Genomic DNA, 57,671 nt, shown 5'->3' with positions numbered 1-57,671 from the left:
AATCTAGTGTGATATTTCGTCAAATCTGAAGCTCTTACTCAGTCAAATAGACTCTTTTATGGTTAATACCGATTTCTATTGCGATGATCAATATATAGTGTGAATTTCTTTTAGCGTTGTGGTTGATATCTAGCAACTATAATTGATTTATTTTCCTCATGCTTTATCTTCTCCTTTCTTGTATTTGCTGTTTTGCTAAACCTGCCATATTGCGCTGATATTTTCCTTATCAATACGGAAAATGTTGGTTAGTAATTCTTTATTTTTCCTTTTATACTAAATTTGAATCGTCAACAAACATAGGTGCTTGATTATGAATAATAAAGGTTTACCAAAAGATTTTTTATGGGGAGGAGCGGTTGCTGCTCATCAGTTAGAAGGGGGTTGGAAAGCTGGAGGAAAAGGAATAAGTGTTGCCGATGTCATGACTGTTGGTTCGCCAAAAAGTTATCGTAAAATTACCGAAGGAATTATTGAAGGTGAGTATTATCCTAATCATGAAGCCATCGACTTTTATCATCACTATAAAGAAGACATTAAACTTTTTGCTGAAATGGGCTTTAAATGTTTTCGAACGTCGATTGCTTGGACACGGATCTTTCCTAAAGGGGATGAGCTTGCACCAAATGAAGAAGGCTTGAAGTTTTATGATGATCTGTTTGATGAGTGTCTAAAATACAATATTGAGCCCGTTGTCACCCTTTCTCATTTTGAATTGCCTTATTATTTAGTCACCGAATACGGTGGATTTCGTAATCGAAAATTAATCGATTTTTTCGTTCGTTTTGCCGAAGTGTGTTTTGATCGTTATAAAGATAAAGTCAAATATTGGATGACGTTTAATGAAATTAATAATCAAGCCAACTTTGATGAGGATTTTGCGCCGTTTACCAATTCAGGTATTTATTATCAAGCAGGCGATAATCGTGAAGAAATTATGTATCAAGCGGCTCATTATGAGTTAGTTGCCAGTGCTAAAGCCGTGCAAATTGGTCATGCGATCAATCCCGATTTTCAAATCGGTTGTATGATTGCTTTTGTACCTATCTACCCCGAAACCTGTAAGCCGAGTGATATATTAATGGCGCAAAAAGTCATGGAACGTAAATACTTTTTTGCCGATGTGCATGTCCATGGTCAATATCCAAATCATATTATCAAATATTGGCAGCATAAAGGCTTTAAGTTAGATGTAACCAACCAAGACTTAGAGGTACTAGCAAACGGCACCGTCGATTATATTGGCTTTAGTTATTATATGTCCAATGCGATCAGGCATAAAGCAGGCAACGATCGTTATGAATATAATGAAAAAACCGATTTGATCGGTAATCAATACGTCAAAAAATCGGATTGGGGTTGGCAAATCGATCCTGAAGGATTGCGATACGCATTAAATTGGTTTACAGATATGTATCATTTGCCGTTATTTATTGTGGAAAATGGTTTTGGGGCTTATGACAAAGTCGAGGCTAATGGTGCAGTACATGATCATTATCGTATTGAATATTTGCGTGAACACATTAAGCAAATGAAGCTGGCTGTTTTGCAAGACGGTGTTGACTTAATGGGCTATACCCCTTGGGGCTGTATCGATTTAGTTTCGGCAGGTACAGGCGAAATGGAAAAACGTTATGGTTTTATCTATGTCGATAAGGACAACAAAGGGAATGGCACGTTAAAACGTAGTCGCAAAGATTCATTTGCATGGTACAAAAAAGTGATTGAGTCAAATGGTGAAATTTTATAAAGACTTTGATTTATAACCCATTTTATGGATAATAACTTTTTAGGAGAACCTATGAAAAAAGCGTTAATTATTTGTGCTGCGGGTATGTCTTCATCGTTAATGGCAAAAAAAGCAACCGAATATTTTACCAATAAAAATAAGGAAATTTCAGTTGATGCTGTTTCAGCAACTGAAGGCAGTAATATGATTAAAAATAGTGATTTTTCCCTGTTTTTAATTAGTCCACAAACGATGATGATGTTAGATAAATTTAAAAAATTGGGCGATGAAGTCTGTAAGCCTGTTGTCAGTATTCCTTTTCAAGCTTATATCCCTACCCCTTCGGGTATTGAACAATTAGCGAAATTGATTGAGGAAAATATCCAATAATTTTAGATCATTGCTGTTTTAAGGATTGGGGCGCCGTTTTTGACCGTTTTAGGGTCGGCGCCCGGCGATGTTGCTTTGAGTATGTTTGATTTGCAAACTAAAGCAACCACACTATTCTTTATCTTTTTAGCTGTTATAGGTGTGGATGATAATGATTAAAAATAAACAACGCGATCTTATTAGCCTATTAGTCGGCTCAAAAAATCAGTTTAAAAGCAGTGCGTTGCTGGCAACTGAGTTATCATTATCCGATAGAACTGTTCGTACTTATCTTAACGATTTAAAAGCACTGATTGAATGTAATGGTGCCAAAATTGTAAGTAAACAAGGTTATGGTTATCAGTTGCAAATCTTGGATAGAACGGCGTTTAATTCGTTTTTGATTGAACATCATTTATTAGATCGGCATGAAGAACAAGCCAATATACGGGAAGTCTGTCAACGTAAACACTACATTCTTAATCTGTTATTACTGGAATGTCAAAAAATCGATATTGAAGCATTATCCGAACAGCTATTTATTAGTTCATCACAACTCAATAAAGATATGCTGGAAATAAAAAATCAGCTTCAACCCTTCGAACTGACTTTAAAGAAAAATAAACATCTGTTTTATGTGGACGGCGCAGAAAAAGCCAAACGCCATTTTATTATGAGCTATTTTTTTCACGAGGAATCCATGAACTTTTTGCAGCGTTTAACTTATTTAAATAAGTTTAGTGATGCAATCAGTTTTGACACGTTAACCATTATTATTTTAGATGAGTGTCGTGAAGCAAAGATAAAATTGTCCGATGTGATGATGCAAAATATTGTGTTACATCTTTCTTTAAGTATTAAACGTTTACAATCTGGTCTAACCATTCAAAATTTGGATATGCCAGAAACAACTAAAAATTCATTGGAATTTCAGGTTGCGAAAAAAATAATCGATCGCATTGAGACAGTAATTGGTTTTGCTTTTCCGAAAGAAGAACAGATGTATTTAACCTTGCATTTGATGAGTAAATCTAACTTTATCCAACAAGATTTAGATGCGCAACTCAGCTTAATGTTAACCGATTTATTACTTAAGATTCAGCTTGAAACAGGCTATCAATTTTTGAAAGATGAGCAATTAAAAAATGGCTTGGTTCAACATTTAAAACCGATGTTAGTCAGGTTAGCGCAAAATATCAAACTTGAAAATCCATTACTGAATGAGATCAAAACTTGCTCGCCAGAATTATTTGACTTAGTTAAGCGCTATTTTAAGCAACTCCCTAATTTAACTGAAGTAGCAGTTTCTGATGATGAATGGGGTTATTTAGCCCTGCACTTTTTAGCTTCCGTTGAAAAACTGAAAAATGCGCAAAAAATTAGAGTATTAATTATTTGTGCAACCGGACTGGGTAGCGCTCAGCTTTTAAAAAATCGGGTCGAGTGTGAATTTGATGAACGTATTAAAATTATTGATACCCGAGGCTATTATGAAATCGAACCCGACATGTTAAACGAAGTGGATTTTATTATCTCTTCAGTCGATCTTTCTGCCAAAGTCTTTAAAATTCCGGTTTTTCATGTTTCTGTCTTTTTTACTGAAGAAGATGTGCAAAAAATTCGGCGTTATCTTTCTTCACGTCATGTCATAACTTCATCCAATCTAAACACGATATCATCGGCTCATATCGTCAATGAAAAATGTCATTTATCCTATCTTGATCAAGTCGTTGAAGAGCTAACTGCTGATTATTTTTATTATTGCCAATGTCCATTAACGAAAGACGATATTTTAGATCTTTTATTGGATCGTTTAGCGGTCAATGAAGCCTGTTGTTATAAATCAAAGATGATTAAGCAAATGGCTAAACGAATGACGTTGGGAGATATCTTTTTTAGTCCTAACATTGTGGTACCACATCCTGCTGTTCCTGTCGGAAGATTATCTAAAATGGGGATTGCGCTGATTCCTCATGGGGTCTATTGGGATAAATATCACCCAGATATTCGCTTTATTTTTCTTATTTCACCGTCTGTTTATCAAAATCCTTCTTTAGCAATGATGACGAAAGCAATCGTCAATTTGATTGATGATTCAGCGATGCAACACCAATTATTACAATGCCAAACTTTTTCCGAATTTAAATCACTCTTTATTAAACTTATAGAAAAGGGAGCGTAACAATGATTCAAAAAATGAGCTCAGAAGATATTCAATTAGTCGCTTTTAATATTATTTTGCATAGCGGCAATGCCAAAACTAAAATCCATGAAGCCTTTCAGGCAATGCGAACAGCCAAGTTTGACCATGCTAATCAACTTCTTGAAGAGGCTAATCATGAAATATTAGCAGCCCATCAATCTCAAACCGAATTACTGCAATCTTATGCCAATGGTATGCAAATCGAAATGGAAATTATTATGGTGCATGCTCAAGACCATTTAATGACAACCATGACAATGCGAGAAATTGCAATTGAGATGTCATTTTTATACCAAAGATGTGATCAGCTATCGGCTAACTAAAGAGGTTAAGCAACGATGATAAACGCCCAATTAGATAAGTCTAAAAAATTGAGTTTAACCAATCTTTATTTTAATCGTTTTTTAGCGATTCGTTACTCGACTGCTTTTTTGCTATTTTTGAATCTTTACTGGGCTATTTTTTTGCTTGGTTCGAAGTCTTACACTGCTATTTTGCCCATTATGCTTTTTACTTTGGGTGCATTCACCGCTTTTGAACAAGTAAAGCTTTATCGCCATCATGATAACTTTCTGCCTTTTGCTAAGTTATTTTTTCAAATGATGCTTTTAATTTGTGGCGTGTTAGTTATCACCCTTTATACATCTTTATTTCATATCTTTTTTCCATTTTTAAAAGATTCGCAACCTGTTTTAAATACGATTATGGGGCTACTAATTGGGAGTGGTGTAATGGCTTTTTTAATGCTTAAAAGATTAGCAAAAATTCAACGTAACGAGGATAAACATTTTAAAAGAATCCAAGCTTACGAAGAAATTATTAATTAGATGAGGAAAACAAAATGAATACCGGATTTGTGTTTTTACAAAAGTATTTAATGACACCAATGGCAAAAATATCACAATTTAAAATTGTGCGCGCGGTAATGGCTGCCGGTATGGCATCAGTACCCTTTTCAATTGTTGGCTCTATGTTTCTAGTTTTTAATACGTTACCAATGACATTCACGGGTTTAGAAGGTTTTTTTGAAAATACGTTTTTTCGGATCAGTGATCTGTACATGATTGCCAATACCGCTACAATCGGTATTTTAGCGCTCTACTTTAATTTTGTTGTGGGCTATGAATTAACAAAAATTGAAGCGGAAGAGACAGGCTTAAAAGTGAATGCCCTTAATGGTGCAATGTTATCGGCTTTTGCATTTTTTATGACTTTACCGGAATTAGTCATGCAAAATGGGGTAATTACATTACTCAGTGATCAAAGTAACCTTGTGTTTAATGGTCTACGTTTAACGCCTTTCGTGTTTCGCTTAGGCACTTCGGGGATTTTTATTGCCATTGTCATGGCAATAGTCGCCACGCATCTTTATTTTTTATGTGTCAGACGAAATTGGGTTGTTAAAATGCCCGAAACCGTGCCATTAGGCGTTTCACGATCCTTTACAGCGTTGATTCCAACGTTTGTTATTGCTTTTTGTATCATTATTTTAAATGGCTTTTTAGTATTTATGGGGACAGATATCTTTGATATTGTCAGTATTCCTTTTACGTTTGTGACGAATTTAACCAAAAGCTGGTTAGGAATAATGGTTATTCTTTTTTTAATTCATGCATTATGGGTTGTAGGTATTCACGGGGCAAGTATTATTGGGGCGTTTATTACGCCAATTATGTTAGCCAATATGACCGAAAATACCGCAGGGGCACATATTCCATTCGCAGGGGAATTTAATAATTCGTTAGTCATTTTAGGTGGCTCAGGTTCGACACTGTTAATGACGTTTTTTATTGCTTTTTTTGCTAAATCAAGCCAGTTAAAAATTTTAGGTCGTGCGTCCGCTGTTCCTGCCATATTTAATATTAATGAGCCGATTATTTTTGGTATGCCGATTGTTTATAATCCCTATTTAGCTTTACCTTTCTTTTTAGCGCCGATGGCATGTGGAACATTAGGTTACTTTGCTATTAGTTCGGGGATTATGAATCCCATTATTGCTTTAGTTCCTTGGCCGTCACCAATGGGATTAGGCGCCTTTATCGGGACAGGTGGAGATTATAAAGCAGCTATTGTTGCAATACTTTCCGCTATTTTAGCGCTATTGATTTATCTTCCGTTTGTTAAACTTTATGACAATAAATTATTTAAAGAAGAGCAAGGTAAACCAGTTGATGATGTTCAAGATGTGAGCGAATCCCATTAAAAATAAACAAGTATAACCATTTTTATCAACTTGAAAATGTTAATTAAAGTCACGGTTAATGAATTATAGACCGTGACTTTTTTGATGATATTTGCAAACTAAAAATTGTGTTGAATTATCAATACGCCTATTAACAATCACTGAACATAATTTACTCAATGTATAAATCTTCTATGCTATATTCATCTATTCCTCCTATTCAATTTTTGACTCGCTTATCAAGTTAGTAATAACGATGCTTAGTGACAAAAATGGAGGAAGTTATCATGTATTTAGCAGGAGGTGTTATATGTCCAATTTGAAAAATCTGTTCATTAAGTATTGCTGTTTTGCTCTGTTTTTATTGGTATCTCAGCAAGTGCTTGCTGTTGAAACTCATCAACTAAAATTAGAAGCAGGTGCAGTTGCGTCACCGGATAATTATGGTGCTATGGCAGCGAAGGAAATACTTGAAAAAGGTGGAAATGCAGCCGATGCAGCCGTGGCTACCGCATTTACCCTTGCCGTGACCTATCCTGAGGCTGGCAATATTGGCGGTGGTGGATTTATGACACTTTGGATGGATGGAAAACCTTATTTTATCGATTATCGAGAAATTGCACCACAAAATGCCTATAAAACCATGTTTTTAGATAGTAATAATGAAGTCATACCTGGTTTAAGTCTTTATTCTCATCAAGCTTCCGGTGTACCGGGTACCGTTGCCGGTATGTGGGCGGTACATCAACGCTTTGGTCAATTAACCTGGCAAGAAGTGATGGCGCCAGCAATCCGCCTTGCTAATGATGGTTTTATTGTCCCACCACAACTTATTGAACGTTATCAAGAAGCGGCTGTGTCTGCGCCAAACAATGGCCATTTTAAGCAATATTTTGGTAATATGAAAGCCAATCAACTATTTAAACAACCTGAATTAGGTCATGTTTTAAATAAAATTGCTCAATCTGGACGTGACGGTTTTTATAAAGGTGAAATAGCCAAACTGATTGCCAAGCAAATGGCAGATAATAACGGTTTAATTACAGAAGCTGACTTAGCAAATTATCAGATTAAATGGCGTGATCCTTTGATTGCCAATTGGCATGATATGCAAATCGTTACCGCTCCTCCACCAAGTTCAGGTGGTATTGGATTAATTCAATTATTATTGATGAAGCAAACATTAGCAGACAAGTTTAAAAATGTGGAACCCAATTCTGCGCAATATATCCATTTATTAGCAGAAATTGAAAAACGTGTTTTTGCTGATCGTGCTGAATATATGGGCGATCCTGATTTTGTCAGTGTACCGGTTGCAAAACTTATCGATCAACAATATTTAGTTGAACGAGCCAAACAAATCAACACTATTGCGATTTCGAAAACTGATCAAGTGAAACCTGGTTTAGATTGGGAACATGAAAAGTTACAAACTACACATTTTTCAATTGTTGATAAGTGGGGAAATGCAGTATCAAATACTTATACCTTAAATGGTTGGTTTGGTTCGGCTATTGTTGTTAAAGGTACAGGTATTTTACTCAACAATGAAATGGATGATTTTAGTAGCAAGCCCGGTATTGCCAATCAATTTGGTGTGGTGGGTAATGATGCCAATGCCATCGACCCCAATAAACGTCCACTATCATCTATGTCTCCAACCCTATTTATCAAAAATAATAATGTGGAAATGGTGATAGGTACCCCTGGTGGTTCGCGCATCTTTACCTCTATTTTTCAAGTTGTGGCTAATGTTTTTGATAATCATATGTCATTAAAAGATGCGGTTGACACGGTACGTTATCATCATCAATTATTGCCCGATAATGTGATTTATGTTGAGCGGTTTCAAACAACAGTACCGAAAGCGTTTAAAAAAGAGTTAGAAAACATGGGATATCGCTTCGTGCAACAAGATTTTAGCGGTGATATTCAAGTCATTAAAATTTACAATAATAAACCCGAAGCGGTGTCAGATATTCGTGGTAGAGGTGAATCAATTATCGTCAATTAGATGACAGATTTAAAATTATATAGCTAATCAATGCATTGGGTAAATTGTGTTATCAAATGATTAGGCTTGTAATTAGATTTTTTCAAAATGAGCCTTGTAGAAAGTCAATAAAAAGCCCGTCAATTAGACGGGCTTTTTATCGCGATTTGAAGATAATTATTCTGGAATAATTTCAACAATAACTTTAGCAAAAGCTTCGCTGTGTACTTGGAATAACACTTCAAATTCACCAGTGTTACGTAATACACCATTTGGCAAGCGAACTTCGCTTTTTGATACGTTAATACCACGAGCTTTAACCGCATCAGCGATATCACGTGTACCAATAGAACCAAATAAACGACCTTCATCACCAGCTTTAGAAGTAATAGTCACTTTACCAAGTGCATTAATTTCAGCAACGCGCTCTTCTGCGGCTTTTAATGTCTCAGCAAGTTTTGCTTCTAATTCAGCACGACGCGCTTCAAAGAATTCGATATTCTTTTTAGTCGCAGGTACTGCTTTACCTTGTGGAATCAAAAAGTTACGCGCATAACCCGCTTTAACATTAACTTGATCACCTAAGCTGCCTAAATTAGCAACTTTATCGAGTAGAATAATTTGCATTATATGTTCCCTCTGTTGCTAATTACTGATGGTTGTCAGTATATGGTAATAATGCCAAGTAACGAGCGCGTTTGATAGCGCGAGCTAATTGACGTTGATATTTTGCGCTAGTACCAGTAATACGACTTGGTACGATTTTACCACTTTCTGTGATATAGCTTTTTAATAAAGAAACATCTTTATAATCAATTTCTTTAACGCCTTCTGCAGTAAAACGGCAGAATTTGCGACGACGGAAATAACGTGCCATTTGGCTATTCTCCTAATAGTTTAATTTGGTCAGCATGTAACACAAGTTGACTTGTTTGATTACGTTTAGTGTGTGTACTAATAAAGCCACTCACTAATACTTTGCTGCCTTTTTTTATGTAACTTAACTCGTGTTGTCCGCTGGCAATAACAGGCATTACGCACCATGCTTGCCTTGTGAGTTCTGCTTCTATTTGTTCAGAAACATGTTCTAAATAAAATTGGCAGTGTGACACTCCACTTGGACTGATTTTTCTTATCGGGGTCTTGGTAACAATACCCGATAACACCAAACGATTATTCTTCGGAATCATCGTCCATGTTTACTTCGCTAAAATCTTCTTCAGCGTTACGACGCTCATCTTTAGCTTTTAACATTGGTGAAGTTTCAGTTACAGCATGTTTAGTACGCATAATTAAACTGCGAATGACTGCATCATTGAAACGGAAGTTATCTTCAAGCTCGTTAACAGCTTCTTGAGTCGCTTCAACATTCATTAACACATAATGTGCTTTGTGCAGTTTTTCGATAGGATAGGCTAATTGACGACGACCCCAATCTTCTAAACGATGAATTTTTCCACCGTCAGTCGTTAATGTACCAGTATAACGTTCGATCATACCCGGTACTTGTTCACTTTGATCTGGGTGAACCATAAAAACAATTTCGTAATGACGCATTATCGCTCCCTACGGATTAATCAGCTTTCTGTCGGGGCAACCGCAACCCATTGAAAGCAAGGAACATGAAAATTTGGCGGTTGAAATCGACGGGGCATTATATATCAACTGACCTTAATTGACAAATGAATATGTTAAGTTTAATAAATTTTTGTGTAGGGCTAATACTGATGATAATTGTTTGATAACAATAAATTTAAGAAATTTTTCACGCAAATTCTTTAATGGTTCTTGATAAGTCTAGTCATATTTTCATTCTTTGCTTTCTTTACCAATTAAAAAGGTCACCTTTTGGTGACCTGAACATAGCAAAACATTTATTTTTGTCTTTAGGTTGTAGTCTTATTTTGCCGCTTTTACGGCTAAGCCTAACTGCCATACCGCCATTGCATAATAGCTACTGTGATTATAACGGGTAATGACATAAAAATTAGGTAATCCATACCAATATTGATAACGATCGCCCATATCAAGCCGTAACAAGCTAAACTGTTTATAACCATCTAATGTGCTTTGTGGTTTTAATCCTGCTTTGGCTAATCTTTCAATGGAGTATTTGGTACTAAACCCTGTTTCAAGCGATAATGCTTCTCCTTCCGCTTTTACAGCTACTTTTTTTCCTTTTTGCCAACCATAAGCTTTAAAATAGTTGGCAACACTGCCAATCGCATCTACCGGATCCCACAAATCAACATGACCGTCATGATTAAAATCCACCGCATGATTTCTAAATGCTGATGGCATAAATTGACCATATCCCATTGCCCCAGCAAATGATCCACTTAAATCAAAAGGATCAACACTTTCATCTCGACACATAATTAAGTAGTCTTCAAGTTCTTTAGCAAAATAGGCAGAACGTCTTGGGTAATAAAAAGCAAGTGTCGAGAGTGCGTCAATGATTTTTGTTTTTCCCATGACTCTACCCCACCCTGTTTCAACGCCAATAATACCGACAATAATTTCAGGTGGGACACCATACTCTTTATAAGCTCGTGCTAACTCTTTTTCATATTTATGCCAGAACTCGACTCCTCTTGGCAAATTGCTTGGTGTGATAAATTTATTTTTATAACGGATCCAAGCGCCATTAGGGCCAGTCGAAGGCCCTGACTGTGGTGCTTGTTTATCCATTAAATTTATAACCCAATCAAGTTTTGTGGTTTGTGCTAGTACTTCTCGAAGTTGTTCTCGATCAAAGCCATGTTTATTGACCATTTGATCGATAAACTTTTCTTGTTCAATAGCTAATGGCGCATCGTTGACAATGACAAGATCATGCTCTTTTTCAAGATAAACACCACCTGCGACATTTGATTGACCTCGATGTTGTTGCATCGGCGATGTTGTCGAGTCGTTACTTTGGCAAGCAACAAGTAACCATACCATACTGAATAAAATGACAATACGTTGCATAACCCATCCACATTTTAAGAGTTAAATAATAAACAGCATAATAATGTATTTCATGCTATTCAACAATGTTTTGACAAGGTTCCCCTTGAGAAATCTGCTTGATATTGGTTAATGTGGTTTCTGAGATATTCAACAAGGCTTCTTGCGTTAGAAAAGCTTGATGCCCTGTAAAAATCACATTATGACACGATGATAATCGGCGGAATACATCATCTAAAATAACATCATTCGATTTGTCTTCAAAAAAGAGGTCTCGTTCATTTTCATAAACATCCATTCCTAGCGCGCCAATTTTAGTTTGCTTTAAGGCATCGATTGCTGCTGTCGCATCCAGTAATCCACCTCGACTGGTATTAATAATCATGACGCCATTTTTCATCTTTTCAAATGAATCTTTATTAAGTAGATGATAGTTTTCAGGGCTCATTGGACAGTGAAGCGTAATCACATCAGATTTTGCATAGAGTTCATCGAGTTGGACATATTGCGCACCTAATTCGACTGCAATATCATTCGGAAAAGGATCGTAAGCTAAAATATTCATGCCAAAACCTTTTAGGATTCGGATCACCGCTTGTCCAATTTTTCCGGTACCAATCACACCTGCGGTACGATTATGCATGTTAAATCCAGTTAAGCCATCAAGGGCAAAATTCGCATCGCGAGTACGTTGGTAGGCTTTATGCGTACGTCGATTGAGCGTCATCATGAGTGCAACGGCATGTTCGGCTACTGCTTCAGGTGAGTAAGCCGGTACACGGACAACCGTAATGCCTAATTTTTTGGCTTCAGCAATATCAACATTATCAAATCCTGCACAACGTAACGCTAAGATTTTTACCCCACAATGCGCAAGTTTTTGTAAAACGGTTTTATCAACTTCATCATTAACAAATACACAAACGGCATCATAACCTTGAGCTGTTACCGCAGTTTTATGACTAAGTTTATGATCATAGTATTCGATATTAAAACCAAATTTTTTATTGGCAATCTCTAAATGTTCTTTGTCGTAGTGTTTGCTACTGAAAACTGCAATTTTGATTGAATGTTTCATTTTGTTGCACCTCTGTTTATGGTGATTAACGCCTATTTAGTTATCTCTGTTTTTTATAGTTTTATTAAAACTATACAGACATTGTAAACCTAAATACAATAATTTCAGCCAAATGCTATTATGAATGAATTGTTTACTTTGACCTTAGTGATCATTTTGACAATGATATGTTATGATAGCACTTTGCTAAAAAACTAACCAATAATGTTAAATAATGAATAGAAAGCAAGACTCCATTGTTAAGACCATTTTTACGACTAAAATGTTGATATGTATTTTTACTGGATTCGCATCAGGTTTACCTTTTTATCTTTTATTGCAATTATTACCCGCTTGGCTCGATAGTGAAGGTGTCAATATCAAAACAATTGGCGCATTTACGTTAACTCAAATACCTTATATTTTTAAATTTGTTTGGGCACCCTTTATGGATAACATTGCTTTATTTAATTTGGGACGACGCCGTGGATGGATGTTTATCTCACAAATTATATTAGTGATTTCCATTGCCAGTTTAGGATGCTTTTCTCCTTCGTTAAATATCTGGTTGATTGCATGTATTTCATTCATTATTGCTCTCTTTTCTGCCACGCAAGATATTTCACTTGATGCTTTTAGACGAGAGTTATTGTCAGACCAAGAGCTAGGATTAGGTAATAGTATTCATACCAATGCTTATCGTGTAGCAGGTCTAGTCCCTGGTTCGCTATCATTAATTTTATCCAGCTATTTGCCTTGGAGCAGTGTTTTTATTATTACAGCGCTCTTTATGATTCCTGCTGTTATTATGACACTTTTAGTTAAAGAACCTCAGAGTCCTACCCCTAAAACCCACTCCATTGAAGATATTATCATTAAACCCTTTAGTGAATTTATTACACGCAATGGTGTGATTAATGCACTTTTGATTTTAGCCTTTATTTTCTTATATAAATTAGGTGATAGTATGGCAACCTCATTAGCAACGCCATTCTATCTACAAATGGGATATGATCGATTAGATATCGGCTTAATTGCTAAAAATGCATCGTTATGGCCAAGTGTATTTGGTGCTTTAGTCGGTGGAATTTTAATGATAAAAATTGGCATTAATCGAGCACTTTGGTGTTTTGGTTTTATACAGGTTGTTTCAATATTAGGTTTTGCTTGGTTATCAATTGAAGGCCCTTTTACTGAAATCGCTTTCTTCCAGAAAATTATATTAGCACTTGTAATTGGATTTGAAGCCCTTGGTGTTGGACTTGGATCATCTGCTTTTGTTGCTTTTATTGCAAAAACCACTAACCCACTTTATACCGCAACGCAATTTGCGTTATTTACCAGTATTGCATCCATTCCTAGAACCTTAATTAATGCTACTACGGGTATCCTTGTTGAAGATTTAGGATGGACATCCTTTTATGGTTTATGTACGATTCTTGCTATACCTGGTATGTTATTACTTTTTGTGGTTGCACCATGGAATAAAAAAACTTAGGAGAGAATATGGATCAATTAACTCAAGCATTAAATTTTAGGCATGCATGTAAAAAGTTTGATGAAACGAAAAAAATAGGTCAAGCTGATATGGAATACATTTTAGAAGCAGGTCGATTATCACCGTCTTCTTTTGGTATTGAGCCTTGGCATTTTGTCGTTGTGAATAATGATAAAATTAAAAGGGAATTACGTCCTGCTTGTTACAATCAAGAACAGGTAACAAGTTGTTCACATTTTGTCATTGTGCTTTATCGTAAAGCCAATAATTTTACCTTACAAAGTGAGTATTTGCGTCGTACCGTCGCCCGTGGTTTACCGAATGCCAATGATCAAACTGCAATTGATGCAGCTAGCCAATATTTTATCAATTTTTATGAGCATGGGTTGGCTGATGGATTAACTATTAATCATTTATCAGAAATGCAAGATTATCTTGCTTGTGCCAATATGCTAACAGCGGCAGCATATCGTGGTATTGATTCGTGTGCCATTGGGGGATTTGAATACGACAAAATTGTGCAATTACTTGAAAAATATATGCCACAATTTAGTGCTGAATCCTATGGTATTGGACTTTGTTTAGCGTTTGGTTACCGATTAAAAGAGCCAACAGCAAAAATTCGCTGGCCACTAGAAGATCTTACAACGTATTTATAAAATAAAAAAAAGCTTCCGTGCCTGATGGCGACGGAAGGAACAAAATGAAAAAAACAACACCGAATTTATTTAACCGATTGGTACAAAATTTCGGCATCTGTTGATGCCGAATCCATAATAAACACCACACCAGATAAAATGTTACCAATTTGTGGATCGGTAATATTTTGTTGTAATGACGTTAATATTTCTTGCGCCCAATTGATTTTTCGTAGTACGGCTTCTACGTTATCTTTTGAAGGATTATTCACTTTTATTTCCCTCCATCTTGCTAGGATTTCATCTTTAAAAATAATGAATAATAGTTATCAAATTAAGTAACAGGTTTTGAATAAGAAAAAAACACATTTTAAAGGCAAAAAAGACAAAAATAAAACAAATGTTGTTTTAAAAAACTTAAATTCAATTAAAAAAACCGAAAAGAAAAAGATAATCGCAGTTTAACCAATTAAATAAATATATTGTGTCTACCTATCGCTACAATAATCAATTTTTTTGCCAGAATGAGATCGATAATGATAGACTTGTGAGCCAGAAATATCGTTAATATCAATTGGTAGACTGTTTGTTGGCTGTCAGTAATTAAAAAATTTTCTGCACGAAAATTCATAATAAGATGCCAGAACAAAAATGAGTAAGGATTTCAAAGATGAAGACTAAACATGTACGTTTGTTAATACTGGGGTCAGGTCCTGCTGGATATACTGCAGCGGTGTATGCCGCACGAGCAAACCTTTCCCCCACCTTAATTACCGGATTACAACAAGGCGGACAGCTTACCACAACAACAGAGATCGAAAATTGGCCAGCAGGCGCACCTGATTTAACAGGCCCTGAATTGATGGTTAAAATGCGAGAACATGCCGAACGATTTAATACAGAGATTATTTTCGATCAAATTGATCGTGTCGATTTTAGCGCTAAGCCTTATAAACTTTATGGCAGTGAAACAGAATATAGTTGTGATGCCCTTATTATAGCAACAGGTGCTTCTGCCCAATATCTTGGTTTACCTTCTGAAGAAGCTTTTAAAAGCAAAGGGGTGTCGGCTTGTGCGACTTGTGATGGATTTTTCTATCGTAATCAGAAAGTGGCTGTCGTCGGTGGTGGTAATACGGCTGTCGAAGAAGCACTTTACTTAGCAAACATCGCAAGTGAAGTTCATTTAATTCATCGCCGTGATACCTTTAGAGCAGAAAAAATATTAATGGATAGATTGCACGAAAAGGTACAACAAGGAAAAGTGATTTTACATACTCATCGTATTGTTGATGAAATTTTGGGCGATAATATGGGCGTAACGAGTGTAAGACTACTCAGTACTCAAGATCCTAATATCAGTGAAGAAGTCGCTGTCATGGGCGTTTTTATCGCCATAGGTCATAAACCGAATACCACTATTTTCGAAGGACAGCTTGAGTTAAAAGATGGATATATTAAAGTTAAATCCGGTACAGAAGGTCGAGCAACACAAACCAGTGTCGAAGGAATTTTTGCGGCAGGCGATGTGATGGATCATATTTATCGCCAAGCTATCACTTCGGCAGGTACGGGCTGTATGGCAGCATTGGATGCAGAGCACTATTTAGATAATTTAAAATAAAAAATATTGATATACATGTCATTAGATAAACAACGTCAGACTTATTTATTAAATTGGTTAAAGCAGCATGCAAAAGGGTATAAATCGGACTTGCGCGCCTCAACTTTAACCGGCTTTTTGTTAACCATTTTTGTGATCTTTCAAGCGGCTTTATTGGCAACGATCTTACAAAAATTAATTATTGAACAACAAAATTTTTCTGACATTTTGCCTTATTTTGGCTTTCTGATTATGGTGTTACTTGCTCGTGCTGTTTTACTTTATTTGCGAGAGAAAATTAATTTTACTTTAGGAAAAAAAGTCAGAAAACAGATTCGTCATCAATTAATTAATCAGCTTGAAAAATTGGGCCCTGCTTATCTAAATCGAAGCACCACCGGTGCATGGAGTACATTAATTATTGAACAAGTTGATAATCTCCAAGATTTTTTTGCTCGCTATTTACCGCAAATGCGTTTAGTGAGTATGGTACCTATTTTAATCTGTATCGCAATTTTCCCTTTTAATTGGGCAGCAGCACTTATTTTACTCGCTACAGCGCCATTAATTCCGATTTTTATGATTTTAGTGGGAATGGGGGCTGCGGATATTAATCGTCGCCACTTTAAAGCATTGAGTTATCTTAGCGGTCATTTTTTAGATCGATTAAAAGGTCTAAATACCATTCGGCTGTTTAATCAAGGCGGAAAACAAGCTCAAGAGATCAAGCGTGCATCAGAAGATTTTCGCGTTAAAACGATGCAAGTTTTAAAAGTAGCTTTTTTGTCTTCTGCTGTTTTAGAATTTTTTACTTCGATTTCAATCGCCATTGTGGCGGTATATTTTGGTTTTTCCTATTTAGGCGAGTTTGATTTTGGTTCTTATAATGGCACAGTCACGCTTTTCGCTGGTTTTTTTGCGTTAATTTTGGCGCCAGAATTTTTTCAGCCTTTACGTGATTTAGGCACTTACTATCATGCGAAAGCTGAAGCTATTGCTGCCGCTGATAATATTGAATCTTTTTTAAATGAAGAAAATTCATCAATAAATGCTGAATATCCAATAAAATCGATTCCCTTTAATGAGCCATTAAAATCTATTGAAGCAGATAACTTAATCGTGTTATCCAATGAGCGACAACCTATTGTTGGCCCTTTATCATTTTCGCTAAAGGCGCCTTTTAAATTAGCATTAATAGGAACGAGTGGCGAGGGGAAAAGTTCGTTAATGCAGGTTTTACTTGGTTTTTTACCTTATCAAGGTTCATTAAAAATCAATGGGATTGAATTTAGTCAGTTAAATATCACTGATTGGCAAAAACAAGTCAGTTGGATTGGTCAAAATCCTTACCTTTTAAATAGTTCTGTGCGAGATAATATTTTACTTGGTAATCCGCATGCCAATAATGATGAACTTCAAGCCGTCATTTGTAAAGCACAGCTTGTTGACGTTGTGGCTAAACTGCCCGAAGGGTTAGATACCCATATTGGCGAAGATGCTATCCGTTTATCGATTGGACAAGCACAACGTGTGGCTTTAGCAAGAGCGATGTTAAAAACGTGCCAATTGTTGATTTTAGATGAACCAACAGCAAGCTTAGATCAGGAAACAATTAATCATTTAGAACGACATAATATTGCCCCTAATACGATTACAATTACCCATCAGTCGGACGATATGCAGTACGCAGACCAAGTTTGGCAACTAGCCCATGGCCAATTGAATTGTAACGTTAAGGAGATCACATGCTAGCGATTTTGCGTCCATACATTGCTCTGTATAAGCACTATTTTTGGCAAATCTTAATTGGTTTATCTTTATCGATTCTCACCCTGTTTGCAAGTGTGTTTTTGCTCTCTTTATCTGGTTGGTTTTTAGCATCCACCGCTTTTGTCGGTGTGGCTGGTTTGTATAGTTTCAATTATATGCTCCCTGCTGCTGGCGTTCGAGCAGCAGCAATAACCCGAACGGCAGCACGCTATATGGAGCGTTTAGTTGATCATAATACAACCTTTAAAATTCTTGCTTATTTAAGGACATTAGCTTTTCGCAAACTATTACCATTAAGTGCCAATCAATTAGCACAATATCAAAAAGCGGATTTGCTTAATCGATTTATTGTCGATATTGATGCGCTTGATCATCTTTATTTAAAACTTTTTTCGCCCGTTGTAACCGCATTGATAATGATTGCGATTTTATTTATCGGATTAAGTTACATTAATCTACCTATTGCGCTCATCATCACCATTATTCTCACGTTGACTTTGCTTACTGTACCTGTGATTTTTTATTATGCCGGTAAACAATTAGGCGAGACATTGGCAAAACAACAAAGCGATTATCGTTCGCAACTGATTAGCTATTTACAAGGGCAAGCTGAACTTACTTTATTTAATGCCCAAGCAAAGTATCGTGATAAACTTGATGAACTTGAATCACAGTGGCTTACTAATCAACAACGTCAATCAACATTAATGGCGCTATCGAGTGCATTAATTTTATTAATCTCAGGTTTTTTAACACTACTGGTATTATGGCTCATTACTCAATATACACTTTCGCCATTAGTTGCCTTATTTGTCTTTGTTTGTCTTGCCAGTACAGAAATTTTAATGCCCATTCCTAATGCCTTTATATTTTTAGGGCAAGTTATCGCATCAGCGTCCCGTATAACGGCTATTTTTAGTCAGACACCCGAAATTACCTTTGTGAAGGAAGGTAAAACAATTGATTTAACCATGGCTAAATTACGATTTGATAAAGTTAATTTTAGTTATCCAAATCAACCTTTTATCATATTAAAGGATTTTTCGTTAACGGTTGAATCTGGTGAGCATATTGGGTTGATTGGTAAAACCGGGTGTGGTAAATCAACACTGCTCAATCTGATTAATCGTATTTGGGAACCCAATTCGGGGTCAATCTATTTGAATGATACACCTATTAACCAGTTGGATGAAAAAACACTTCGCCAAGCTATTGCTGTCGTTCCGCAAGTTATTACCATTTTTAGCGATACGTTACGGCAAAATCTACTGATTGGTAATGAGCAGGCTACCGATCAGCAATTGATAGATGTTTTACATCAAGTTGAACTGGATAAATTACTTATCACTGAAAAAGGTCTCGATTTACTTATTGGGCAAGGTGGGCGTGCGTTATCGGGTGGTGAAATTCGCCGTATTGGGATTGCTCGAGCATTACTGCATCATTCACCCTTGATTTTAATGGATGAACCAACCGAAAGCTTGGATCAACAAACGGAACAGCAGATCATTAAACTTATTCAACAATCCTGTAAAAGTAAAACTTTACTAATGGTAACGCATCGTTTAATTGATAATCCGTTATTCGATCGGGTAATTTCGCTCTAGTTTAGCGTATCGCTCATATTTTGACTGTTTAAAGTGTTAAACAGTCAAACTTCAATAAGCGACAAACCAGTTAAGATGTTTAAATTTTTTGTAAGATAACTTTTGCCTAATGGTTATCTACACTGCAATTTTTAAAATATGTTATACTAGTGCTTTATTTAGATTGATAGAGAGTTTATTTTGCAACAGTCATTACAAGATTTCATTACAGATAAAATTGATGATTTAAAAGGCAAGGATATTGTCATTCTTGATGTGAAAGGTAAATCAAGTATTACTGATTATATGGTCATTTGTACCGGTACATCAAATCGCCACGTGTCTTCAATTGCTGGGCATTTAATTGATGAAGCCAAAAAGCATGGCTATCTAGTTTTAGGTAGTGAAGGACAAAGTGATGCTGACTGGGTTGTTGTCGATATGGATTCTGTGATTGTGCACATCATGCAAGAAGAAAGTCGTCAACTTTACGAACTTGAAAAACTTTGGGGTTAATTAGGTGAAAATACAGCTCATTGCTGTTGGCACTAAAATGCCTAATTGGGTCACAACAGCCTTTGATGATTATCGCTTTCGTTTTCCGAAAGATATGCCTTTAGAATTAATTGAAATACCGGCAGGAAAACGTACTAAAAATGCCGATATCGTTCGTATTTTAGATAAAGAAGGCGAATCGATGCTAAATGCTTGTGGTAAAGGTAACCGTATTGTGACACTTGATATTCCTGGTAAACCGTATACCACTCACAATCTAGCTGAACAATTGGAACGTTGGAAAACAGATGGACGTGATGTCAGTTTATTAATTGGTGGGCCTGAAGGACTTTCACCAGCTTGCAAAGCAGCAGCAGAACAAAGCTGGTCATTATCCCCTCTTACTTTACCTCATCCTCTTGTTCGAGTCATTGTGGCTGAAAGCCTCTATCGAGCATGGAGTTTAACCACTAATCATCCTTATCATCGAGAATAATGACAGAGTTTATCATGAGTGAAATTATCTTAGATCTGCAAATTGCGACAACGCAGCCTGATCACTTGCCCACTGAACAACAAATCATGCAGTGGTTAAACGTTATTCTGCCTCAATTTATGGATCAAGCAGAAATAACTATTCGTATTGTTGATGAAGCAGAAAGCCAACAATTAAATCATACCTATCGACAAAAAAATAAACCGACCAATGTGTTATCTTTTCCTTTTGAGTCACCAATTGATATTGAAGTACCACTTTTAGGTGATCTAATAATTTGTAAACAAGTTGTCGAAAAAGAAGCACAAGAACAACATAAATTATTAATTTCGCATTGGGCTCATATGATAGTGCATGGCTGTTTGCATTTACTCGGTTATGATCATATTGTTGACGAAGAAGCGGAAGAAATGGAAAGTATCGAAATTGATATTATGAAACAGTTAGGATTTGATGATCCTTATCAACCCATTGACTAATTAAAACAAATCATTACACTATTCTCATTCAATTTATAATTCACATTAACTAAGCTGAGTATAAGAATAATTTACATCATGCAAAATAACTAAGGAATCAAGCAAATGAGTGATGATAATCACCGGAGCCCTAAAAAAGGGTTTACTTTATGGTTAAGTCAGTTATTCAATTCAGAACCCAAAGATAAAGAAGAACTGATTGAAGTAATTCGTGAAGCCGAAGAAAACGAACTGATTGATCCTGATACTCTCGACATGATTGAAGGAGTAATGGATATTGCAGAACAGCGTGTTCGCGATATTATGATTCCTCGCTCTCAAATTGTAACAATTAAAGATAATTATACGCTTGATGAGTGTTTGAATATTATTTCTGAACATGGACACTCTCGTTATCCTGTCATCAGTGAAGATAGAGATCACATTGAAGGTATTTTGTTAGCCAAAGATCTTCTTATGTTTATTCGTCAAGGTGTGGATAATTTTGATCTGAAAAAAATTTTACGCCCTACTGTTGTTGTGCCAGAAAGCAAACGTGTTGATCATATGTTGAAAGAGTTTCGAATGGAACGCTATCATATGGCTATAGCTATCGATGAATTTGGTGGTGTTTCGGGCTTAGTCACCATTGAAGATATTTTAGAGTTGATTGTTGGTGATATCGAAGATGAATTTGATGAGATTGAAGATCGTGATATTCGTCGCTTATCCACTCAAGTCTATACAGTGCGAGCACTGACACCTGTTGAAGACTTCAATGATGTTTTTAAAACCGATTTTAGTGATGACGAAATGGATACCATTGGGGGATTAGTCATGCAACATTTTGGACGTTTACCTTTACGAGGTGAAAGTATCACTATTGATGGTTATCAATTTAAAGTCACCATTGCCGATCGTCGACGGATCATTCAGCTTCATGTCACTATTCCTGAAGGGGCAACCGTTCCTAATTTAGAGTTACCTGAAAATGCTTAAACATCTGGCATTAGCTGTAATTTTCGGGAGTATCGCTGTTTTTAGCTATGCTCCTTTTCATATCTGGCCTTTAGCATTTATATCCTTTGCAGGACTGTTATGGCTTATAGCTGATAAGTCTAAAAAGCAAGCGATGCTGATAGGGCTTTGCTGGGGAATCAGCTATTTTACAGCTGGTGTGCATTGGATTTATATTAGTATTAAACAGTACGGCGAATTGTCATCATCTGTGGCATTAATCATTTTAGGATGTTTGATCCTCTACCTGTCACTTTATCCAATGCTTTTTGCGCTATTACTTAGCTGCTTAAAACAATTTTCACCGCCGTTTTCCTTGAAACAGTTAGTCTTTGCTGCCCCTATTCTTTGGCAATTAACTGAGTTTTTACGTGGTTATATTTTAACTGGTTTTTCATGGCTTCAGTTAGGTTACAGCCAACTTGACAGCCCTTTACGAGCTTATTTTCCCCTTGTTGGTATAAATGGTGTAACATTATTAACCACCATTTTATGTGGTTTAATAACCTATTGTTTGTTTGAACTTAAACAAAAAGCTTTCACAAAGCACTTTTTTGGTGCATTAATTGCACTTTTTGCGTTCTCGATTGCACCATTTTTATTCAATCAGATTAATTGGACTAAGGTAGATAAACACCGAGTGGCTAATTTTGCGTTGATACAAGGTAATATAGCACAATCATTACGGTGGACTCATCAACAACTAAATCAAACTATTGATACCTATACCAAATTGACCAAAGCAAATTTTGGAAAAGATAAAATCATTATCTGGTCAGAAGCCAGTATTACAGATTTTGAAATAAATCAACAGTCATTATTGCAGTATCTTGATAATCAAGCCAGAGCAAATGAGACAGAAATCGCCGTTGGTATCATCGATTATCGTTTCAATGGAGGAAGATATGATGATGACGGTAATGTTTATAATACGCTACTGGTATTAGGTGATAAAACACCTTATAAATATCCAACCAATAATCGGTATCAAAAACACCACTTAGTGCCATTTGGTGAATTTACTCCATTAGAATCCGTACTTAAACCGATTACGAATCTATTGGGGATTCCCATGTCATCGATGCAATCAGGTGACATAAAGCAGGCACCATTAATAATGAAAGGGTTTAAATTTACTACTGTGATTTGTTATGAAGTGATTTTGTCTGATTTAATGTGGCAAAATTTTTCAGCGGATACTGACTTTTTACTGACCGTTTCTAATGATGCTTGGTTCGGTGACAGTATTGGACCTAAGCAACATCTTCAAATGGCACAAGCCCGAGCATTAGAGTTTGGTCGTCCTTTGATACGGAGTACCAATAATGGCATCACAGCCATTATCGATCATCATGGTAAAATCATCCAACAATTACCTCAATTTGAAACATCAGTGTTATCTCAAACCTTATCCCCTACAATTGGTTTAACGCCTTATGCTAGGTGGGGCAACACACCTTATTTGATTATCATGATTCTTATGACACTTCCCTTTTTTATAAAAAAAAGGAAGTGATGTTGAGACTGGCATAATTATTGCTTAAATCTAACTAATTCTGATTAAAATTACTTCGTTCAGTTGTGACAAAATTTTGGTCACAATTGTTCGCATCTAGCTCCAATGATATATAAATAAACAGTAAAAAGTACTTTTATAGTAAAAAATAAGTTATAATATACGCCCTTTGTAAAAATATTAAATATATTTAATATGATACAAATTAAACAGTAGGAGATGAGTATGAACATAAAAACAAAATTAACCAAATTAGTGTTATCATTTGCAATGTTAGGTCTAATAAGTGGTTCAGCAGTTGCGGAAGAACTGACGGGCACATTAGCCAAAATTAAAGATAGTGGTGTGATTGTTGTTGGTCATCGTGAATCTTCTATTCCATTTTCCTACTATGGTAAAAACCAAGAAGTCATTGGCTATTCACAAGATTACTCTAACCTAATTGTTGAAGCAGTTAAAAAAGAGTTAAATATGCCTGATCTGAAAGTAAAATATTTACCGGTTACGTCTAAAACACGTATACAATTACTGAATAACTACACATATGATTTTGAATGTGGTTCAACAACCAATAATCTTGAGCGTCAAAAAACGGTTGGTTTTTCAAATAGCATCTTTATTGTTGGCACACGTTTTTTAGTTAAAGCGGATAGCAATATCAATAGTCTTGAAGACCTTAAAGGTAAGAACGTTGTGACGACGGCAGGAACAACGTCAGAAATTCGTTTAAATCAAATCAACAATAAAGAAAAATTAAATATTCGTATTATTACACCAAAAGATCATGGTGATGCATTTAATGCGCTTGAAACCGGTCGAGCAGCAGCATTTTTAATGGATGATGCATTATTAGCAGGAGAGCGTTCTCGTGCCATTAATCCAAGTGAATGGAAAATTATTGGCGAACCACTTTCTTATGAATCTTATGGTTGTATGTTAAGAAAAGGTGATGTCCAATTTAAGCAATTAATGGATAAAGCAATTGCTGATGCGCAAACATCCGGAAAAGCATTAGAATCATATAACAAATGGTTTACTCAACCTGTGCCACCAAAAGGGGCCAATATGGAACTTGAAATTTCACCAAAAATGGTTGAGTTATTTGCAAATCCTAATGATAAAGCATTAGATTAACACTTTTCTTCTCTTTCTAATCCTATGTACTAAATGTGAAAATATTTAGTACATAATCTAATTTATGTGAATTAAATATATTATGAGTTTTAATCGAATACTAGCTTTGGAACCTTTTACAGCCTTTTGGAAACATATTTGTGATTCCATAATGAGCTTTAATTGGATGCTATTTTTTGAACCGACACCTTATGGAGACGGTATTTACTTAAACTGGCTACTCGATGGCGTTTTTGTCACAGTTTCGTTAGCAATCACCGCATGGATCATTGCATTTATACTGGGATCATTAGTTGGTATTTGCCGAACATTAGACAACAAACTGTTAAACAAGTTTGCTGCTTGCTATGTCCAGCTATTCCGTAATATTCCTTTATTGGTACAAATGTTTTTGTGGTATATGTTATTTCCTGAATTATTAAGCGGAAGTTTCAAAACATGGTTTATGTCTGAACTATCCCCAAATATCAGTGCGTTTATTACCGCTGCAATTGCGTTGGGATTATTTACCTCTGCACGTATCGCTGAGCAGGTAAGAACAGGTATTCAAACATTGCCAAAAGGTCAACGATATGCAGCAATTGCTCTTGGCTTAACAAATAGACAAGCGTATTGTTATATTTTATTACCGAACGCTTATCGGCGCATCATTCCGCCATTAACTTCCGAGATGACCAATATTATTAAAAATTCATCCGTTGCTTCTACAATTGGGTTGATCGACTTAATTGGACAAATCGAACGTATCAATGATGCAACAAACTGTATTATTGAAGTATTATGTGGCGTAACGCTTGCTTTCGTGTTGATTAACTATGCGGTTCTTTTTATTATGCGAAATGTTGAAAAACATATGCGTTTACCAAATATGAGTCAAGGAGGATAATATGCAGTTAGTTAATTGGATTGCCGATATCCCTTCATTGGTCATTGAAAATTATCCATTATTACTAAGTGGATTATGGTTAACAACCAAAATTACTTTTATTGCCGTTGTTTTTGGCATAGTTTGGGGTACTGTACTGGCGTTAATGCGTCTATCAAATATTAAAATATTGAATGTTTTTGCCAAGTGCTATGTCAATTTATTTCGTTCCATTCCACTTTTATTAGTGTTGTTATGGTTCTATTTGGCATTACCTCAGGTCATTAAACATCTGTTTAACCTTCCACCTTATGCAGACGTGCGAATCGCTTCGGCTATGATTGCTTTTGCCCTTTTTGAAGCTGCCTATTACTCTGAAATTATTCGAGCAGGGATTAGCGCTGTTGCTAAAGGTCAATATCATGCTGCTTATGCTTTGGGAATGACAAAAAGCCAATCCATGCGTTTGATTATTTTACCTCAAGCATTTAGATCAATGATTCCATTACTGTTAACTCAAGGCATTATTTTATTCCAGGATACGTCTTTAGTTTATGTAATGAGCTTAATTGACCTGTTTGGTGCAAGTGTCACTCAAATTGGTAGTGTACAAGGCGGCACAGTCAAATATTCTATGATTATTTTTGCAGCAGCAATTTATTTTATAATTTGTTTTACTGCTTCATGTTTAGTTAATTATTTCAAAAAAGGGATAAGTCGATGATCTCCTTAGAAAATGTATCAAAATGGTATGGACAATTTCAGGTATTAAAAAACTGTACTACACGAGTTGGTAAAGGTGAAGTTGTCGTAGTTTGTGGTCCTTCTGGATCAGGTAAATCAACGCTGATTAAAACGGTTAATGGTTTAGAGCCCGTACAAAAGGGTAAAATTATTATTGATGGCACTGAAGTGACCAGCAAATCAACCAATTTAGCAAAATTACGTTCTAAAGTCGGTATGGTGTTTCAGCATTTTGAATTGTTCCCACATTTAACGATTTTAAAAAATTTAACGTTAGCTCAAATCAAGGTGTTAAAACGATCTGAAAAAGAAGCCCGTGAAAAAGCATTATCATTGTTAGATCGTGTTGGTTTACTTGCACATGCCAACAAATATCCTGCGCAACTTTCTGGTGGCCAACAACAGCGTGTTGCCATTGCACGAGCACTCTGTATGGATCCAATTGTTATGTTGTTTGATGAACCGACTTCAGCACTTGATCCTGAAATGGTCAATGAAGTGTTAGATGTCATGGTCGAACTAGCTTATGAAGGTATGACCATGATGGTGGTGACCCATGAAATGGGCTTTGCTCGAAAAGTGGCACATCGTGTTATCTTTATGGATGCTGGCGAGATTATTGAAGATACATCTAAAGAGCAATTCTTTAGTAACCCAGAATCAGATCGTGCTAAAGATTTTTTAGCGAAAATTATTCATTAATGTTTAAAAACAAAAAAGCACTTGCTATATCATCAAGTGCTTTTTTTAGTTTCTCTCTTTTAAAGCCGAGCAATAAAGTCTTAAATTTTAAAACAGACAATGACTGATACTAATAAAGCGTTATGCCATTTATCTTTTTGATTTCGATTAAGAAGATTGTAAATCGCTCAAAGTTATTACATTAAATCATTTAAAAAAAATAATAAGTTGGCGTTATTTTTTATTACTTCCTTTAATTTGCTGCGCTAAACCACTTTCACGATGTATTTGGTTTTTTACCGATAACGCTAAGATTTTGCTTTCAGCATAAATCGCTACTGTTCTTTTCGCTCGAGTAATCGCAGTATAAAGTAAAGAACGATTCAACAATGGTGAATAATCAGTAGGTAAAATAATATTTACATGATCGAACTCCGATCCTTGCGATTTATGAATTGTCATTGCATAGGCAGTTTCGTGTTCTGGCAATCGATAAGGTGAAAAACCTTTAATTGATCCATCGGAAAAAGGAAAATAGACCCGTAATTTTGACTTATCATGTTCAGCGGTGAGCGTAATACCAATATCACCATTATACAATCCCAAAGCGGTACTGTTTCGTAAAATCATAATCGGTCGACCGATGTACCAGCCGTCCTTATGCTTTGGCTGTATTAATTTATTCTTAATGAGTAACGATTCAATTTGCTTATTTAAACCTTGTACACCAAATAAACCTTCCCTGACAGCACACAATAAACGATATTGTGCAAATTTTTCTAGAATTAACGCTATATCATTATTGCCATGGTGCACTATTGCATCTAAATAGTGCTGATAATGTTTTACACTATCGTGTAATAAAGCTTGATAAGATGATTTTGATGACAATGGATGATAATTAATGTCATCCAATATTTCATCGCCTAATAACTGAATAACTTTACTGTCATATCCTTCTTTTACTGCATTAGCTAATAGCCCAATCCCAGAAGATTCATTAAATCGGTAACTCTTTTTTAACAGACAAATACTATCGGTAATAGAAGCGACACTGGGTATAGAAGGAACGGCATAACCGGTTAATTGGCTCAGTTCTGATGCTCTTGACTCACTATATCCATTCTCAATAAAATGACAAAGATCACCAAATACAGCACCCGCTTCAACTGATGAGAGCTGATCTTTATCTCCTAATAATATTAAACGCGCTGACGACGGTAATGCCTCGATCACTCTCGCCATCATATTTAAATCAACCATAGATGCTTCATCAATGACTAATACATCTAAATTAAGTGGATTTTTTTTATGATAGATAAATGATCGGTTATCCGCTTTTGCACCTAATAACCGATGTAAGGTTATTGCTTCTGTTTTATTATTTAAAGATTCAAAAGGAAGCTTATTTAAGGCTTGGCTTAGTGATTCAGTCAGTCTTGAGGCCGCTTTACCTGTGGGTGCTGTCGTGACAATTCGAGCGGTAGGTTGCGTTTGTAAAATGGCGGTTAAAATTTTGGCAACTGTTGTGGTTTTCCCTGTTCCAGGGCCGCCTGAAATGATCGCAACTTTGCGTGTTAATGCCACCGCAACAGCGACTTTTTGCCAATCTATTTCGGTGTGATGTTCGGTAAACAATTGATCAAGTATAGTGTTGAAATTAACGCTGCTATCTGTTTTTTCATTAAATGTCGTATGATTAAAATAGTATGCAACATTTTTTTCATCTAACCACATTCGTTGAAAATAGAGTTTATTGTTAATAAAGATTAGTGGCGTTTGCGTAAGACCATCACTCACAACCTGATTATTTTGAGCTTGTTTGAGTGTATGTTTCCAATCAACATCTTGAGGGGATTCTAAATCTAACCATAACTTAGGATCAATAGATGACTGATTTAATAAAGTAAGATCAAGGCAAACATGCCCTAATCTTACCTCTTTACTTAGTGATAGCACCATATAACTAAAGCGTTTAAGTGTCAGATCATCATTTAATTTTGCTTTATGACTTAAAAATGCAGCCAAATGAATGTCAAGTAAACTAATTTGACTGTCTTGTTTAAATTGGTTTAACCACTCGTTTACCATGCGTAGTTTCTGTTTTAACTGATTTATAATCCAATTATATCGTCAACATCATCTTTTGAATAAGATAATTTAAAACTTAAATTAAGATTTTTACTTTCGTTTGGATTTAACTTAAATTTCCACGTAAGCTTACCTGTATCTTTGTCATAGTCCGCATTACCATATTTAACATCATCCAGTGATATGGCTTTATTTAAGATTACTGGTAACTGATCATAAACAATAATATCTATCGGTAATGATTTACTGTTTTTTACATCAATGGTATAAGCATATTTTTGTGAAATATTATTACCAAAGAAAGAAGGTTTAGATGTTTAATTCACATTGCGATTACGATTGATCAAAATATTTTTATCCCGTCCCAAAGCGATGTCGAGAGTATCTTTAATATATTTGGTATCGATAAAACTTTCGCCAATATAACTACCATTAAAAAAAACCGTCAATCTTTCTGGTAAAAAATTGAGTCTATCCCAATCCGTTATTTGTGCCTGTAAATAGACATAGTTATTGATTTTTGGTGTTGCAACGTAATGATAATTTGCTACAACTTCTTTGTTTTGTAAGATCAGGATATTATCATTAGTATTTGATTTGATAGTATAAGGTAAGGTAACTTCAAAGATAGTACTTATACCTAAAGTGTTAATCGTTGCATTATTTACAGTATTTGTATGACTCAATGACATCATATCATCTCTATCTTCTAACATTGGATAACCAATACCTAGCCTGTAATCACCCATATCGGGATTACTAGTTTTTATATACCAAGGAGATAAATTAGGTGCTGTTATCCCTTCGCTAGGATTCGAGGTGGATAATTTAAAATCAATGTTTTTCCAATCTAAACCGCTGTTTTGATGAATTTCAGCTTTATAAGTTAATTGTACTGGAGAATTAATATCATCAACACGTACATCATAAGTGGGATTCCAACTTGCTTCATTGGTAACATAAGATATAGTAATCGGTAAAGTGATATCTTGATCTGAGTACACTTTAACGTCAATTGCATTCGTTAAGTTTTTTGTTGTTCTTGCTAACTTTTCAAATTCTTCCTGACATTGTTCGATTTGTTGTTCAAGTTGTTGGACTTCTTTTTCTAATGTGTATTGTTCACTCAATGCAGACACTAAATTGGCTTTAATAAAATCCAATATATTTTTCATTCCGCTTACATTATCATTAGTCACTTTAGTGAGCTGATCTAAATGGTTTCCTTGTAAAAGGTTGATTTGTTCAGATACAGCTTTTAATTGAATTGCAGTAATATCATATTTATCCTGTAATTGCTGTAACTTTTCAAGTAATGGCTTGGTATCATGATTTTGTTCATCATTATCAACATAGTTCCTATTTAATGAAGTCGACAATACTTTTACGTTGTTATCATTAAATCCAATACTTATCGAATTTGCTTTTGCCCCATTGGCAATACCTGTTAAAACAATTGCATTTTCACCTTTTTTTAATGAAACTATCGACTGACCTTGTAATTCAGCACCTTGTAGAAACAACGTTACCTTATTGAGTATCACGTCATTAGCGGCTAATACGTTGCTTGATATTAACGCACTTAATAATAATAATTTTTTCATTGTTTTTCCTTTGTTTATAATAAATTTAGATTTTTCATTTTATTGAACTATTCCCGAGGACATGACTATTTTGTCTTAATTAATAAAAAAATCTAATATTTTTTGACATTATTTTTTGTTTAATATATTGAACATTTAATAAAATTAATATAAATTATGTTACAGATACAAAACAAAAAAAAGAGGTGTTGCTATGAGTAATTTTAGCTATCTAAAACAGGCAATTAAGCGAAAAAATTTATCCCTACAAACCGTTGCCGATGCTTGTAAAATGACAAAAGGTTATTTAAGTCAACTTATCAATGATAAAGTTAAAAATCCTGGCGCACAAAAATTACAATCTCTACATCACTACTTACAAATAGAAGAATCGACGATAAATAAAAAAGTCGGTGTTATATTTGGTAAGTTTTACCCTCTACATACTGGGCATATTCATTTAATTCAACGGGCGATTAGTCAAGTCGATGAACTTTATGTAGTACTCTGTTCGGATACTATTCGTGATATGGCACTGTTTGAACAAAGCGCAATGTCTCGCCAACCAACAATTAATGATCGTATACGTTGGTTACTGCAAACGTTTAAATATCAAAAAAATATCCATATTGAATTATTAAAAGAAGATGGGATTCCTGCGTATCCAAACGGTTGGCTCGAGTGGAGTGATCGTGTCAAAAAACTATTCAAAGAAAAAGGCATAAAACCCAATTGTGTTTACTCGAGTGAACCGCAAGATGTCGCTATGTATAAAGATTTATTCGATTTAGAAACAGTACTTATCGATCCAGAACGGAAATTTATGCAAGTGAGTGGGACTCAAATCCGTCAAGCTCCGCTGCAAAATTGGCAATATATTCCGACAGAAGTAAGACCGTTTTTTGTTAGAACTGTTGCTATTTTAGGCGGAGAATCCAGTGGAAAATCAACACTGGTTAATAAACTCGCCAATGTATTCAATACGACTAGTGCATGGGAATATGGTCGTGATTATGTATTTTCACAACTTGGTGGTGATGAACGTGCTTTACAGTATGCTGATTACGATAAAATCGCATTAGGTCATGCACAATATATTGATTTCGCAATAAAGCATGCCAATAAGGTCTCTTTTATTGACACTGATTTTGTTACCACTCAAGCTTTTTGTAAAAAATATGAAGGTAAAGAACACCCTTTTCTACAGGCGATGATCAACAACTATCGTTTTGATTTAGTGATACTGTTAGGTAATAACACACCATGGGTTGCTGACGGTCTACGTTCGCTAGGTAGTCCAAAACAACGTAAGGATTTTCAACAATTACTTATCTCAATTCTTGAAAAAAATAATATCAAATATATTCCGATTGATTCGCCTGATTACGAAGAGCGCTATTTACGTTGTATTGAATTGGTTAATCAACTTATTAATGATAAAGAGTATTAATTATGAATAAATTAAGTCATCTTGCTATATTTATTGGACGTAATAAATTTTACCCTCTGTTTTGTGTACTTTGTGTTACGTTAGCCTTTTTATATACTGATCCTTTTACCCATTTGAATTTACGTTATTTTGTCTCTTATGTTGGTGCTTTTTGTGGGCTACTTTGTGTTATTTTACTCGCTAAACGCAAAAATATGGGAAATGTTATCGGAATGCTGGCTGTGGTTGCTGAGTGTTATGCCAATTACTTGGGTAACAATATTGGCGCGGGCTTGCCTACTTTCTACTATTTTGGATCGCATATTGTTGGGTTAATTACTTGGGAAAAAAATCAAGATACACATAAAAATGTTAAAGTACGTTCGTTGAGTGAAAATGCTTTTTTATATACCCTGATTTTTTTGATCGCAGCCGTATTTTTCAACGTCTACTTAACCAACGCTATTGGTGTTGAAAATACCGTTTATCAATTAATTACGAACTGTTTTATCTTCGGATTAGGCGTTGTAGCTCAACTACTATTAATGATGCGTTATTCATTCAATTGGTATTTATGGGTGATATTAAATGTGTTAGTGATTGGGTTAAATATTTATACAAATAATATCGTTATCGCAACACAATACTTAATCTACCTGTTCAATGCCATTTACGGGATTTGTGAATGGAAACAATCTGAATCAAAACAAACGACCTAACATATTGTTTATCATTAGCAGATTGTTTTTAAATGGATAATTTAATAAGCAAAAAATAGAAAATAATAAATTTATTTTCTATTTTTTTGACTAGCAATGAGATAAACCTAAATTGATATTGCAATTTTTAAGTTAGCCTATCAAGATATTGGCATTAACATAAATAAACAGCTATTATTCAATTTCACCTTTCACCAAAGGTACAAATTTTACTTCGCCCATATTTTTCGTTATATAACTATCGCCATTACGCTCAATTAATTGTAAAACCTGATGGTTTACCCCTACTGGTATGACTAGTCGACCTTTATCTGCTAATTGTTTAACAAGATTAATCGGTACTTCAGAAGCGGCTGCAGTAACAATAATACCATCAAAGGGACCACGCTCTGGCCACCCTAACCAACCATTACTATGTCGAGTGGCAATATTGTGAATGTCGAGTTGTTTTAAACGACGTTTAGTATTCCATTGTAAACTTTTGATTCTCTCGATCGAACAGACCTGATCAACTAATTTTGCCAAAATCGCTGTTTGATAACCTGAACCTGTCCCTATTTCAAGAACTTTTGAATCGGGTTCAAGCTTTAACAATTCAGTCATACGGGCAACGATATATGGTTGTGATATAGTCTGTCCACTACCAATGGGCAAAGAACGATCATCATAAGCTTGATGAGAAAGGGCTTCATCAATAAAATGTTCTCGTGGTGTTGAGGCTATCGCGGCTAATACACGTTCATCTTTGATTCCTTGCTGACGCAATAATTGAATTAGAGACTGCATTTTTAAACTTTGCATATTAGTTACTCATTTCCTGTAATCAATTCTCGTATTACACTTGTTGCATAACAACCTGATGTTAAATAGAAGGTAATCTCAATACTGTTATCATTTATCCATTGCCAATTAAGTTGCTGAGGACGCAATAATATCGAACGTCTTGCCGTTTCAAGACGCTCTTTTTTAAATAATTCAGTAAATAGTGACCAGTTGGCTAAACATTTTTGCTCAAATTCAAGAGAGCAAGATTGAGTACCAAGTTGAGAATCCCCTATCATTGGCGCAGTAATATTAACTTCCCCGTTTAACAACCGAGATTGTAACAATGAAAGGTCATTTGATTGCGCAACAAACCAACTTCCTCGTTGGACTAATTGCAAAATATCACCATCTAAAACGGTTTGATTCAGACCTTGTTCGATACGTTTACTGACAACATCATTAAAAATGGCACTACGTGCTGCTGAGAGATAAAAACTTCTTTTTTTACGATCTTTAACGGTAATTTCACCATTAGCCCATTTTAATGCTTGAATTATATTATTATCATCTCGACCAAAGCGCTGTTCGCCAAAATAATTGGGTACGCCATGTTGCTTAATGGAAGCTAATTTTGATTCAAGTTCAATAGTATCACTTAAGTTAGTGAGTTTTATATTAAAATAATTACCTTTTAACGCACCTATTTTTAATTTTTTATTATGCCTTGTAACCTTTAGAATTTGACAGCCTGCCAAATCAAAATCAGTAAAATCAGGTGATTCCTTTCCTGGCATATGTAAACTGAACCATTGCCGAGTCACTGCATGGCGATCTTTAAGCCCTGCATAGCTCACCAATTTTGGCGAAATACCGACATATTTAGCTAACTGTTCAGCAACAAAAATAGTATTACAATCTTTTTTTTCAAGATAAACTAAAACATGTTCACCTTCGCCGGTTAATTCAAAACCAAGATCTTCTGTTACCACAAAGTCTTCATATTGTTGCTTATATTGTCCCGTTGTTTTCGGCTTTCCATATAAAAAATTAAGTTCTGCTAACACGTGTAATGCCTATTATGTAAATGAATCAATTTAACGTTTTTGAGAGAGTAATACTACCGCTTCACATGCAATACCTTCTTTGCGTCCAGTAAAGCCTAGTTGTTCAGTCGTGGTGGCTTTAACACTGATTTGATCAAAATGAACATTGAGATCTTCGGCAATATTAACTCGCATCTGATCAACATGAGGACGCATTTTCGGTTCTTGTGCAATAATAGTGGTATCTAAATTGACCAACTGGTAACCTTTTGCTTGAACAATGCCATAGACCTCTTTAAGTAATATTCGACTATCAATACCTTTATATTTAGGATCAGTATCTGGAAAAAGTTTTCCAATATCACCTAGTGCTAATGCGCCGATTAGCGCATCAGTAATCGCATGTAACACAACATCACCATCAGAGTGTGCAACCAAACCATATTGATAGGGTATTTTTACACCAGCTAAGGTGATGGGTCCTTCCCCTCCAAATTTATGAACATCAAATCCGTGCCCTATTCGCATATATCACCTTTTTGCATTTGGTTAGTTAAATAAAATGAGGCCAGCGCTAAATCTTCTGGATGTGTAATTTTTATATTATCCCGACGGCACTCAACTAATAGAGGATGTCCTCCAGCATATTCAATCGCTGACGCTTCATCAGTAATTGGTACATGATTATTTAAAGCAATTTGTAAACAAGACTTTAACTCACCAACCTTAAATAATTGGGGCGTTGCTGCACCCCACAAATACGTACGATCTTCTGAAGATTCGATAACATTGTCATTGGTCTGGTAAGCTCGTTTGACAGTATCACTGATACGCGTTGCTAAAATAGCACCCTGTTGTGTTTCAACCACGGTGTTTATCAAACGATTTATATCATTATGATCAACACAAGGTCTGGCTGCATCATGCACTAAAGCCCATTGCTCATCATTTAAAACCCGTAGCCCAGCTAAGACTGAATCAGCACGCGTTGAACCACCTTTGACAACATGAATTTGAGGATGAGTTGCAATAGGTAGAGTTGCAAAAAGATGATCTTGAGCATGGATAGCTACGATAATCTTACCTATTCGTGGATGAGATAATAATTTTTGTAATGTATGTTCTAAAATGGTCATTGAACCAATTTTAAGATACTGTTTAGGCGTTTGGCTATTCATTCGGCTACCAATCCCAGCAGCCGGAACGATTGCAATAATATTACTCGTGTTGTTCACATAATGCCTTATTATTGATGAGAATTTGAGTCGATAATTATTCGGTAAAAATATTCGTTAGGCTTAACCATGCCTAAATGGCTACGTGCTCGCTCTTCTATCGCTTCTGAACCACGTTGCAAATCATTAATCTCGGCAAACATCTGTTCATTACGGACTTTAAGTTTATTGTTTTGCTCATGCAAGCTTGCAAGCATTTGCACATTTTCTTGATAGTCATAGACATTATTTTTTCCAAACCATAAAGAGTATTGCAGATAACCAAGTAACACCAGCAATATTAATGCTATTTTCCATTGCCTCATACGTTTAATTTTACCTTTAATCTAGATACATTTTACAGGTTTTGGTAATCCAGCCAATTTCGTTGCTTGTTTTGCTGGCCCTTCTGGGAATAATTTATATAAGTAACGGCTATTGCTTTTTTCTGGTCCAAATTTTTTTTCTAACGCTTTGACTAATGCTCGAATCGCAGGTGACGTTTTATATTCCAAATAGAAATCACGAACAAACAAGATAACATCCCAGTGCGCCTGAGTTAATTCAATCGATTCTTGTAAAGCCAGTTCTGGCACAAGCTCAACAGACCAATCCTGCCAATTTTTTAAATAACCGTTATCATCTGTTTTTATCTGTTCTAACATTTTTCAGCACACTGTTTTATTTTCTGGATATTATACTCAATTCTATGCAATCCAACACTAATTTTGATGGTTAAAGTCACAGTATGAAGCGAATAATGCTTAAAATTGACGAAAATTAAAGCAAACAAGCTTTTTTTCAAAAATAGCTATTTACAAATAAGCCCGACTCCTTTAATATTCACAGCCATTGCGGAAGTGTGGCTGAGCGGTTGAAAGCACCGGTCTTGAAAACCGGCGAGGGGCGACCCTCCCAGAGTTCGAATCTCTGCGCTTCCGCCATCTTCTCCAAAGAATCAACGTTTCATATCCATTCAATTCAGATCTAATTAATTATATTATCCAGCTTCTATTCTGATTTTTTGAAATAATTAATTATTGCGTCAGTTGTAGAATTTTTTCTTAAATTTTTTCGCCAAATAAGAAAAATATCGATTTTTAATTTTAAATCTTGACTCCTAATTAATTTTTTATATGCAACACCTTCCACTTTTGCTTGTGTCATCGACTGAGGTAATAGCATCATTCCTTTACCTAACGATACTTCAAGTAACATAGATAAATTATCTTGTAATTCTGCTCGGCGTACAATTGGAAGTTTGAGCGTTTTAAATACTCGTTCACACTGTTCATAGAAAACAGGGTTTAAATATTGTTTGAACCAAAAGAGTGGTAAATCGGTCACATCATTAAGATCTACTCTTTCTTGCTGACTACATGGATGGCTAGTAGGTAAAACTAAAATCATAGGTTCTTTATAGACTAATTGCGAATTTTCGTTGATATCTCTCATTTGGTAATCAGAAACAAAAGCAAAATCAATATTTTCTTTTTGGAGCTCTAACAACAGCTCTTTTGATGTGTAGTTATGTTTGTAAATTTCAGTCTCTTCGCTAAAATCCGACAAAAATAATCTAAAATAAGGAATAAAGTCAAAACAAAGGGTTTTAGTTGTCCCAAGTACAACCTTTTTTACCTCTTGCGATTTGATCGATTTAGTTATGGAACAAAGGTCATTTAATAATCGTGTTGCTTTTGATTTAAGATCTTCTCCTTCTTTAGTTAAAACCACATTATGGGAATTTCTCAAAAAAAGGGTGACCTTTAATTTTTCTTCTAAATCTCTGATTTGAATTGAAAGCGGTGGTTGGCTTACGCCTAACTTTTCAGCCGCTCCTCTAAAACTACGTTCTTCACAAACTGCTACGAAATACTGCAACTGCTTTATAGTAGGTAATCTTTTACTATAAATATCCACTATGCCTTAAACCTCTATACATTTAAATCCACATAATTTTCAATATGTTCTTTGAAAATTCTTACTCTATTAGGCATGTAATTTCTATCCTTAAATATTAAATAAATAGGTCTAGCGCTGCCAATCCAATCTGGTAATATTTGTATCAATTCCCCCTTTAATATACTTTTTTTGACAAATTGAGATGGGACAAAGCAAATTCCCATTCCTTCTTTTGCTGCCTCAATGATCAGTTCCGTATCATCCATGACTAAACATGGGATTGACCTCACTTCATAATACTCATTTTGGGTTTTATTGGTCAGTGACCAACTTAAGTTATGATTAATATTGATTAAATTTTTATCCAATAAATCAATTGGATGAGCACAACCACCTATTCGTTCTAAATATTCTTTAGAGGTGCACAATATATTTTTGGATAATAAGATTCTTTTAGCTACCCAACTGCTATCGGTTAGATCTCCTACTCGAATAGCAATATCAATATTCATATCAGCCAAATCGACAACTTTATTAGTTGCCATCAAATCTATTTTTATATCCGGGTATTTTTTCATAAAAGAAAAAATACACTTACCAAACCATTGATGTGTCAAGCTTATTGGTGCTGTTATTTTAATTGTGCCCGATAATTTTTTATAATAATCATTTAAATTTTCTGCTGTTTCGACAAACTCCTCTACTAAGTTGGTAAATTTAGCAATATACATTTGTCCCAATGTCGTCAGCGTTATTTTTCTACTGCTTCTGAACATCAAAAGACCACCAATAGCTTCTTCTAACTGAGTTAAGCGCCTACTGATTGTCGGAGATGGTATTGAAAGCTTAGTTGATGCTTTAACGATACTACCTTCTTTAATTACATTAACAAATATGAGTAAGTCATCGATTGATAATTTCATTTTTGGAATTTAATGTTGTTATTTTGATCATAGTACTATAAATGAATTCTAAATAGAATGAAAAATAGTTTATTTATAATTTTTTATTTTAAGAGGAAAAATATTCATGAATATATTTGTTACTGGTACAGAAAGTGGAATTGGTCATCAAGTTGTAAGCATTGCTTTATCACAAGGGCACAAAGTTTTTGCTACTTATCTGTCAGAGAAAAAAATAAACGAGCTTAATTCAGATAATCTATTTACTTACAAACTTGATTTGACAGATCCACTTTTAATTAAGAATGCTATTTTAGAAGCTGAAATACATATGGGAACCATAGATGTTCTAATAAATGTCGCTGGAGTATCATATTTTAACGATCCTTTGACAACAACAGATACAGAATGGGTAAATACACTTAACGTCAATGTAAGTGGATATTTTTTCTTAACCCGTGGAATACTTCCGTTTTTGAAAAAAAGTCAAAACCCTCACATAATTAATATTTCATCGATATGGGGATTAAAAGGAAGTAAAGATATGTATTCTTATTCAGTGTCTAAACATGCAGTACAAGGTCTTAGTGAAGGATTAAAAGAATATTGTAAGCCTATAGGTATTAAAGTTTCCAATCTTGTTTTGGATAAAGTTGACACTGATTTTAGAGAACATATGGAAAAATATATAAGTTTTACCGATGAACAAAAATCTCGCATGCTTAAACCAAGTAATGTTGCTGAAATAATCATGTTTTTAATTAATACACCGAAAGAGTTATTAGTGTCATCAATAACGTTAGATGCTTTTTTATGGAAATGAGGAAGATTAAATGAAAAACAATAAATTAGCATTTTTACTTGTCACTTTATCTGCCTTTTTTTGGGGTTCTAATTTTAATGCGGGCTCGATTGTTGTAGCATCTGTCACCCCGCTTACAGCCGCATCTGAACGTTTTATTATCGCCGCTATTGCCATTTTTATTTTTATGCTTATTAAAGATAAAAATAATTTCATTGCATTTAAATCAAATTGGAAACCGTATACCCTTCTTGGCTTATGTGGTATCACCGGATTCAATTTGGCTTTCTTTATAGGATTACAAACTACATCTCCGATTAATGGTGCACTTATCATGGCAACGTCACCTATAACAACAACGTTAATTGCGTCAATTGTTGATAAATATCGAGTGTTATGGTCACAAGTAATTGGCATGTTAATAAGTTTAGTTGGTGTGATTTTTGTTATCAGTAATGGCGATATCAATAATATTATCAAGTTGCATTTTAGCCATGGTGATTTAATCATTTTATTGGGTAATTTAGCCTGGGCAATCTATACTGTCGGATGTCGTAAATTTATCAGCAACTCAACACCACTACAAACCACAACTTTTACCATGTTAATAGGTACAGTAGGCATTGTTCTATTTACGGTATTTCAAGGTAATTTAGTGAATGAAATCATTAATATTTCATTGGGTCATCACTTAATACTTATTTATATGGGAATAATTGGTTCAGTACTTGCTTATTTATTCTGGAACGTCGGTATAAAAACGCTTGGCGCGGCAAAAACGTCTATATTTTTCAATTTAGTCCCCGTTTTTACTTTGTTATTAGCTTTTATAAACGGCTTGATACCCACTGCTTTACAGTTAATCGGTGCTATCATGGTGATTGGTGGCGTTATAGGCGCAACAGGTGCTTATAAAACTGTTATGAAGAAGGAATAATCAAAACGATTTAATTAATATATTCACAAACTGATTTAATAGTGTGGCAACTGACCACATTATTAAACAAACATCTCTATTAGCGAGTTTTGTCATGGCAATTCACAGTATCACAATATAATAATATGGCGATAGCAGATTAATCATAATAAAACTCAATACCCATCTTTTATATCAGACAAATAGAATTTATTTATTCAAATCTTTCTGTCAATATCAAAAAACACTTTCTTGAATGATTTGTTTATAGCACTCTCTCTTTCTTTCTAAATTTTTAATCATCACCACGAAATCATATTAAGAAAAACATTTAATTGATAATTAAATCATAAAGTTAAAGTTTAATAATTTCAATCAAATTAAATCGATTTAAAACAGAAAATATTCTCTTTGATATCAATTTCATATCACAAAATAAGTATTTTTGTATTTTGTTATTTCCGTTTAGTCTTTCAATAGTTGTACAACTAATGATCACTTTTATATATCAAAAAGAGGAAATAAAAAATGCCATCACAATATTTATTAATAAACCGATATCCTGTAAAAAAAGAAAAAGGACAGGAAATTGAAACATTCGCTTTAAACAAATCCAAAGATCTTATCAACAAACATAGTTTTTATATTTCTGATGATAAAGAAGAATTGATTGAATTTATCGCGTTAGGCTCGTTAAATGAATTAGCAGATTACGAAAAAAGTTTTGCACAGGCTTTTACCGAATATGCTAACTATCTGTGCGGCGATATTAAGCGTGAATTACTTTTTTATGTAGAAAGTCCTATCCGTTCCGTTACTGTCATTCCGCAAACAAATTTTGTTCAACTTCGTCATGTCGAAGTATTACCTACTGCCTATAACGCTTATTTAAAATGGCGCAACGAAACTATTTTCAACGTTGTCAAAAGTAACATTAACAAAATTACTTCTTTTGATGCTTACCATTCACTCATTAGCCAAATTCCTGGCGTAATGTTTATCTCATGCTTTAACGGAGCTATTGAAGATTACATGAAACCATTTACAGATGAGCATTACAAAACGATTGTTGCACAAGCAGGAGACAGCTACATCACGGGTGGTAAAGAAGGACTTTATACAAAAATCTATAGAAAATTAGGTAACTAATAGATTTCCAGTATTAATTATAAGGAGAATCATTTTGAATAAATTAGTTGTTGTTGGCGACAAATTCAATGAATTTGCAAAACTTGATGGGACAATTACGTTAAGCCAACTAGCCATAATGGCGCAAATGCCTGCAAAAGTTTTTAACATTAAAAATCATTTATTTCCTGGATTGGGGTGTAAAAATGATGAAGTAAGTAAATTTAGCATTAGCAACAATAGCCCTGAACATTTGGATTTGAGTTCATTATTTTCATTTTATGGTAATAATTTTGCGCCAAATATTTATACTCATCAACACAACACTTATAACGTGCTAATCGGTCAAGCAAAAAAATTGGATCAGTCTAATTTTGAATTACCTTTTATTCTTGATGAAAGAAATATGCTTATGGGTGATCACCAAACGGGTAGTCATGTACAGGGTATGATTATTACTGAAGCATTCAGACAAACTTTTATTGCAATAACAGAAGAATTTTTTCTCGCAAAAGAAAATAAAAAAGACACCTATTTTGTCATCAATGAAATGAATGTCAATTTTGAAAACTTTTTATTTCCTTTACCAGCCATCATTCATTTTGAACTTCTCGACATAGACCAAAATAATTATCGGTCTAAGTTGAAAGCAAAAATAACGATCAAACAAGCAGAAAAAATTTGTGCCACGATGTTGACCAGTTACGTGGTTTATCCGGCGAAAGAACTTTTAGAAAAAGAATCAAAGTTAGCTAAAGATGCAGTAGCTTTATATTTGACTGAATATAAAAGTTTTATGGCATAAAAAAAAGGAAATCGTTATGTCAAAATTCCAATTAATTCCTACAACACAAGGCCCCTTATATCCACCTTCTGAAGTGGTTGATAAGCATGGTAATTTTGTCGTTGTAGGGAATTTAATCAAGGAGAATAATGCCATCTCGTGGGGGATGGCGTTAGTTTCCCCAAAAAGCCAATTACCCAAATTTGGTGAAACATGTGCTTATACAATTATTGAAGAATTAGATATTAAAAATGAGAAAAGACTCGCAGAAATAGAGCTTTTTACATTACCACTTCCGCTACCTTTAAATAATTATCCAATGGTCTTTGCACCAGAACAATGCCCTAATGCTTCACAAATCCAACGCCCTAGTCTTCCATTAAGTAATGGTTATATCTATGACTATCGGGAAAATGACGGACTTCGAAAACTCAATAAAATTGTACTGAGTGATTGGTTAAAAGCGCAAGGAACACTTGATATAACAATTGATGGTTCAGTTGCTCGATTTGATTTTTGTTTTAAAAACTTAATACCAAATAGTCTTTACACCGTAATGAGCTTAAGAGAAAAAGATCTTAATCCGCAAGAATTAACCCGCCCGGGACCTTTAGGAATTCCAAATGTTTTTGTGACTGATAGTAACGGTTTTGCTAACTATTATGCCATTTTAAACAATCCTTTTCCAAAACATGAAAAAGACAGTAATCGAATTATCAACGTCATTGTCCTGTTCATGAGTTCACAACAGTCTTATGGCGGTGCAATTGGATATTTTGGATTAGGAGGCGATGTCCATGCCCAACTCAAATTGAGTCAAATAGATTTATTTGACCGTTTAATTACAACCCCAATTAAGGAGAAATAATATGCCACATATCAATATTATCTGCTGGCCTATATCTGATGATGAAAAAGCTAAGAAATTACTCGAAGAAATAACTGTTGCGACTCATAAAATTTTAGGTTGCCCAATCGATAAAATCTCGATTAGCCTTCAAGAAGTTTCCCCTTCCCGCTGGTCAGATGCAGGCGTGATAGGAACCGATCCTAACTTTCTAACCAAAAGTAGGGCTTATATAAGTAAGGATTCTGAGCATGATGCAAACAAGAAGTAATACAAATCAAGCTATAGCTGCATTTTTTGATGTAGATGAAACACTTATAACGATCAAAAGTATGTTTAATTTTTTTGAATATTTGTCTGAAGTAAAAAAACTTCATGATCTCAAAGTTCAATTTGATGACGCATTCAAACAAGCAAGAGCTAACAATCGACCAAGAGAAGAACTCAATTCCATGTACTACCGATTACTTTCGGGTATGAGCATGGATGAACTAATTTCAATCGGTAAGATTTGGTTTGAGCAAAATGTTATCAACAAGAATGCCTTTATTAGCAAAACGGTTGATCGTTTACATCAACATCAAGCTAAAGGGGAACGAACCGTATTTGTTTCTGGGTCAATGCTACCGCTTTTAAAACCGATTGCTGAATATTTAAAAGTCGATGACATTTTATGTGTTAATCCGGTTGTTGACCAACAGCAAATTTTAACGGGTGAAATTACAGGGATACAAACTATTGGAGCAGGTAAAGCCACCGCAATCGAAAAATTTGCCTTAGAAGAAGGAATCGATTTAAGCAGTAGCTACGGGTATGGAGACGATATTTCAGATTTGAATATGTTGTCTTGTGTCGGTCATTCTGTTTACGTCGGCGATCATCCTACGATGTTACAACTTGCCAAACAAAATAACTGGCAAGTTTTATGATTCAAAAAATGCAATGTTAAAGATGATTAACATTTAGATTGGAGAAATTTTAATATGGAAGAAATTGTAATTGTAGCGGCAAAAAGAACCGCTATTGGAGCATTTCTTGGTAGTTTTGCTGACATACCAGCAACAGAATTAGGCGCAATGCTCATTAAAAATATGCTAAAAGAATCGAATATTCCTGCAAACGAAATCGATCAAGTCATTATGGGACAAGTTTTAACCGCTGGTTGTGGACAAAATCCAGCAAGACAAACGGCGATCAAAGCAGGTTTATCCGAAAAAGTGACGGGATTAACGGTGAATAAAGTCTGCGGTTCGGGTTTGGTGGCTATCAATTTAGCTGTTCAAGCAATAAGAAATGGCGATGCGCAAATGATCATCGCAGGAGGACAAGAAAGCATGTCAACCGCAGCGCATGCTGTTAAAGGAATTCGTAAAGGTAACCGTTTAGGGAATTCGGCATTAATTGACACTCTCGTTTATGATGGATTAACCGATGCCTTTAATCATTATCACATGGGAGTAACAGCTGAAAATGTTGCCGAAAGTCATCATATTACTCGTGAAGAACAAGATATTTTTGCACTGTCCTCACATCAGAAAGCCTTAAATGCAATACGGAATAATTGTTTTGCCAATGAAATTACGCCAATAACTTTAGCCACAAAAAAAGGTGAAGTCGTGATTGATAAAGATGAAGGACCTAGAGAAACAACGCTGGAGAAATTATCAACACTAAAACCTGTTTTCAAAAAGGAAGGGGTTGTCACTGCTGGTAACGCATCATCCCTTAATGATGGTGCAGCAGCGGTAATAGTATGCAGTAAACAAAAAGCAAAATCTTTAGGATTAACACCATTGGTCACGATATCTGCTTTTGCTAATAGTGGTATCAATCCTTCTGTTATGGGGCTGGGTCCAATTAGTGCCATCGAAGCTTGTTTGAAAAAAACAGGCATGTCTATTGATGATGTCGATCTGTTTGAATGTAATGAAGCATTTGCTTCACAATCTTTAGCGGTTCAAAAAGTATTAGCGTTACCTAACGATAAACTTAATGTTAATGGCGGTGCAATTGCATTAGGACATCCCATTGGTGCATCGGGTTGTCGTGTCTTAGTTACACTTATACATCAACTAATATCACAGAAACTCAATGTCGGTATTGCTGCATTATGTGTCGGTGGAGGTGAAGGGGTAGCAATGAGTATTCATCGAAATTAAAGAGGAATTAGATTATGGAATCAGGCATGAAATCAATACAGAAACATGAACAATCAACTACAAGTATTCTTGTTTCTGCCGTACTTATTGTGCTTTTGGTCGGTTCAGTTTATATCAGCCAACTCATTTTTCAGGAAATTTCAAAAAGTTTTAATATTGATATTTTAGATGCAAGAAGTATATTTAGCTTATCTTGTTTTTTCTATGCTATTTCCTTTTTTATTTATGGGCCGTTATCAGATAAAGTATCAACAAGATTGTTAGTGGTATTTGGGAGTATTGGGACCATTATTTGTCTTGGTTTATCTGGTATCATCGAATCATTCAGTCTCTATTTAATCATTATGTCATTAATTGGTTTTTTTGCAGCATCAGTTCCGGCTGCGTTGTTTGCCTATACGGCTAAAAATACACCAAATGAAAAATTGCCTAAAGCTATGGGAGTAATGATTTCCGCCTCTATTGTCGGTATTATTTTTAGCCGTAGTGTAGTGGCAATGATGACTGATTATTGGTCTTGGCAGATTGCCTTCTTTATTTATGCATCGTTAATTGTTTTTGCTTGTCTTTTTATTCCAATGGGTATAAAAAACACGAACAACAATACTTCTAACATGAGTATCGCAAGTACTTATCTGACCGCTGCTAAATTATTGTTAAATCAAACGGTACTTATTTTTCTGTTTGTTGGTTTTCTTCTGTTTTTTGTTTACCTTGGATTATCATCATTATTAACCTTCTATTTAAAAGGCTCGCCTTTTTATCTCTCATCAACAGTATTAGGATGGTTAAACTTTGCTGGAATTAGCGCCGTCATTGGTACTATCATCACAGGCAAATTATCTCAATTTATGACTAAAGATAAATTGTTAATTATTTGCCTTGTATTTGTCAGCATTTCAGTCATCACTATCGGATTTAGTAGCAATTTATTTTTTATCGCCTTAGGTATTTTTTGTTTATTTCTTTTTGTATTCGGACTTCAACCTATAGTGATTTCAATACTTAATCAAATTGTACCGATTAATTCAAGAGGTGCTATTTCTTCTTTATATCTTTTATCTTGTCTGGCTGGAGGAAGTATTGGTACTTATCTATTAGGTATTGTTTATGAAAACTTTAATTGGAATGGGGTAATGATTACCTGTATTAGTCTGACGATCATCAATATAGCGATAGCACTATTCGGTCTCAAATTAACAAAATTTTAAGGAAAAATAATATGGAAACTATTATGGTAACGGGTGGAACTGGGTCAATTGGCAAAGGGATTGCAAAGGTTCTTCTAGAAAATCATTACAGGGTTATTCTTGTAGGAAGAAATTCAGATAAATTATCCGCTATTCATCAAGAATTAGAGTTGTTAACAAACAATAAGAATATTCTTACTCAGATCATCGATATTACTCAAGAAGATCAAGTTGCTGAAAAATTATCATCCATTTGGGCAAACACACCCATTGACGGGTTAGTCAATGCCGCTGGTCTGGGAGAACCAATTGATTATTTTTCATCCTCTAAAAATGATTGGGAAGCCTCCCTTCAAAGTAAACTTTGGGGCTCAATCAATATGACCAAACAGGTCACAAAATTAATGTCAGTCAATAAGCGTGAAGGAAAAGTTGTCATTATTAATGGAACATTTTGTTACGATCCAAACCCCGATTTCATTATAAATAGTACCGTCAATGCAGCCTTATCAGGCTTTACTAAAGCTGCTTCAAAGTATTTAGGAAAGCATGGAATTCGCATCAACGTCATTAATCCTTGGATTACCGAATCTGAATCTTGGCACAAAACCTCAACCAGACTCGCACAATCTTTCTCAACAACTGCGGAATCATTGAATGATGATTTCAGAAAAATGAATCCATTAAACAAATTTACTGATGTCAATGATATAGGCAATGCCATTGTATTTTTATTCAGTAAAAAAGCAGGTTATATCAACGGTGCTTCAATCAATCTTGATGGTGGAGCATCAATCGGTTATTAAAACAATTTTAAGGAGAATACCTATTATGAAAAAATTTTTACTATCTACCCTCATTTTTATCTTTTCTACTTTTTATGGAGCTATGAGTATGGCCGAATTAAAAACTGTTTCTAAATCATTTAATGCTCCAACCGGAATTGCCTTTGACAGTTCTGGGGCGATGTATGTGACCAATTGGTCTGGTAATTCAGTGGTTAAAATAGATACTAAAGGCAATAAACAAACCGTTTATTCAAATATCTCCTCACCCGCTGGAATTGTTATAGATAAACAAGATAATATCTATGTATCTTCTTATAGTGATGATTATATTTTAAAAATTACCGCAAATGGAGAAGCTCAAAAAATTTCTGACGGTTATCATACCCCGACAGGCATTGCATTTTCAAATTCTGGAAATTTGCTTATTACCAATCGTTCGACGGGTGAAATCGTATCACTCAATTTGAACAGTGGTCAGAAAGAAATTATCGTACGAGGATTATCTACTCCCGTCGGCGTTACTCAACTTCCTGATAATAGTTTAGTAGTTTCTCAATATAGCGGTCGTTTAACAATGATTGCCCACAATGGCAATAAAACTGAGTTAGGTAGTGGATTTACTCGACCAGGTGTTGGTATTGTCACGGTTTCGCCTAGTGTGGTTGCGGTAATTGATAATGGAGCCAATATGGTACGTCAAATTGATGTAAAAACTAAAAAATTAGATACATTAGTTTCATCGTTATCTGGTGCTGTTGCATTAGCTTTATACAATAATCATTATTATATAGGAACTTGGGGAGATGGGGCGGTATATAGTTTTAATAATGATTAATTATGATGGACAAATTGGAGAACTTTTTAATGCATAAATTACCACAAAGAACGTTAGGCTCAGATATTAATGTTAGTGCAATAGGTTATGGAGCTATGGGATTAAGTGAGTTCTATGGACCTACTGATGATCAGCATTCTATTAGGTTGTTACATTCCGTTGTGGATAGTGGTATAACCTTGATTGATACTGCTGATATGTATGGTCGTGGGCAAAATGAATTACTCATTGGAACATTGTTAAAAGAATTAACGTCATCACAACGAGAACAATTATGTATTGCAACTAAATGTGGAATAGATAGAAACAATACTATTGGCTATGAAAGAAAAATAAATAATGCTCCTCAATACATAAAATCATGCTGTGAAGCATCTTTAAAACGATTAGGTATTGAACAAATCGATCTCTTTTATATTCATCGAATCAATCCCGAAAACCCAATTGAGGAAACGATGGAAACGATGGCTACATTAGTAAAAGAGGGAAAAATTAAGCATATTGGTCTTTGTGAAGTACCAAAAGATTTATTAATTCGCGCACATTCAGTCTTTCCTGTCGATGTTGTTCAAACTGAATATTCACTTTGGACGCGGGATATTGAAGATAATCTATTGCCATTATTAAAAGAGTTAAATATTGGCTTGGTTCCCTATTCTCCGCTTGGGCGTGGTTTTTTGACAGGAAAATATCAGTCAGGAAAAGATTTTGCAGACGGTGATTTTCGTAAAACTAACCCAAGATTTTTAGATGCGAACATTGAGCACAACAAACTACTATTAAATGCACTAAAACCGATGACAATTAAATATGATTGTACAAGTGGTCAAATTGCTTTAGCGTGGTTGCTTGCGCAATGGGAGGGTGTTGTTCCTATTCCTGGTACCAAACAAGAAAAATATTTGTTCGAAAATGTTAATGCCTGTTTTGTTACGCTAGAAAAAGAAGATATTACCATTCTCAATGATTTAAAAAATCGTATTGATATTAAAGGAGACCGCTATACACCAGAAGGTATGAAAGGTATCTTTTAAAAATACCCTGACTGAGCATTGAACAATGAGATCCTAATGTTGCATTATTGAAAAAATCAATCAGCAATATAGGTAACAGGTGATACACAATTATCGCTTAAATATTATTTCTATACCAAATAGAGATAATAAAAATCATTAAAAAAATAATCAGTTTGCAATCTTCATAAACACTATTTTTAATTTTGTTCATTATTAAAACTTCGATATTAAATAAAAAAAGCCCTAAATAATTAGGGCTTTTCATTTAAAGCATGATTACGATTAAAATCTTCAACTATTTTTTCTTACCTTTGTATTCATCATAATACTCTTGAGCCAATTTACGCATCGATAAGCCAATTGCCGCATATTGATACTCATTTAAATTAGCTAATGAGGCACGAGCTGAAGGATGTTGCACAGCAAATCCTTTACCTGGTAATAGCACCACACCTGCTTCATCAGCAATTCTGAATAGTAATTCAGACGGATTTTTATTTTTAAGAATCCATTTGGCAAATTTATCATCATAAAGTTCACGACAAATGTGTTCAAGGTCGATTAGCGTATAGTAATCTACACTGTTTCCATCTGTTTTATGTTTCAGTCCCACATGCTGATATAGCGAAGCCGCACGACGACGAATCAATGTTTTTAATGTCGTTTTATAGCTCTCATCCGTGTCCATCATTTCACAGAGTGCAAATAATACCATTTGCACTTGTTGAGGTGTTGAAAGTCCTGCGGTATGGTTTAATGCAACTGCACGACTGTCAGCAACTAAACGATCAATAAATTTAAGATTTTCAGGATCGGTCACAATAGAGCTATAACGTTTATTTAAAACTTGTTTTGCTTTACTTGGCAATGATCGAATTGTTTTATCAATGACATTATCTTGTGCTGTTGCAATTACCCCTAAACGCCAACCGGTTGCCCCAAAATATTTAGAAAATGAATAGACTAAAATGGTATTTTTAGGGCAAATAGCAAATAAAGATTGGAAATCATCGGCAAATGTACCGTACACATCATCCGTTAAAATAATGAGATCAGGACGTTTTTTGACAATATCAGCTATAATTTTTAAGCTTTTATCATCAATTTTTACGGAAGGTGGATTAGATGGATTAACAAGGAAGAAAGCTTTAATAGCAGGATCTTCTAATTTACGTAATTCTGATTCAGGATACTGCCAATTTAAATTAGGATCCGAATTAATTAATACTTCAACTAATTGATAATCATTTAACGCTGGAATTTCAAGATAAGGGGTAAAAATTGGCGCACCAATTGCAATTTTATCGCCATTATGAATCAAACCGTTTTCTTTCATCGAATTGAAAACATAAGCCATGGCGGCTGTACCACCTTCGGTTGCAAAAAGATCGATATCATCGATATTTAGATAGCTTGCTCCCATTTGTCTTAACACATAGGATTTAACGACTTTTTCACTGAATCGTAGCATTCGATCAGGAACAGGATAATTACAACCTAAAATTCCTTCTACCATTTCTTGTAAAAATGCATTTTCATCAAGACCAAGTTGATCACGAATATACGAAAATGCTTTACCTAAGAATGGAACACCTGGTGTGTTGTAGTTTTGACGAATAAAATGTTCAAAACGCCCTGTTAATCCATCTTTAATTGGAAAACCACCTACCCCTTCATTGAGATAAGAATAAGACATTTCGGATTCTTGAATAGCAAAAACACCAAGCTGGAAAAAAGCTTGACGAGGCCAAGTTGCTAAAAAATTAGGATTACCGCGTCCTGCATTTAACATAGCATGATCAGGATGACTTTGGGCAAGTTTAATTAAGTTATCTTTTAATTCAAAAGGACTTAAATTAGCATATTTTGCGTACTCTGATTTGTTCTTCATAATCTTTTACCTTTAATTTGAGTTTTTTGCTTAAACAAAAGCCACAACCAATGGACCTAATAAAGTTAGGAACACATTCGCCAGTGCGTAGGTAATAGCAAAAGAATTAGTCGGTGTTGAATTACCTGCTTTATTTAGTACTTCACCAAAGGCTGGATTAGCACTTCGTGAACCGGCTAAAGCACCGGCAAATACGGCAGAGTTTTTATAACCAAGCACATATTTACCAAAATAAATCGCCAGTAACATCGGTAACAACGTGACCACAACCCCGATTAAAAACAGTGATAACCCTTGTTCTTTAATGGTATCGATTGCTTGAAGACCAGAACTTAAACCGACAACTGCCACAAAGCCTGCTAGACCAAAATCTTTTAAAAGTTGCAGAGCGCCTGTTGGAATATTGCCGACGGTTTGATGGAAAGATCGATACCAACCAAATAAGAGACCAGAAAGTAATGCACCACCACCAGCGCCTAAGGTAATTGGAATATCGCTAACACGAATTACAATTAATCCAATAATCAGCCCAACGACAAGTCCTAAACCATGAAATATCCAATCTGTTTTTTCGCTTTTGGTAATCGGTGCGCCAATTCGGTCAATAACACGTCGAAGATCACTATCCGCCCCATAAATGGTTATCACATCACCTAGTTTTAAAACAATATCATTGTTTAATGGAAGGCTTTGACCATCGCGATGAATCGCAACTAAATAGATACCGTGTTTTAAACTGATTACTTCGTCAGATGAAAGTACTTGAGTTAAATTCTCACCAACATAACGAGAATTACGCATTTCAACATCTTGGGTATTCATCACCACATCCATACCCGATGTAGAATTAATTTCTGTACCTAAAAGATCATGCGCTTGGATCATGGCATCACGGTGACCAACAACTAAAATAATATCTTTAGCTTTGATCACGGTTTCAGGTGTCGCCTCAAGAATTTTATTGCCTCGTTTTATTCGTTCAATGCTAATACCATTTACGGTTTTTTCAATATCTGAAACACTTTGATTGATCTTATTTGTCACCCGATATAAACGCCCACTAATATCAGATAAAGCAAAATTTTGATTAGCACCTAATAACATCGAGCCATGAAGTTGTTCAGCCTGCGCCTTAATTGCATCATCGCTGATATCTCTACCCATGATTTTAGGTAAAATATTAACACAAACAATAATGGCACCGAGTGATCCAAAGATATAAGTTACAGCATAGCCAATGGTGACATTACCTTGTAAACGACTTAGCTCTTCTGCGCTTAAACCAAGCTGAGTTAACGCATCAGAAGCAGTACCCATAATAGCGGATTGTGTCAATCCCCCTGCGGCAAGACCGGCTGCCAACCCTTTATCTAAATGAAATATTTTTGCTAAAACAACCACAGTCACAAAACCTGCAACCGCAATGAAAAGTGCTAAAAAGATTTCTCGTAATGTTTTAATTCCTAAAGATCGGAAAAACTGCGGACCACTTTCAAACCCAACAGCATAAATAAATAGTGCGAAAAGTACCGCTTTAACGCCAGCATCAACAGTTACACCAAATACACTCAGTGCTACAGCGACAAGCAATGAACCGGCTACGCCACCAAGCTGAAATTTACCAATACGAATCCCACCAATTAAATAACCTAAACTCAATGAGAGAAATAATAATATTTCTGGTGAGTGTTTGAGTCCATCTAAAATCCAATTTGAAAGCCATTGAAACATAATTATTGTCCTCAAGTGCTAAAATGATGAATTAAGAATATAAGAAAAGGCATAAAAAGGAATTTGAAGAATATTCACTATTTTTTTATGAATACATTAATATATTAAACTGCTATTTAAAGAATAGAAAGTTAATTTTAACAATTGATATCATCGTTAGAAAAATGATAAAAAATTTTATTTGTTCCTTTTTGAAAAAAAGGAATTTTTACTATGATAAATTATTTAAACAAATTCGAGAATACTTTAGAAGGTTAGTGCATTATCATTAAATAAAATTGGCACTAAAATAGGAAATTATTAAGCTCACTATAAAGTGAGCTTAATTTTTATCAATTTTGGACAAATTTAAGTAGAGATTAAATTCTATTCCAAATTGATTTTATTTACTGGACTTTGAAGATATTTTGGCGAATTCTATAATCTAGATCATTGACCCAACGATTATAGTTACGATGAACTTCACCCTTCTTATTGACTAAATTTGGGCTGACTGATTTATATTGAATTTTATAGCCTTCTGAAGAGAAATTGATATTCATTGTAGCTTCATATTTTAGATTTAATAATGATGCACGAATATTGTTGCTATCAATTAAATCTAGTTTCCAAATACCATATCGAGTATCACGGTTTTTATTCACCGCTAAAATAGCATTTTTAACCTGCTCTTTACTCAAACCCTGCGATGATGACTCAACTGTTCTTGGTGTTTCATATTTATTGGCACAACCAAATAATAGACAAACAAAAAAAGTGGCTATTATCAACTTAAAAAACTTCATTAGTTTACTCCTTGAATAAAAGTGATTAATTTTTGATTTAACGTTTTTTACAAATTAACAACGTATGTCCATAACCTAAGCCATCAATATCTTTTTCAACATGAAACCCTGCTTCATTTAAACATTGATAAAATATTTTAGAATGGTAAAAACGACTATTGCCATTTGCTAAACAGGTGAAATATAAAGACGAGGCATTCAAACTTAATGCACCGGCCTCAAATGTCTGTCTATCCCAAAACAAATCCATAATGCAAACTGTTGCATCATTTTTCATACTGCGATGAATTAGTTTTAAAATGTGAGTAATTTGTTCACGACTGAAACAGTCAAGAAACTGACTCATCCACCAAACATCAGCTTGATTGGGTAAAATCTCATCTTTCAATAAATCAACTTCAAAGCCGTCAATCCGATCAGATAAACCTGCTTGTTGAATATTTTGCTTGGCAACATGAATTTGCTGTGGTAAATCCAAAAGCGTTATTCTAATATTCGGATTTTGTTTAGCACAAAAAAGTGCCCATTTACCTGTATTGCCTCCCACATCATAAATATGCTTTGGATTTAATTGTTCAATATGTGAAAAAGCGGCAGGAAAGGAATGATCAGAATAGAAATGGTCAAATTCAAACCAGCTTTTTTTGGCTTGTTCAGGTAGCACTTGTAAGGCAGGATATATGGTTGACCAATCCCCAAAAACTTTTAAACCTTCTGGTTTTCCCGATTCAAGAGCAGATTGAAGATAGCGCATGCTTTCATAACAAATATCTTGAGTAAAATTAAGATTAACTTTCGTCATTTTGTCATGCAATAAATAATGACCAATTTTTGCCAAAAAATAACGGGAATGCTGTTGATAAATGACATGCATACTTAAACCAATATCGAGTAATAATTGGATTGCATATTCAGATAAATCAATCTCTTTAATAATTTCATCAACCGTTATTCCGTCAGTATTTGCTCGGTCTATACTTGCTAAAATTCCTTTATCTCTCATACAGAGGACTGCTTGAAATAAAATAGGCGAAAATGCGATTTTTTGTGCTTCTGTTATCGCCTCTAACGCAGAGTATTTATCTTCGTTATATCCATATCTAATGTTTTCTTGTCCAGTCAATCTATTGCCTTTTTGTTGATTTAATGTATTGTATTAGTAAATTATCCGTTAAAGGATATTTTTTTGTAATAATATTACAAAATAGTGTTAAGTAAAGAATTAAATAATTAAAATATTAAAAAATTGAAATAAAAATGAATTTTTCTTTTACCATTGAAAATTGGTTTGCTTTATCTTCTGGTCTCGCAACAAAATCTGACTGGGAATTATGGTCAACATCTTTTAATCATAATTGGGATATGCCCTTACCAAAAACAAAAAAAATACCGATGATGCAAGCCCGAAGAATGAGTATGGGCTCTCGATTAGCTGTGGACGTTGGACTTGAACTGATTGACAATAATCATTTGGATTTAGCGATCTTCACCAGCCAACATGGTGAATTGGAAAGAACCCATAAAATCCTAACTTCGATGAATCAAAATCATGATATTTCACCGACCGACTTCGCACTTTCTGTACATAATACGGCATCGGGATTAGTCACTATTATCAGTAATAGAAGCATACCCATTAGCTCAATTTCTGCACACAATGACAGCTTTCAACAGGGTTTAATTGAAGCATTTTCAATCTTACATCATGGTAACAAAAAGGTGTTGCTTGTCGATTTTGATGGTTTTGTTCCAGAAACCTACCAAAAACAGATTAATTATCATGTTCCTGCTTATGCTGTTGGCTATATATTAACCAGCGGTGATCAGTTAAGTTGTCAAAGCATTGATAAATCATCACAGGTTTACCAACCTATTTATCCTCAATCAATCGCTTTTTTACACGCTTATTTGTGTAAACAAAGACATTTTATTATTCAAGGAAACTCTCAAGATTGGCAATGGACATTAAATCAGTAACCTCAAAAAAAATCTATACTTTCAATCAATGTTGGCGATTATTCGCAATAGCATTTGGTTTCATATTATTTGGCGTTTTTGGTTTTGTTGTCTTATCAATTTTATGGTTTAGTTTGTTAAGACTAGCCATTTGGAATAAAAACCACCGAATAACGATTGCTCAGTATAGTATAAGCATTAGCTTTAAAATTTTTATCGGCATTATAAAATCATTAGGGATAATTCAATATCAATTTGAAGGACTGGAAAAGCTGAAACAAGATAAAAATTGTCTGATTGTGGCAAACCACCCTTCTTTGCTTGATGTGGTACTGTTGGTGTCTGTTATGCCACGTTGCGATTGTTTAGTCAAAGGCGCATTATTAAATAACGTTTTTATTAGTCGTATTATCAAAACAGCCGGATATATATTAAATGCGGAATCGGAAAAGATATTACCACAATGCCAACAAATATTATCCAACAATGGGCGAATACTCATATTCCCGGAAGGAACTCGAACCGTTCCTGATCAACCGATAAAATTACAACGAGGTGCAGCAAATATTGCATTACGTTGTCATGCCGATATTCGGCTTATTCATATCCAGTGCGATCCTCCTTTTTTGATAAAGCAACAAAAATGGTATGACATCCCTATCAAAAAAACATCATTCAACGTTACGGTTGGTGAAAAAATTTCGATTGATGATTTTGTCGAACCCAATACCACCGTCGCAGCAAGAAAATTAACACGATATTTAACCTCTGTCCTGATTCAGGCTGAGAATATTTAAGTTAGAGAAAAGATAAAGGTACTTTAATGGAACAACTACACAATGAAATTAAAACGTTAATAATTAATGTATTAAATTTAGAAGACATCACGCCTGAGGATATAGATACTGAAGCTCCCCTATTTGGTGAAGGTTTAGGCTTAGACTCTATTGATGCGTTAGAACTTGGTTTAGCAATCAAAAACCAATTTGGTATTGTATTATCCGCTGAAAGTGATGATACCAAAAAAATGTTTTATTCTGTTAAAACATTAGCTGATTTTATCGTGTCTCAACAACAAGGAGCCTAATTATATGGATAAGCAACAAATTTTTGAACAAGTTCAATCTGCACTTGTACAACTGTTCGAATTATCGCCAGACGATATTACACCCGAATCAAAACTTTTCGAAGAGTTAGATCTTGATAGTATTGATGCTGTTGATTTAGTCGTTCATCTTCAAAAAAAGATTGGTAAAAAAGTTGATCCTGAGACATTCAAATCGGTAAGAACAGTCCAGGATGTTGTTGAAGCAGTCAACAAGCTAGTTAATAATCAATAATAAAATAATAATATGAACAAAGTTAAGTCAATAATAAACAAGATAACCAATATTTTATTTGTCTTTTATCCATTTATTATTTACTTATCACTACACTACCAACATATTGAATTAGCTATTTTTTATTTGATATTTTTATTTGTTTTTAGGTTAATCACATTACCTAAACTAGTTTCAAATATTAAATGGCTAAGCATAGTTGTAACATGCTTTGGGTTATTGTTGACCGTAATTAGCTGGCTATTTTCAAAATATCAACTCCTACTGTTTTATCCGGTAGCCGTTAATTTGATATTTTTTATTGTATTTAGTTACTCATTAACTCAACCACAAACAATAATTGAAAAATTTGCCAGAATGAACAATCCACAATTACCCAATCAGGCTATACGTTATAAACGTAATGTGACTATTTTTTGGAGTCTATTTTTTATTTTTAATGGCTCTGTCGCCTTAATAACGTGCTTACTTGAAAACATGTATTGGTGGACAATTTATAATGGCTTAATTAGCTACCTTTTAATCGGAATTTGTATGGGTATGGAATGGCTAATCCGTCAAAAATTTCAACGTTAAATTTATTATCACAGCAGTTACTGCGATCAGAACAAGAAGTTATCGCATTTAGGCACAAACAACCTTTAACAATTGCGGATCTTAAAACCAAAGTATTCGAAATTTGCCATGCATTAAAACACGATAATAACCAACTATGGGCATTATCAATGCATGATAGTTTTAATTTCGTAGCGGGATTATTGGCATTATTTTATTCAGGAAAACAGCCGCTACTTCTTAATCCATCTCATCAAGAGATGCGCCGATACTACACCGCTCTTTTAACCGATAACGAGCTAAATAGCAGTCAA

General features: G+C 34.7%; 61 protein-coding genes, 1 tRNA gene and 1 pseudogene (1 of these 63 cut by a window edge). 42 read left to right on the top strand and 21 right to left on the bottom strand.

All coding sequences use genetic code 11. The features are described from left to right. The first annotated feature begins 313 nt into the window (after positions 1–313). The 7 genes from A9G10_RS08755 to ggt all read left to right on the top strand — a co-directional run bounded on the left by A9G10_RS08755 (position 314) and on the right by ggt (position 8,497). Entirely contained in the window at positions 314–1,750 is a 1,437-nt protein-coding gene (locus tag A9G10_RS08755) for a 6-phospho-beta-glucosidase (RefSeq protein ID WP_065559164.1), read from the top strand. A gap of 51 nt (positions 1,751–1,801) precedes the next feature. Continuing rightward, positions 1,802–2,119: a PTS cellobiose transporter subunit IIB gene (locus A9G10_RS08750; protein WP_065559163.1), complete on the top strand. Its 318-nt coding sequence runs from the start codon at positions 1,802–1,804 to the stop codon at positions 2,117–2,119. A gap of 151 nt (positions 2,120–2,270) precedes the next feature. Then, a complete protein-coding gene (locus tag A9G10_RS08745; protein WP_065559162.1) occupies positions 2,271–4,280 on the top strand; it encodes a PRD domain-containing protein in 2,010 nt (669 codons plus the stop codon). Between the two features lie 2 nt (positions 4,281–4,282). Continuing rightward, on the top strand, positions 4,283–4,624 hold the full coding sequence (locus tag A9G10_RS08740) for a PTS cellobiose transporter subunit IIA (RefSeq protein ID WP_065559161.1): 342 nt from the start codon (positions 4,283–4,285) through the stop codon (positions 4,622–4,624). Positions 4,625–4,639: 15 nt separating this feature from the next. Then, positions 4,640–5,128, top strand: a complete 489-nt coding sequence (locus A9G10_RS08735) for a hypothetical protein (RefSeq protein ID WP_081299165.1) — start codon at positions 4,640–4,642, stop codon at positions 5,126–5,128. A gap of 14 nt (positions 5,129–5,142) precedes the next feature. Then, positions 5,143–6,504 (top strand): PTS cellobiose transporter subunit IIC, encoded by a 1,362-nt coding sequence (celB, locus tag A9G10_RS08730; protein WP_065559160.1) that lies wholly within the window; start codon positions 5,143–5,145, stop codon positions 6,502–6,504. 289 nt (positions 6,505–6,793) lie between these two features. Beyond that, positions 6,794–8,497 (top strand): gamma-glutamyltransferase, encoded by a 1,704-nt coding sequence (gene ggt, locus A9G10_RS08725; RefSeq protein ID WP_065559159.1) that lies wholly within the window; start codon positions 6,794–6,796, stop codon positions 8,495–8,497. A gap of 156 nt (positions 8,498–8,653) precedes the next feature. On the opposite strand, the gene rplI is transcribed toward ggt, so the two are convergent. The 6 genes from rplI to A9G10_RS08695 all read right to left on the bottom strand — a co-directional run bounded on the left by rplI (position 8,654) and on the right by A9G10_RS08695 (position 12,494). After that, positions 8,654–9,103 (bottom strand): 50S ribosomal protein L9, encoded by a 450-nt coding sequence (gene rplI, locus A9G10_RS08720; RefSeq protein ID WP_065559158.1) that lies wholly within the window; start codon positions 9,101–9,103, stop codon positions 8,654–8,656. A 22-nt stretch (positions 9,104–9,125) separates the two neighbouring features. Next, the gene (gene rpsR, locus A9G10_RS08715) at positions 9,126–9,353 is read right to left on the bottom strand and encodes a 30S ribosomal protein S18 (protein ID WP_025314965.1); all 228 of its coding nucleotides are present in this window, start codon (positions 9,351–9,353) and stop codon (positions 9,126–9,128) included. 4 nt (positions 9,354–9,357) lie between these two features. Beyond that, the gene (gene priB / locus A9G10_RS08710; RefSeq protein ID WP_442903220.1) at positions 9,358–9,663 is read right to left on the bottom strand and encodes a primosomal replication protein N; all 306 of its coding nucleotides are present in this window, start codon (positions 9,661–9,663) and stop codon (positions 9,358–9,360) included. After that, positions 9,650–10,033 (bottom strand): 30S ribosomal protein S6, encoded by a 384-nt coding sequence (gene rpsF, locus A9G10_RS08705; protein WP_065559156.1) that lies wholly within the window; start codon positions 10,031–10,033, stop codon positions 9,650–9,652. Before rpsF ends, priB begins: the two co-directional genes overlap by 14 nt. Positions 10,034–10,375: 342 nt before the next feature. Then, on the bottom strand, positions 10,376–11,449 hold the full coding sequence (gene mltB / locus A9G10_RS08700; RefSeq protein ID WP_065559155.1) for a lytic murein transglycosylase B: 1,074 nt from the start codon (positions 11,447–11,449) through the stop codon (positions 10,376–10,378). A 55-nt stretch (positions 11,450–11,504) separates the two neighbouring features. Then, positions 11,505–12,494 (bottom strand): 2-hydroxyacid dehydrogenase, encoded by a 990-nt coding sequence (locus A9G10_RS08695; protein ID WP_065559483.1) that lies wholly within the window; start codon positions 12,492–12,494, stop codon positions 11,505–11,507. Positions 12,495–12,720: 226 nt separating this feature from the next. Here A9G10_RS08695 and A9G10_RS08690 point away from each other — a divergent pair, with 226 nt between their 5' ends. Both A9G10_RS08690 and A9G10_RS08685 read left to right on the top strand, forming a co-directional pair. Continuing rightward, on the top strand, positions 12,721–13,983 hold the full coding sequence (locus tag A9G10_RS08690; protein WP_065559154.1) for an AmpG family muropeptide MFS transporter: 1,263 nt from the start codon (positions 12,721–12,723) through the stop codon (positions 13,981–13,983). Between the two features lie 8 nt (positions 13,984–13,991). Further along, positions 13,992–14,642: an NAD(P)H-dependent oxidoreductase gene (locus tag A9G10_RS08685; RefSeq protein ID WP_065559153.1), complete on the top strand. Its 651-nt coding sequence runs from the start codon at positions 13,992–13,994 to the stop codon at positions 14,640–14,642. 65 nt (positions 14,643–14,707) lie between these two features. Here the strand turns inward: A9G10_RS08685 and A9G10_RS08680 are convergent, their stop codons facing one another. Continuing rightward, positions 14,708–14,893: a hypothetical protein gene (locus tag A9G10_RS08680; protein WP_065559152.1), complete on the bottom strand. Its 186-nt coding sequence runs from the start codon at positions 14,891–14,893 to the stop codon at positions 14,708–14,710. A 398-nt stretch (positions 14,894–15,291) separates the two neighbouring features. On the opposite strand from A9G10_RS08680, the gene trxB reads away from it, so the two are divergent. The 12 genes from trxB to A9G10_RS08620 all read left to right on the top strand — a co-directional run bounded on the left by trxB (position 15,292) and on the right by A9G10_RS08620 (position 27,007). Continuing rightward, positions 15,292–16,245, top strand: a complete 954-nt coding sequence (trxB, locus tag A9G10_RS08675; RefSeq protein WP_065559151.1) for a thioredoxin-disulfide reductase — start codon at positions 15,292–15,294, stop codon at positions 16,243–16,245. Between the two features lie 15 nt (positions 16,246–16,260). Then, entirely contained in the window at positions 16,261–17,976 is a 1,716-nt protein-coding gene (gene cydD, locus A9G10_RS08670) for a heme ABC transporter permease/ATP-binding protein CydD (protein ID WP_065559150.1), read from the top strand. After that, positions 17,970–19,601, top strand: coding sequence for a heme ABC transporter ATP-binding protein/permease CydC (gene cydC, locus A9G10_RS08665; protein ID WP_065559149.1), 1,632 nt, complete (start codon positions 17,970–17,972; stop codon positions 19,599–19,601). Before cydD ends, cydC begins: the two co-directional genes overlap by 7 nt. A 177-nt stretch (positions 19,602–19,778) precedes the next feature. After that, entirely contained in the window at positions 19,779–20,096 is a 318-nt protein-coding gene (gene rsfS / locus A9G10_RS08660; protein ID WP_065559148.1) for a ribosome silencing factor, read from the top strand. Positions 20,097–20,100: 4 nt separating this feature from the next. Then, positions 20,101–20,571: a 23S rRNA (pseudouridine(1915)-N(3))-methyltransferase RlmH gene (gene rlmH / locus A9G10_RS08655; RefSeq protein ID WP_065559147.1), complete on the top strand. Its 471-nt coding sequence runs from the start codon at positions 20,101–20,103 to the stop codon at positions 20,569–20,571. A 14-nt stretch (positions 20,572–20,585) separates the two neighbouring features. Then, positions 20,586–21,050, top strand: coding sequence for an rRNA maturation RNase YbeY (ybeY, locus tag A9G10_RS08650; RefSeq protein WP_065559482.1), 465 nt, complete (start codon positions 20,586–20,588; stop codon positions 21,048–21,050). 105 nt (positions 21,051–21,155) lie between these two features. Continuing rightward, on the top strand, positions 21,156–22,028 hold the full coding sequence (gene corC / locus A9G10_RS08645) for a CNNM family magnesium/cobalt transport protein CorC (RefSeq protein ID WP_065559146.1): 873 nt from the start codon (positions 21,156–21,158) through the stop codon (positions 22,026–22,028). Further along, positions 22,021–23,562, top strand: coding sequence for an apolipoprotein N-acyltransferase (gene lnt, locus A9G10_RS08640; RefSeq protein WP_065559145.1), 1,542 nt, complete (start codon positions 22,021–22,023; stop codon positions 23,560–23,562). Before corC ends, lnt begins: the two co-directional genes overlap by 8 nt. Positions 23,563–23,787: 225 nt before the next feature. Further along, positions 23,788–24,696 (top strand): glutamate/aspartate ABC transporter substrate-binding protein, encoded by a 909-nt coding sequence (locus tag A9G10_RS08635; RefSeq protein WP_065559144.1) that lies wholly within the window; start codon positions 23,788–23,790, stop codon positions 24,694–24,696. A gap of 151 nt (positions 24,697–24,847) precedes the next feature. Beyond that, a complete protein-coding gene (locus A9G10_RS08630; RefSeq protein WP_065559143.1) occupies positions 24,848–25,582 on the top strand; it encodes an amino acid ABC transporter permease in 735 nt (244 codons plus the stop codon). A 1-nt stretch (position 25,583) separates the two neighbouring features. Next, the gene (locus tag A9G10_RS08625; RefSeq protein WP_065559142.1) at positions 25,584–26,285 is read left to right on the top strand and encodes an ABC transporter permease subunit; all 702 of its coding nucleotides are present in this window, start codon (positions 25,584–25,586) and stop codon (positions 26,283–26,285) included. Continuing rightward, positions 26,282–27,007, top strand: coding sequence for an amino acid ABC transporter ATP-binding protein (locus A9G10_RS08620; protein ID WP_065559141.1), 726 nt, complete (start codon positions 26,282–26,284; stop codon positions 27,005–27,007). Before A9G10_RS08625 ends, A9G10_RS08620 begins: the two co-directional genes overlap by 4 nt. 213 nt (positions 27,008–27,220) lie before the next feature. Here A9G10_RS08620 and recD read toward each other — a convergent pair whose 3' ends face one another. Beyond that, complete coding sequence (gene recD, locus A9G10_RS08615; protein ID WP_065559140.1) at positions 27,221–29,077, bottom strand: exodeoxyribonuclease V subunit alpha; 1,857 nt, start codon at positions 29,075–29,077, stop codon at positions 27,221–27,223. A 23-nt stretch (positions 29,078–29,100) separates the two neighbouring features. Then, a pseudogene (locus A9G10_RS08610) lies at positions 29,101–30,681 on the bottom strand (DUF4139 domain-containing protein). Positions 30,682–30,874: 193 nt separating this feature from the next. On the opposite strand from A9G10_RS08610, the gene nadR reads away from it, so the two are divergent. Next, positions 30,875–32,110 carry a multifunctional transcriptional regulator/nicotinamide-nucleotide adenylyltransferase/ribosylnicotinamide kinase NadR gene (nadR, locus tag A9G10_RS08605; protein ID WP_065559138.1) on the top strand — a complete coding sequence of 412 codons (1,236 nt, stop codon included), beginning with the start codon at positions 30,875–30,877 and terminating at the stop codon, positions 32,108–32,110. Between the two features lie 2 nt (positions 32,111–32,112). Then, a complete protein-coding gene (gene pnuC / locus A9G10_RS08600) occupies positions 32,113–32,808 on the top strand; it encodes a nicotinamide riboside transporter PnuC (protein WP_065559137.1) in 696 nt (231 codons plus the stop codon). A 174-nt stretch (positions 32,809–32,982) separates the two neighbouring features. Here pnuC and A9G10_RS08595 read toward each other — a convergent pair whose 3' ends face one another. The 6 genes from A9G10_RS08595 to A9G10_RS08570 are packed head-to-tail and all read right to left on the bottom strand — an operon-like array spanning position 32,983 to position 36,495. Further along, positions 32,983–33,609, bottom strand: coding sequence for a protein-L-isoaspartate(D-aspartate) O-methyltransferase (locus A9G10_RS08595; protein ID WP_065559136.1), 627 nt, complete (start codon positions 33,607–33,609; stop codon positions 32,983–32,985). A gap of 5 nt (positions 33,610–33,614) precedes the next feature. Further along, a complete protein-coding gene (gene truD / locus A9G10_RS08590; RefSeq protein ID WP_065559135.1) occupies positions 33,615–34,637 on the bottom strand; it encodes a tRNA pseudouridine(13) synthase TruD in 1,023 nt (340 codons plus the stop codon). 30 nt (positions 34,638–34,667) lie between these two features. Beyond that, positions 34,668–35,144: a 2-C-methyl-D-erythritol 2,4-cyclodiphosphate synthase gene (gene ispF, locus A9G10_RS08585; RefSeq protein WP_065559134.1), complete on the bottom strand. Its 477-nt coding sequence runs from the start codon at positions 35,142–35,144 to the stop codon at positions 34,668–34,670. Continuing rightward, a complete protein-coding gene (ispD, locus tag A9G10_RS08580) occupies positions 35,135–35,851 on the bottom strand; it encodes a 2-C-methyl-D-erythritol 4-phosphate cytidylyltransferase (protein ID WP_081299164.1) in 717 nt (238 codons plus the stop codon). Before ispD ends, ispF begins: the two co-directional genes overlap by 10 nt. An 11-nt stretch (positions 35,852–35,862) precedes the next feature. After that, complete coding sequence (gene ftsB / locus A9G10_RS08575; RefSeq protein ID WP_065559133.1) at positions 35,863–36,156, bottom strand: cell division protein FtsB; 294 nt, start codon at positions 36,154–36,156, stop codon at positions 35,863–35,865. Between the two features lie 21 nt (positions 36,157–36,177). Continuing rightward, positions 36,178–36,495: a TusE/DsrC/DsvC family sulfur relay protein gene (locus tag A9G10_RS08570; RefSeq protein ID WP_065559132.1), complete on the bottom strand. Its 318-nt coding sequence runs from the start codon at positions 36,493–36,495 to the stop codon at positions 36,178–36,180. Between the two features lie 191 nt (positions 36,496–36,686). Here A9G10_RS08570 and A9G10_RS08565 point away from each other — a divergent pair. Further along, positions 36,687–36,774 (top strand) — tRNA-Ser (locus A9G10_RS08565). Between the two features lie 67 nt (positions 36,775–36,841). On the opposite strand, the gene A9G10_RS08560 is transcribed toward A9G10_RS08565, so the two are convergent. Then, positions 36,842–37,750, bottom strand: a complete 909-nt coding sequence (locus A9G10_RS08560) for a LysR family transcriptional regulator (RefSeq protein WP_065559131.1) — start codon at positions 37,748–37,750, stop codon at positions 36,842–36,844. Positions 37,751–37,764: 14 nt separating this feature from the next. Further along, positions 37,765–38,655 (bottom strand): LysR family transcriptional regulator, encoded by an 891-nt coding sequence (locus tag A9G10_RS08555; RefSeq protein WP_065559130.1) that lies wholly within the window; start codon positions 38,653–38,655, stop codon positions 37,765–37,767. A 106-nt stretch (positions 38,656–38,761) separates the two neighbouring features. On the opposite strand from A9G10_RS08555, the gene A9G10_RS08550 reads away from it, so the two are divergent. The 12 genes from A9G10_RS08550 to A9G10_RS08495 all read left to right on the top strand — a co-directional run bounded on the left by A9G10_RS08550 (position 38,762) and on the right by A9G10_RS08495 (position 49,117). Further along, positions 38,762–39,457 (top strand): SDR family oxidoreductase, encoded by a 696-nt coding sequence (locus tag A9G10_RS08550; protein WP_065559129.1) that lies wholly within the window; start codon positions 38,762–38,764, stop codon positions 39,455–39,457. A 10-nt stretch (positions 39,458–39,467) separates the two neighbouring features. After that, positions 39,468–40,373 carry a DMT family transporter gene (locus tag A9G10_RS08545; RefSeq protein WP_065559128.1) on the top strand — a complete coding sequence of 302 codons (906 nt, stop codon included), beginning with the start codon at positions 39,468–39,470 and terminating at the stop codon, positions 40,371–40,373. 507 nt (positions 40,374–40,880) lie between these two features. Further along, a complete protein-coding gene (locus A9G10_RS08540; protein WP_065559127.1) occupies positions 40,881–41,501 on the top strand; it encodes a hypothetical protein in 621 nt (206 codons plus the stop codon). Positions 41,502–41,535: 34 nt separating this feature from the next. Continuing rightward, complete coding sequence (locus A9G10_RS08535; protein ID WP_081299163.1) at positions 41,536–42,285, top strand: AfsA-related hotdog domain-containing protein; 750 nt, start codon at positions 41,536–41,538, stop codon at positions 42,283–42,285. 16 nt (positions 42,286–42,301) lie between these two features. After that, positions 42,302–43,132 (top strand): hypothetical protein, encoded by an 831-nt coding sequence (locus tag A9G10_RS08530; RefSeq protein ID WP_065559125.1) that lies wholly within the window; start codon positions 42,302–42,304, stop codon positions 43,130–43,132. 1 nt (position 43,133) lies between these two features. Continuing rightward, positions 43,134–43,382: a tautomerase family protein gene (locus tag A9G10_RS08525; protein ID WP_065559124.1), complete on the top strand. Its 249-nt coding sequence runs from the start codon at positions 43,134–43,136 to the stop codon at positions 43,380–43,382. Further along, the gene (locus A9G10_RS08520) at positions 43,363–44,040 is read left to right on the top strand and encodes an HAD family hydrolase (protein WP_081299162.1); all 678 of its coding nucleotides are present in this window, start codon (positions 43,363–43,365) and stop codon (positions 44,038–44,040) included. The genes A9G10_RS08525 and A9G10_RS08520 overlap by 20 nt, the downstream gene beginning before the upstream one ends. Before the next feature lie 54 nt (positions 44,041–44,094). After that, a complete protein-coding gene (locus A9G10_RS08515) occupies positions 44,095–45,270 on the top strand; it encodes an acetyl-CoA C-acetyltransferase (protein ID WP_065559123.1) in 1,176 nt (391 codons plus the stop codon). Positions 45,271–45,296: 26 nt separating this feature from the next. Then, positions 45,297–46,481: an MFS transporter gene (locus tag A9G10_RS08510; protein ID WP_179855827.1), complete on the top strand. Its 1,185-nt coding sequence runs from the start codon at positions 45,297–45,299 to the stop codon at positions 46,479–46,481. Between the two features lie 11 nt (positions 46,482–46,492). Then, entirely contained in the window at positions 46,493–47,266 is a 774-nt protein-coding gene (locus A9G10_RS08505; RefSeq protein ID WP_065559121.1) for an SDR family oxidoreductase, read from the top strand. 25 nt (positions 47,267–47,291) lie between these two features. After that, complete coding sequence (locus tag A9G10_RS08500) at positions 47,292–48,083, top strand: Vgb family protein (protein ID WP_065559120.1); 792 nt, start codon at positions 47,292–47,294, stop codon at positions 48,081–48,083. 29 nt (positions 48,084–48,112) lie between these two features. Then, positions 48,113–49,117, top strand: coding sequence for an aldo/keto reductase (locus A9G10_RS08495; RefSeq protein ID WP_065559119.1), 1,005 nt, complete (start codon positions 48,113–48,115; stop codon positions 49,115–49,117). Between the two features lie 277 nt (positions 49,118–49,394). On the opposite strand, the gene A9G10_RS08490 is transcribed toward A9G10_RS08495, so the two are convergent. The 4 genes from A9G10_RS08490 to A9G10_RS08475 form a co-directional block, all read right to left on the bottom strand. Further along, on the bottom strand, positions 49,395–50,990 hold the full coding sequence (locus A9G10_RS08490; protein ID WP_065559118.1) for a bifunctional aspartate transaminase/aspartate 4-decarboxylase: 1,596 nt from the start codon (positions 50,988–50,990) through the stop codon (positions 49,395–49,397). Positions 50,991–51,020: 30 nt separating this feature from the next. Next, a complete protein-coding gene (aspT, locus tag A9G10_RS08485) occupies positions 51,021–52,721 on the bottom strand; it encodes an aspartate-alanine antiporter (RefSeq protein WP_065559117.1) in 1,701 nt (566 codons plus the stop codon). Between the two features lie 386 nt (positions 52,722–53,107). After that, positions 53,108–53,506, bottom strand: a complete 399-nt coding sequence (locus A9G10_RS08480) for a hypothetical protein (RefSeq protein ID WP_065559116.1) — start codon at positions 53,504–53,506, stop codon at positions 53,108–53,110. A 37-nt stretch (positions 53,507–53,543) separates the two neighbouring features. After that, positions 53,544–54,611, bottom strand: coding sequence for a methyltransferase (locus A9G10_RS08475; RefSeq protein ID WP_065559479.1), 1,068 nt, complete (start codon positions 54,609–54,611; stop codon positions 53,544–53,546). A 152-nt stretch (positions 54,612–54,763) separates the two neighbouring features. Here A9G10_RS08475 and A9G10_RS08470 point away from each other — a divergent pair, with 152 nt between their 5' ends. The 6 genes from A9G10_RS08470 to A9G10_RS08445 all read left to right on the top strand — a co-directional run. Further along, on the top strand, positions 54,764–55,483 hold the full coding sequence (locus tag A9G10_RS08470; protein WP_065559115.1) for a beta-ketoacyl synthase chain length factor: 720 nt from the start codon (positions 54,764–54,766) through the stop codon (positions 55,481–55,483). Next, positions 55,465–56,259 (top strand): lysophospholipid acyltransferase family protein, encoded by a 795-nt coding sequence (locus tag A9G10_RS08465; protein ID WP_065559114.1) that lies wholly within the window; start codon positions 55,465–55,467, stop codon positions 56,257–56,259. Before A9G10_RS08470 ends, A9G10_RS08465 begins: the two co-directional genes overlap by 19 nt. A 26-nt stretch (positions 56,260–56,285) precedes the next feature. Next, positions 56,286–56,549, top strand: coding sequence for a phosphopantetheine-binding protein (locus A9G10_RS08460; protein ID WP_065559113.1), 264 nt, complete (start codon positions 56,286–56,288; stop codon positions 56,547–56,549). A 4-nt stretch (positions 56,550–56,553) separates the two neighbouring features. Further along, on the top strand, positions 56,554–56,802 hold the full coding sequence (locus A9G10_RS08455; protein WP_065559112.1) for an acyl carrier protein: 249 nt from the start codon (positions 56,554–56,556) through the stop codon (positions 56,800–56,802). A gap of 222 nt (positions 56,803–57,024) precedes the next feature. Continuing rightward, positions 57,025–57,378, top strand: a complete 354-nt coding sequence (locus A9G10_RS12615) for a hypothetical protein (protein WP_143425987.1) — start codon at positions 57,025–57,027, stop codon at positions 57,376–57,378. Next, positions 57,348–57,671, top strand: the beginning of a protein-coding gene (locus A9G10_RS08445; RefSeq protein WP_065559110.1) for an AMP-binding protein. 1,062 nt of this gene lie beyond the right edge of the window; the window shows 324 of its 1,386 coding nt (coding positions 1–324); it begins with the start codon at positions 57,348–57,350; the stop codon falls past the right edge of the window. Before A9G10_RS12615 ends, A9G10_RS08445 begins: the two co-directional genes overlap by 31 nt.

This window comes from Gilliamella sp. wkB308 (genome assembly GCF_001690185.1).
In the GTDB taxonomy this organism is placed as follows: domain Bacteria; phylum Pseudomonadota; class Gammaproteobacteria; order Enterobacterales; family Orbaceae; genus Gilliamella; species Gilliamella apicola_I.
The sequence above is the reverse complement of the archived record's forward strand: the minus strand, read 5'-3'. Positions and strand labels throughout refer to the sequence as shown.

Excerpts from the sequence above, each read along its gene's own strand:
- A9G10_RS08735 (WP_081299165.1), top strand. The coding sequence starts at position 4,640 with ATGATAAACGCCCAATTAGATAAGTCTAAAAAATTGAGTTTAACCAAT.
- ybeY (WP_065559482.1), top strand. The coding sequence starts at position 20,586 with ATGAGTGAAATTATCTTAGATCTGCAAATTGCGACAACGCAGCCTGAT.
- celB (WP_065559160.1), top strand. The coding sequence starts at position 5,143 with ATGAATACCGGATTTGTGTTTTTACAAAAGTATTTAATGACACCAATG.
- A9G10_RS08595 (WP_065559136.1), bottom strand. The coding sequence starts at position 33,609 with ATGCAAAGTTTAAAAATGCAGTCTCTAATTCAATTATTGCGTCAGCAA.
- A9G10_RS08620 (WP_065559141.1), top strand. The coding sequence starts at position 26,282 with ATGATCTCCTTAGAAAATGTATCAAAATGGTATGGACAATTTCAGGTA.
- cydD (WP_065559150.1), top strand. The coding sequence starts at position 16,261 with ATGTCATTAGATAAACAACGTCAGACTTATTTATTAAATTGGTTAAAG.
- rplI (WP_065559158.1), bottom strand. The coding sequence starts at position 9,103 with ATGCAAATTATTCTACTCGATAAAGTTGCTAATTTAGGCAGCTTAGGT.
- rpsF (WP_065559156.1), bottom strand. The coding sequence starts at position 10,033 with ATGCGTCATTACGAAATTGTTTTTATGGTTCACCCAGATCAAAGTGAA.
- A9G10_RS08525 (WP_065559124.1), top strand. The coding sequence starts at position 43,134 with ATGCCACATATCAATATTATCTGCTGGCCTATATCTGATGATGAAAAA.
- rpsR (WP_025314965.1), bottom strand. The coding sequence starts at position 9,353 with ATGGCACGTTATTTCCGTCGTCGCAAATTCTGCCGTTTTACTGCAGAA.
- A9G10_RS08540 (WP_065559127.1), top strand. The coding sequence starts at position 40,881 with ATGCCATCACAATATTTATTAATAAACCGATATCCTGTAAAAAAAGAA.
- nadR (WP_065559138.1), top strand. The coding sequence starts at position 30,875 with ATGAGTAATTTTAGCTATCTAAAACAGGCAATTAAGCGAAAAAATTTA.
- A9G10_RS08500 (WP_065559120.1), top strand. The coding sequence starts at position 47,292 with ATGAAAAAATTTTTACTATCTACCCTCATTTTTATCTTTTCTACTTTT.
- A9G10_RS08685 (WP_065559153.1), top strand. The coding sequence starts at position 13,992 with ATGGATCAATTAACTCAAGCATTAAATTTTAGGCATGCATGTAAAAAG.
- A9G10_RS08510 (WP_179855827.1), top strand. The coding sequence starts at position 45,297 with ATGAAATCAATACAGAAACATGAACAATCAACTACAAGTATTCTTGTT.
- ggt (WP_065559159.1), top strand. The coding sequence starts at position 6,794 with ATGTCCAATTTGAAAAATCTGTTCATTAAGTATTGCTGTTTTGCTCTG.
- A9G10_RS08520 (WP_081299162.1), top strand. The coding sequence starts at position 43,363 with ATGATGCAAACAAGAAGTAATACAAATCAAGCTATAGCTGCATTTTTT.
- A9G10_RS08455 (WP_065559112.1), top strand. The coding sequence starts at position 56,554 with ATGGATAAGCAACAAATTTTTGAACAAGTTCAATCTGCACTTGTACAA.
- A9G10_RS08495 (WP_065559119.1), top strand. The coding sequence starts at position 48,113 with ATGCATAAATTACCACAAAGAACGTTAGGCTCAGATATTAATGTTAGT.
- A9G10_RS08460 (WP_065559113.1), top strand. The coding sequence starts at position 56,286 with ATGGAACAACTACACAATGAAATTAAAACGTTAATAATTAATGTATTA.
- A9G10_RS08740 (WP_065559161.1), top strand. The coding sequence starts at position 4,283 with ATGATTCAAAAAATGAGCTCAGAAGATATTCAATTAGTCGCTTTTAAT.
- A9G10_RS08550 (WP_065559129.1), top strand. The coding sequence starts at position 38,762 with ATGAATATATTTGTTACTGGTACAGAAAGTGGAATTGGTCATCAAGTT.
- A9G10_RS08480 (WP_065559116.1), bottom strand. The coding sequence starts at position 53,506 with ATGAAGTTTTTTAAGTTGATAATAGCCACTTTTTTTGTTTGTCTATTA.
- A9G10_RS08570 (WP_065559132.1), bottom strand. The coding sequence starts at position 36,495 with ATGTTAGAACAGATAAAAACAGATGATAACGGTTATTTAAAAAATTGG.
- A9G10_RS08470 (WP_065559115.1), top strand. The coding sequence starts at position 54,764 with ATGAATTTTTCTTTTACCATTGAAAATTGGTTTGCTTTATCTTCTGGT.
- A9G10_RS08465 (WP_065559114.1), top strand. The coding sequence starts at position 55,465 with ATGGACATTAAATCAGTAACCTCAAAAAAAATCTATACTTTCAATCAA.
- A9G10_RS08515 (WP_065559123.1), top strand. The coding sequence starts at position 44,095 with ATGGAAGAAATTGTAATTGTAGCGGCAAAAAGAACCGCTATTGGAGCA.
- recD (WP_065559140.1), bottom strand. The coding sequence starts at position 29,077 with ATGGTAAACGAGTGGTTAAACCAATTTAAACAAGACAGTCAAATTAGT.
- A9G10_RS08545 (WP_065559128.1), top strand. The coding sequence starts at position 39,468 with ATGAAAAACAATAAATTAGCATTTTTACTTGTCACTTTATCTGCCTTT.
- lnt (WP_065559145.1), top strand. The coding sequence starts at position 22,021 with ATGCTTAAACATCTGGCATTAGCTGTAATTTTCGGGAGTATCGCTGTT.
- A9G10_RS08755 (WP_065559164.1), top strand. The coding sequence starts at position 314 with ATGAATAATAAAGGTTTACCAAAAGATTTTTTATGGGGAGGAGCGGTT.
- aspT (WP_065559117.1), bottom strand. The coding sequence starts at position 52,721 with ATGTTTCAATGGCTTTCAAATTGGATTTTAGATGGACTCAAACACTCA.
- cydC (WP_065559149.1), top strand. The coding sequence starts at position 17,970 with ATGCTAGCGATTTTGCGTCCATACATTGCTCTGTATAAGCACTATTTT.
- A9G10_RS08530 (WP_065559125.1), top strand. The coding sequence starts at position 42,302 with ATGTCAAAATTCCAATTAATTCCTACAACACAAGGCCCCTTATATCCA.
- ftsB (WP_065559133.1), bottom strand. The coding sequence starts at position 36,156 with ATGAGGCAATGGAAAATAGCATTAATATTGCTGGTGTTACTTGGTTAT.
- A9G10_RS08490 (WP_065559118.1), bottom strand. The coding sequence starts at position 50,990 with ATGAAGAACAAATCAGAGTACGCAAAATATGCTAATTTAAGTCCTTTT.
- A9G10_RS08505 (WP_065559121.1), top strand. The coding sequence starts at position 46,493 with ATGGAAACTATTATGGTAACGGGTGGAACTGGGTCAATTGGCAAAGGG.
- A9G10_RS08555 (WP_065559130.1), bottom strand. The coding sequence starts at position 38,655 with ATGAAATTATCAATCGATGACTTACTCATATTTGTTAATGTAATTAAA.
- A9G10_RS08625 (WP_065559142.1), top strand. The coding sequence starts at position 25,584 with ATGCAGTTAGTTAATTGGATTGCCGATATCCCTTCATTGGTCATTGAA.
- ispF (WP_065559134.1), bottom strand. The coding sequence starts at position 35,144 with ATGCGAATAGGGCACGGATTTGATGTTCATAAATTTGGAGGGGAAGGA.
- A9G10_RS08750 (WP_065559163.1), top strand. The coding sequence starts at position 1,802 with ATGAAAAAAGCGTTAATTATTTGTGCTGCGGGTATGTCTTCATCGTTA.
- pnuC (WP_065559137.1), top strand. The coding sequence starts at position 32,113 with ATGAATAAATTAAGTCATCTTGCTATATTTATTGGACGTAATAAATTT.
- corC (WP_065559146.1), top strand. The coding sequence starts at position 21,156 with ATGAGTGATGATAATCACCGGAGCCCTAAAAAAGGGTTTACTTTATGG.
- mltB (WP_065559155.1), bottom strand. The coding sequence starts at position 11,449 with ATGCAACGTATTGTCATTTTATTCAGTATGGTATGGTTACTTGTTGCT.
- A9G10_RS08690 (WP_065559154.1), top strand. The coding sequence starts at position 12,721 with ATGAATAGAAAGCAAGACTCCATTGTTAAGACCATTTTTACGACTAAA.
- A9G10_RS08745 (WP_065559162.1), top strand. The coding sequence starts at position 2,271 with ATGATTAAAAATAAACAACGCGATCTTATTAGCCTATTAGTCGGCTCA.
- trxB (WP_065559151.1), top strand. The coding sequence starts at position 15,292 with ATGAAGACTAAACATGTACGTTTGTTAATACTGGGGTCAGGTCCTGCT.
- A9G10_RS08630 (WP_065559143.1), top strand. The coding sequence starts at position 24,848 with ATGAGCTTTAATTGGATGCTATTTTTTGAACCGACACCTTATGGAGAC.
- A9G10_RS08635 (WP_065559144.1), top strand. The coding sequence starts at position 23,788 with ATGAACATAAAAACAAAATTAACCAAATTAGTGTTATCATTTGCAATG.